The following is a 57,671-nucleotide window of genomic DNA, read 5'->3' as shown; positions in this document are numbered from 1 at the left end:
TTAAAATAGTAATGAATTACCTCCGTTTGAAGACTTCACGTTTTCTATTTTCAATCAGTTTTCTATTTTCGTTTTTATCTGCCTTTGCACAAAACCACGGAAAAATTAAAGGAACAATAACAACATCTGATGGCGATGCTGCTGCTGGTGTAAATATTATCCTTAAAAACACTAAATATGGTACCGTTTCTGATGATGACGGCAGTTTTGAATTTAACAGAGTAAAACCTGGCTCCTACAATATACAGGTATCTCTATCGGGCTATGAAACGCTTGAAAGAGAAATAATTGTCACTGAGTATGAAACCATTACCACTAATTTGCAATTAAAAGTTTCTAATAAGGAATTGAATGAAGTTGTAGTAAATGGCAAGAAAAGCAACTTATCAAAAAAGACCGATTATGTTGCCCGAATGCCATTAAAGAACTTGGAAAATCCTCAGGTTTATAATGTTATTCACAAAGAGCTATTACAAGAGCAAATTGCGGTTGACATAAGAAGTGCGGTTCAAAATGCTACGGGCGCAATCTCAAAAATATATCCTTCTGGCGGACTTGAAATTAGTTTTAGAGGATTTAGTACAGGTGTAAACGCTCGAAACGGAATGGAGACTCTTTCTGGACGAAGCTCAATCTCAATTGATAATGCCGAACGAATTGAGGTCTTAAAAGGTCCTTCTGGAACTTTGTTTGGTTCTTCTGTTTCTTCATTTGGAGGAGTTGTAAACCTGGTTACCAAAAAGCCTTTTGAAACTAGCAAAACAGAGATATCTTATACTGGAGGAAGTTTTGGACTACAACGCGTTGCGGTAGATTTTAATATGCCTTTGACTCAGAACAAAAAAGTTTTGTTTAGAATGAACGCTTCGGCCAATACAGAAAATAGCTTCTTAAATTATGGTTTTAATAAAACAGTCTTATTTGCACCGAGCATCATTTATAAAGCGACCGACAGATTAACGTTGAGTTTAGACACAGAAATTTTCAACACCAATAATACTCGTCCTACCTACGGACGTTCTTATGCGGCAGGACTTACCAACCCAACAGATCTAAAAGTAAATTATAGAACGAGCTTATTTGCAGATGATCTTGATGCAAAAACAAGTTCTCCTAAAATATTTGCTCAGGCAGAATATAAACTTTCTGACAACTGGAAATCTACAACATTATTCTCCCTAGTAGACGAGCGTGTTGATCATAGTTATCAATACTACACTTCATGGAAATCGCCAACAGAAGTTCAAAGAATGGTATCGCGTTTTGGGCCAATTCACAATAACTTTACCAATTTTCAAGAAAATATTAATGGTGAGTTTTCAACAGGAAGCATCAAACATAAACTCTTAACAGGCATCAATTACAGATTTACAAAAGCAACATTTAAGTATGCTACCACACAAGTATTAGATGAAATTGATGTAACGGCAGATTTCGAACCAATTCGAAAAAGCGACGTAGATCCAAAATTGAAAGAAATGCAGTTTGGCGTTCCAAATGAAGAGACTTTAAGTGTCTATGCTTCAGATGTAGTCAGTTTTACAGATCGTTTGTCTGTTATGTTAAGTCTTCGTTTGGATAACTTTGTTCAGAAAAAAATAGAAGATACAGACGGATACAATCAGACTGCTTTGTCTCCAAAATTAGGCTTGGTATATGAAGTGGTTAAAGATCAAGTTTCTTTATTTGGAAATTATATGAATGGTTTTCAAAACTCTGGGCCAGTAAATCAGCCAGACGGATCAATATTAATTTTAAAACCAATTTATGCTAATCAATATGAAGGTGGTGTAAAAGTAGAAGCATTCAATAAAAAATTAAGCACAACTCTTAGTTATTACAACATTACAATTGATAATGCAACAAGAACAAATCCTGATGGATATAACATTCAGGATGGAAAACAAGTAAGTAAAGGAATTGATTTTGAACTTATTGCCAATCCAATAAACGGCTTAAACTTGACGACTGGTTATGCTTATAATGACAATCGTATCGTTAAGTCGTCTGACGCTTCCATTGAAGGCAACAAAGCCAGTGGCGCACCAGAAAATGTGGTGAACTTTTGGCTTTCGTATAAATTTCAAAACACATTGAAAAACTTGGGCTTCGGTTTTGGAGGAAATTATGTGGACAAACAATACAAATTTGAAGATGAAAGCTTTTATGCTCCTTCCTACTCTATTTACAGCGCAACTGTATTTTACGATAGACCTGTATGGAGGCTTGGGGTTAAATTCAACAATTTAACCAATACAAAATATTGGGATTCTTACGGAATGGCTCAAACTCCAGCAAACTTCTTAGTAAACCTCACAGTAAGACTTTAGTTTTTTTACTTTGAATATTTCCTAAACCTTGAAATTCGTATAATATGCAATAGATTTTGAGTTTTTATTTTTAATTATTCTAAATAAAACTTATGTTTGTAAAATATCATTCTAATAATTTAAACTTGATCTTATGAAATCAAATACTTTAAAAACACTAAGCATTTTATTTTTAATGCTTTTTGCTGCACCTCAGCTTTTTGCTCATGCACTTTGGATCGAAACTAAAGCAACAGGAACAAAAGGAAAAGCTCAAGAAATTTCTGTTTATTTTGGAGAGTTCTCTGATAACGACATTACAAAAGCTGATAAATGGTTTTCTGATTTAAAAGATTTCTCTTTAGTTGTAATTTCTCCATCAAAAAAAGAGACTAAATTAACTTCTAAAGCTTTAGACAATAAATATCAAGCTTTCTTTACACCAGATGAAGACGGAGTTTACACTATTGTAATGCATCATACCGTAAAAGATGTATATGGTACTATGAAATTAGATTACAACTCTAGTGCAAATGTTGTAGTTGGAAATAAAGCTGCAGGAAATAATATTACTTCTAATACTAATAAAATTGCCGTTTTCTCAGAAAATGCAGATGTAGCCAAAAAAGATACTAAAATTACTGGTGTTGCCTCTTATGACGGAGCAATCGCAAAAGAGGCTAAAATTAAAGTAATTGCTCCAAACGGGTGGGAAAAAGAATTATGGACAAATGATAAAGGAGAATTCTCTTTTACGCCTATATGGTCTGGAAATTATATGGTAGAATATGCTCACACAGATAAATCATCGGGCGAACACAATGGAAAAAAATACGATGAAGTCTGGAAAATGGCCACTTATCATATTGCAATAAAATAATTAAACTTCATTCTTTAGTTTTTAATTTCAATTAAAAAAACCTTGCTAGACGGCAAGGTTTTTTTGTTGTTATTTATACTAAATTAAAATAAAATTATAAAATTCTTAAGCAAATCTTAAGATAAAAATAATAAAATTTTAAGAAAGAAAAATGTCTCATAATTTTCTGTTAAAGAGTCTGTGTCTTTATATTTGCAATCGATAATTTTTATTGAATCTAAATAAATACCATGAAATATAATTTACTATTTGCATTAGGATTATTAAGTTTTGTCTCTTACGGCCAAGATTATTCAAGCAATGAAACTACTTCATCTGTTACTGATACTGTAAAAAATAAAAAAGGAGAAATTCTAAACGAGGTTGTGGTTACCAAAACAAAAGAACCAAAACCTGTAACAGCAGTTCGTTCTGGCTTAAAACCGATGGATAATCCTCAAAGCATTCAAGTAATTGGTTCTGAAATCATCGAACAGCAGCAAGCTATCAGATTAAGCGAAGTTCTTAAAAATGCCAATGGTGTTTATGTAAGTTCTGCTCGTGGTGGTGCGCAAGAATCTTTCTTTTCAAGAGGTTATGACATGTCTGCAAATAACATGTTTAAAAACGGATTCCGTTACAATTCAGGCTCAATTCCAGATGTTTCGGGTTTAGATAAAGTAGAGTTCTTAAAAGGGGGTTCAGCTTTATTATTCGGAAACGTCGCGCCCGGAGGTATTGTTAACTTAGTAACCAAAACTCCTCAATTTAAAAGTGGTGGAGAAATCTCAATGCAGATAGGAAGTTATGCATATTACAAACCAGCATTTGATTTTTATGGAGGACTAAATAAATCAATTGCATTTAGAATTAATGGTTCTTACGAGAATTCAGAAAGCTTTAGAGATGTGGTAAAAAATGAACGTTTGTACATTAATCCGTCTTTGCTTTTTATTATTAATCCAAAAACTCAAATCACAGTTCAAGGAGATTATTTAACTGCAGATTGGACACCTGATTTCGGAACTGGAATTATCGGAAAAGAAATTTTAGACTTGCCTCGTAATGCTTTCTACGGAGCGCTTTGGTCAAATGGTACAACGAAATCTTCTAGTGCTTCTATATTATTAAATCACGATTTCAATAAAAATTGGAAACTGAACTTCAATAGTTCTTATCAAACATACAATAGAACACAAAAATCTACAGCTCAACTATCAAATTTAGATGACACTAAAACATATCCAATTCCAGGTTACTGGAATAGAGGACTAACTCAGGGGCAAAACTTAGAGCAAATTTTAGGAGATCAATTAAGTCTTCAGGGGAACTTTAATACTGGATCTGTAAAACATCAAATTTTTACTGGTGTAGACTGGGAAAATTCGTTTGCAACTGCTTATACTTACGCTTTTAATGAGAAATATTTAGTAACTAGCAGAAATCCTGACGGTACTCCAAAAACATACGATCCAAGTATTTATGACACTATTTATCTCTATGATTTTGATCCGTCAACACAACGAAATGACATTCCGAATGCAAGAGCTACTCAAATTACAAAAACAGACACAAATCGTTTTGGAGTTTATTTTCAAGATTTCATTTCAATTACAGATAAATTCAAAGTATTGGCAGGTTTAAGATGGTCTTGGCAAGAAGCTGAAGTTAGCACTTATAAAGAAACTAAAACTGGTGCTGGAAATCCAGAAGATGCAGTTCCAACAGTTACTCCAAAACGTTTAGATAATGCATTTTCTCCTAAAGCAGGATTAGTGTATCAGCCAACAAAAGATATTTCAGTATTTGGAAGCTATTCAACTTCTTTTACACCAAATACAGGAACAACTGTTGACTTACAACCTCTTGAAGCTTCTATTATTGATCAATATGAAGTTGGAGTAAAAACAGATTTCTTTAAAGGTTTATTGAGCACAAATGTTACGGTTTACCAAATTACTAATAGCAATTTTGCACAAATGGCACCGTATAAAGCAGATGGAAGCGAAAATAATGATAGCACCATCAAACTTTTAAGTGGAGAAACAAAAAGCAAAGGAGTTGAAGTTGATGTTACCGCAAGACCTGTTGAAGGCTTAAGTATTATTGCAGGATATAGCTATAATGATATGCGTTACACTAAAACTTCAGGATTAAACGGAAGTTTTATTGAAGGTGACCGTGTAGCAAGAACGCCATCAAACACAGCAAATTTAAGTTTCTTTTATACTTTGCAAGAAGGATTCTTTAAAGGCGTTTCTGTTGGTGCAATAGGAAATTATATTGGAGACAGAATTGGAGGATGGAACAACCAATATGATTCTAAAAGACCAGATGGAATCTGGCACAGAGAAATTCCATTAGAAGGTTATGTTACAATTGATGCATCTGTTGGGTATACTTGGAGAAAATGGTCTGTACTTTGCAAATTATCAAACATTACAAACGAATTAAACTATACTGTTCACGAAAACTATAGTGTGAACCCAATTGCTCCTCGTCAGGTTATGACAAGTTTGCGATACAAGTTCTAAAATATTGAATTAGATGTTTTTTTGATTTATCCCAAGATTTTCTGAAAAGAGAAAATCTTGGGATTTTTATTTTAAGCTAATATTGATTCAAATTAACATACTTTTGTTAAAATTATAATCCTTTACACAAAATCTAAATGTCAGATTCTAAGCAAAACCAATTAAAGAAAACTTTAGGCCTTAGTTTTAATATTGCCGTATTAATTGGCGGAACAATTGGAGTCGGAATTTTACGAACACCAGGTTCTATTGCGGAATTACTAAATAATTACTGGCTTATTCTAGCTTCATGGCTTTTTGGAGGTTTATATGTTTTATTAGGCGCAAATTCTTATTCTGAACTCGCTACAATGCTACCAAAAGCTGGTGGATCTTACAATTACATCAAAAGAGCTTTAGGCGAATATGCAGGATTTCTTTCTGGCTGGTACGATTATATTGTCAATGCTATTCCGCCAGCATTTTACTGCATTGTAATTAGCGAATATACTATTATTTTATTTCCTGGACTTGCTCCCTACTCTACAGTAATTTCTATTTCCATTTTAGTCGCTTTTGTTTTACTGCACTTAAGCGGAGTAAAAAACGGAAGTGTAATTCAGCAGATTACCAGTTTATTAAAAGTGATTTGTTTTGTCGCTTTGGTTGTTGCTTGTTTTATGTATTCTGGGGTTGAAGTTCCAAAAATCGAAACCGATAGTTCAATCTTTCAAATCGGACTTCTTTTTGGCTTTTTCAAATCATTACAGCTTATAATTGGAACTTATAATGGTTGGAATGCCGTTTGCTTTTTTGCCGAGGAAAATGATGATCCAAGCAAAAATATTCCGAAATCATTATATAGTGGAGTTCTGCTTGTTGTTGCAATCTATATTTTAGTAAATGCCGCTTTTTTTCATGTATTGCCAATAGAAACTTTAGCCAAATCAAATCTTGCTGCAGCCGATGTTGCTAAAATTCTTTTCGGAGAAAATGGAGCCAAAATTGTAACCGTAATTTCTATTTTTTCTTTAATCAGTATTTTAAATGCTTTTATGATGATTCCGCCAAGAATTCTTTACGGATTAAGCCGTGACGGATTTTTTATCAAACAGGGAATACAAGTCAATAAAGGCGGAACACCAATTGTAGCACTTTTGGTTTCGTCATTTTTTAGTTTATTTTTAATCTGTATTGGTTCGTTTGAAGTGCTATTTTCTTTCGCCGCTTTTATCTCCATAATAGTTTGGGGATTGGCCTATTATTCGCTTTTAAAACTAAGAACTTCTGAACCAGATTTACCAAGACCTTATCGCTCTTTTTGGTACCCTTGGACCACTATTATAGCGATCATTTTTTCTATCGCATTACTTGCAGGATTTGTTTACAGCGATCCTAAAAGTTTTATTATAATTGTTGGAATTGCAATTGTTTCATATCCTTTGTTTTTGGTTTTGAAGATGAAAAAATAATACGCCTTTTGTCATTCCGAGGAACGAGGAATCACACATGAAACTCTATATCTAAATTCTACAATCTTTGTCGATTTCCGAGTGCGATTCCTCGTTCCTCGGAATGACAAACGGTACATTAAAACAAAAAACCAATAGATCTTTTGAAACCTGTCGGGTTTAATTATCTCCTCGCTTTAAAATATTCTTCTAAATTTTCGCAACCTGACAAATCCGAGCTATATTCTGGAAATTCTTTATCAACCCTTTTCGAAATCGTATATTGATTCTTTTCAGCATAATCCATCATTCTTAAGCAAAGTGCCTTAAATTGTTTTGTCTTTGCGTATTGGTAAGCTAATTTATAATTTTCAACGGCCTTAATTCTATTTCTGTATTCAATTTCGTCAATAAAAGATTCGTTTTTATAATCGGCATAATACGATACACTGCCATAGCGTCGCATCATCCATGAATTACCATAGTCGGTCATATTATAATAACAGTTTCCAAGAAGAAAACAATAATAATCCCGATCTTTTGTATTAGAATTATTTGCCAGATTCGTGTATTTAATCAAATGTTCTGTAACAGAAAGTTTTGTTACTAAATACTTTTCTGTATGTTTAATAAAACTTTTTGTATGTTTAAAATCATAAAAGGGATTTTGATCAAAAAGATGATATTCACTGTATTTTCCTCTTTCCCATGCATTATAATTATCTTCCCAATATTTTTCAGGAAGGCTTTTAAACGTTATTAAAGCTTTACCTAATTGATCTTCTCTTATATATTTTGTTCCCAACAAATCTTTAAGATAATCTTTGTCTTTAATTAGTTGAGCGTAAATCTGGATTTGAAAATTAGTTTTATTCCCTTCTTCTATTTTATCACCAATTTTTTGTAAATCTTTTGCTGAATAGACAAAATCCAAATAATCAAAATAAGTGTAAAAAACTTCTAAATTCCCAGATGTCTTAATTCTATTAGAGCGCCATTCAACATTATCATAATCAAAACCATAATCCAACTTATTGCTCATTAAAGAAATCAAAGCCAAACCGTCGGCAATATTACCTCTAAATTCTAACTCACGTCCTAAAGCAAAAATAAAACGTTCGTCATTTCTATATTTTAAAATAATAGTCTCAATCTCAGGTTTTATAACAGCTTTTCCATTTTCCTGATTTGAAGTAATACAAAGCGCTTTTATTTTCTCAATTTCTTCAGTTATTTTTTCATTAGGATATTCTTTTTCAAAAGACTCAATTCTTTTTAAACAATTAGAGTAATCTCTGGTTATAAATTGCAAATTAATCTGAGCAGCTTTCCAAACAATAGGATTTTGCATTCTATTTATCTCAATCGAATTTATAAAATTTAAAACCTCTCTAGCATATAATCGATTATTTTCAGAACGTTTCTCTAATGTCTGTGTAGTGATTTTATCCTTTCCAAACCAACTAGCTTGTATTGAAAACTCAACTGATGGAAGATAATTAGAATAATATGGAGTATATACCCAATCTTCAATTTTATTAATTTCTCTCAAAAGAAGAAAATCGAGAATTTCAGACTTTGGTTTGTTTTTATTAATTTCTTGCAAATAGTCTAGATTTTTATCTACTTTTTGCATGGAAGCATAGGCATAAACATTGGCGATTTCTTCTTTGCTTTTTGCATATTTTAAAGCTTCACCAATTTTAAATTCGTTATGAAAAAAATAATAGCTTGCGTATCTTTTCTCAGCCGAATTTGCCATCAAATTAACAACATTAATTATCTTTTCTGGATCGGAACTTCGCATTGTGTAAAAAAACAAACTCCAATAATAGAGATAGTCTTTTTGTTTGGCATTAAAATTAGATTCAAAAATAGATTCTAGTTTATCTATTTCAAATGAATAGTAAGCGAGTCGAATTGCTAAAAAAGCATATTTACGCTTGAAATATATATTTTTCTCTTTTTTAATTTTTTGAATTACCTCATCAAGTAGTACACTTTTTTGATTATCATTTGAAAATTGATTTCTTTCCCAAGGATCATCTTCGTTTGTATTTAATTCAATCTTTTTAGCAGTTTTTAAATATACAATAGCATCTTTTTTATTCTGCTTATATAAATACTGAATAAATTCATTATTACTTTCCCGATTTATATCTGTAAATGATAAATTAAAATTAAAGTCTTCTATCGCTTGAATCGAAACCTTTTTATTTGCATAATTATACCAATCTAAGATATTTGCATCTGGAGTTTTATTACTGTCGTATTCATCATAATTAAATCCCCATAAATCGGCATTATAATAAAATGCACGATATGCAGAAAAACTGAAATATTCAGGTTTAAGAATAGAATAACGTATATCTTCACCATATGGACTATATCCACATGCGTTAATTGTGCAAAAACTACTTACTAAAAGAACTGTAAAAACTAGAAACTTCTTCATTGCTATATTTTTTAAAAGTACTTTCGTCTAAATGAAATAATGAAATTGTAGTGTTTTTATCTAACTCAACATTCTTTTTTATGATAGAAATTGCTTCAGTAAGTTTTTTCGAATCTACCTCTTCACACTTAATCTGATCTCCAATCTGAAAATAATTCTCATAATTATACGTAGTATCTTTTGTTACTTCGTACCACATCGGCTTAACTTCATGAGTAAATGTTTTAAAATCAGCTGAATTTATATTAAGCAAACCTCTAAAACGATCGTTCTGATACCATTGCGTCCAATAAAAAACAGGTAATGCTATGTCTAAATGCACAGGATAACTCCTTCTTTTATCTAAATATGATCTTAATTCATCCAGATCTAAAATCGAGTTTTTGTTTTTATTAGTTAACGGTTTTATTAAATTATAACACATCAGCATTGCTTTATCAACTGGCGGAACTCCCATAATATCGGGATATTTATACGGATAAAGCCGAAGTGTACAACTTACTTGTTTTTTAGAGAGTTCTTTAATTTTTTTCAACAAATAAAAATATTTGTCTTTAGTCGACTTTGTCCAATCGCAATCAATTTGAATCTCAGAATATTCAAAAATTATTTTATCCTCATTATAATTAGAGTATTTATGGTATTTATCGATAAGAAATACAATATTATCTGCAAGTTTATCAAGTGATTTTTCACTATTGTATTGAAAGATTTCATTTCTTATAAAAACCGTTGGGACAACATTTACAGAATCCAAATCACGAAATGTGTATTCAGAAGGAGAATTTTTTTGATATGGAAAATTTCCCATTGCTTCATTATAATCTACCTCAAATAGTTTATAATATATTTTTTTTACTTTTAATTTATTCACAGAACGTTCCAATTCATTATCAAAATAGGAATTCCCTTTCCAGTAATAAAACGCTCTTTCGACATTTTCTACCTTGCTTTCTTTATTAGAACATGACCAAAATAGTATTGAAATAAAGATAAATATGATGCATTTTTTCATTATGGGAGATAATTTAAATTGAAGAGTAAGCCGTATTAAAATTATGATATTTTAGATAACAAAATAAAAAAAAAACACTATTTTCAAAACAAAAAAAGTAATCTATTTATTACAAATAAAACCCGACAAATTTCAAAAATCTGTCGGGTTTTGTATTATAGACTAAGTTTAATTTCTTATTTCAAACCAGCCAAACTCTGCTCGATTGTAGCAATTTTTGCTAAAGCATCGGCTTGTTTTTGTTTTTCTAAATTAAGAACTTTCTCTGGAGCTCCGTTTACGAATTTCTCGTTTGAAAGTTTTGCTTCTACAGATTTCAAGAATCCTTTTGTGTAATTCAATTCTTCCGTCAGTTTTGCGATTTCTGCTTCAACGTCAATATTTCCTGTAATTGGAATGAAATATTCATTTGATTTTACACGGAAAGACAATGCGCCATCCACTTTTTCAGAAACATATTCGAAAGCAGAAACGTTTCCTAATTTCGTGATAATTGAATCAAAATAAGTAGAAACATTTTCGCTGTTGATTCCTTTTAATTCAATTGCATCTTTAAATGGAATATTTTTGTCTTTTCTGATGGTTCTAATTCCCGAAATTACTTCAATAGAATTTTCGAAATCAGCAATTAATTTTGCATCAAACGGTTTTACTTCTGGCCAAGTCGAAACAATTAAAGCTTCTTCTGGAGTTCTTTCAGAAATTAACTGCCAAATTTCCTCCGTTAAGAAAGGCATAAACGGATGCAATAACTTCAAGTTGTTTTCTAACATTTCGATCGCTTTTGCGAAAGTTACGCTGTCAATTGGCTGTTGGTATGCTGGTTTAATCATTTCTAAGAACCAAGAACAGAAATCATCCCAAACCAATTTATAAATGGCCATTAATGAATCTGAAATTCTGTATTTCTCGAAATTATCTTCAATGTCAACTAAAGTCTGCTGCAATTTCGCTTCGTACCACTCGATTGCTACTTTTGATGATTCTGGCTGTGCGATAGTTTCAGAAACTTCCCAACCTTTAATCAGTTTGAAAGCATTCCAGATTTTGTTTGAGAACGCTTTTCCTTGAAGGCATAATTCTTCGTCAAACATAATATCGTTTCCTGCAGAAGCACTTAAAAGCAATCCTACACGAACACCATCGGCACCAAATTTCTCGATCAAGTCTAAAGGATCAGGAGAGTTTCCTAATGATTTAGACATTTTACGACGTTGTTTATCACGAACTAAACCAGTTAAGTACACATTTGTAAATGGTTTTTCGCCTGCATATTCGTAACCTGCAATAATCATTCTTGCCACCCAGAAAAATAAAATATCCGGACCTGTAACCAAATCATTCGTTGGATAGTAGTATTTAAAATCTGGACTTTCTGGATCCATAATTCCTCCAAAAACAGACATTGGCCATAACCAAGATGAGAACCAAGTATCTAATGCGTCAACATCTTGTTTAAGGTTGTCGGTTGTTAGTTGTTGGTTGTTGGTTCTTTCTTTTGCTAAAACTAATGCATCTTCTATGTTTTCAGCAACTACGAAATCTTCTTTTCCGTCTCCGTAATAGTACGCTGGAATTTGTTGTCCCCACCATAATTGACGAGAAATATTCCAATCGCGAATGTTGTTTAACCAGTGTGCATAAGTGTTTTCGAAACGTTTTGGATGCAATTTAATATCTCCAGTTTCCAAAACCGACTTAATAGCTGGTTTTACCAATTCTTCCATTTTCAAGAACCATTGATCTGATAATCTTGGTTCGATTACCGCTTTTGTTCTTTCAGAAGTTCCTACTTTATTTAAGTGAGTTTCTGTTTTAGCTAAAGCGCCAATTTCTTGAAGTTCTTTTTCAATTTCCTTACGAACTACAAAACGGTCTTTTCCTTGATAGTGCAATCCGAAGCTGTTTAATGTAGCGTCTTCGTTAAAAATATCAACGATTTCAAGGTTGTGTTTTTCACCCAACGTTTTGTCGTTCATATCGTGCGCAGGTGTTACTTTCAAACATCCTGTTCCGAATTCAATGTCAACATATTCGTCCTCGATAATTGGAATAACTCTTCCGCAAATTGGAACGATTGCTTTTTTACCTTTTAAATGTGTAAAACGCTCATCGTTCGGATTGATACAGATGGCAGTATCTCCAAAAATAGTTTCTGGACGCGTTGTAGCAATGGTCAAGAAATCTTCTGAACCTTCAATTTTATATTTTAAGAAAAATAATTTTCCTTGTTGTTCTTCATAAATTACCTCTTCGTCAGAAAGAGTGGTTTTTGCTTCTGGATCCCAATTCACCATACGGTATCCTCTGTAGATTAAACCTTTGTTGTATAAATCTACAAACGATTTAATTACAGATGCAGACATATCTGGATCCATTGTAAATTTAGTACGTTCCCAATCGCAAGAAGCACCTAATTTTTTAAGCTGTTCTAAGATTGTTCCACCATATTTATCTGTCCATTCCCAAGCATGCTTAAGGAATTCTTCGCGGGTCAAATCGTTTTTATTGATTCCTTCTGCTTTTAATTTTGCTACCACTTTTGCTTCAGTTGCAATAGAAGCGTGGTCCGTTCCAGGTACCCAACAAGCGTTGAAACCTTTAAGACGTGCTCTACGAATTAAAACATCCTGAATCGTATTATTCAACATATGTCCCATGTGAAGGACTCCAGTGACGTTTGGCGGCGGGATTACAATGGTGTACGGTGTTCTATGATCTGGTTCTGAATGAAAATAGTTGTTTTTCATCCAGTAATCATACCATTTACTCTCAATCGTCTTAGCGTCAAATTGTGCTGGAATTGTCATTTACTAGGGTTGTTTAATCGTTAATTTGTTTAACCGTTTAATCGGTTTTGATCATCGAATTCAAATTGATTTATTTTCTTATTTTCTGTTTAAAAAAATCATTTACAAATCAATCTCAACGATCAAAACAAATAAACGATTAAACAGTTAAACAAAAAAATGGTTCAATTTTTGTATTTATAACTGACAGCAAAAGTAAATAATTAAGTAGACTATAAAAAGAGAAATAATAATTTGTGTGTTAATTAAAAGAATGTATATTTACTTACAATTAAAAAAAGATTTCATATGAAAAATGCAGCCTCTTTTATTGCAGTCTTATTGTTTAGTGCAATAAGTTATGCGCAAAACGGCCCAAAAATTGAATTTGCAGCCCCTGATAATACAATTGATTATGGAAAAATTTCTAAAAGTGACAATGGGCTTCGTTCCTTTGAATTTACAAACACTGGAGATGCTCCTTTATTAATTACAGGTGCAGAATCTACAGTAAGTTCTATCATCGTAACAAAACCAGCGGCAGCAATTCAGCCGGGCAAAAAAGGAAAAATCGATGTAAAATATAATATGGTCGCAGGACCTATTCGTAAAACTATTACTGTTGAAACAAACGCAGTAAACTATCCTGACGGAAGAGTAGCTCTTAAAATTAAGGGTGAAGTCCAATAAGAATTTAAAATCTAAAAATAACAAAAATAGCTGTCTCAAATGGACGGCTATTTTTTTTTAAAAGCTTCAGAGAAGCAAAATATTTATAGTAAAAGAATAAATGATTACAACATAAAGCTCCAGAGGAGCGTCATATATTAAGTCTACAGAAAAAATATGTCGCTCCTCTGGAGCTTAATCCATTTTTGATATTACCAATTCTATAAACATTTCACCCCGCTGGGGTTTTTACAGATCAAAAAAAATGTTATAAATATTTCTGTTCAATAAAAAAACTGTCCTTTTGAGACAGCTTCGTTTTATTTTTGTAGAGAAACATCTTGCCTCTCAAATCTTTCTTCTTTATTTAGCAGCGCATTCAGCGGCATCAAATTTGTACTTTACGCTTTCAAAATCAATTGGTTTATCTTTTACTAAATAAGTAACTCCCATTGTTGTCTGCATCGTTCCGTTTCCTAAAATAAGCTGATTATTGCGTTTTAAAAGCGCCATCGGATTCTTGAATGTTTTGTCTCCGTTTACGTTGTCCTTAAAAGTATAATCTACAAACAGCGTATCTCCATGAAACTCTCCTGCAACTTCACCCGTTCTAACAGTTGAAGGCGCCACTCTCATAACCATATCTCCAGATAATTTTCCGTTCTTTAAAGTGTTCAATTTTAAATCTATTGTATCCTTTTCATAAATTGCTTTGTAGCATGCAGTGCTTACTACTGTTTCTCCTTCCGCTTTTGCAGCTTCGGCAGCTTTTTGTTTTTCTTCATTTTTACAGCTTTGCAATCCAATAACGGATAAAAGCAAACAAGACAAGGCTAGATTTCTCATAATATTTTTCATTTTGTTGATATCACTATAAAATTAAAGAAAAAAGATTCTCTTCATAGTATAATTTTATAAATTTTTAATTACAAATTCAGATCTTCTATTCAATTCATGCTCTTCTTCTGAGCACGATTCGTCTGTTTTGCATTTTATAATTGGAACCGATTCTCCGTAGCCTTTTGCTGAAACTCTTTTGACTTCAATTCCAGATTGTATGATAAACTCTCTAGTTGAGTTCGCCCTTTTTTGAGATAAATCGGCATTGTATTTTTCATTTCCTCTTGAATCTGTATGCGATCCAATTTCGATTACCATTTCAGGATATTTTTTCATTAATTCAACCACTCTGCCTAAAATCACTTTGGATTCTTTTCTAATGTACCACAAATCATAATCAAAGTAAATCGGGTCTGTTTTAATGATTAAACGGTCTTTGTCTTTGACAACATCTTTTTCTTTAGCTAAAATCTCTTTTACTTTTTCATTCTTTTTAATTTCGGCCGCAACTATAGCCGCGTCTTTGGCTTTTTTCTCTTTTTCTTTTAATTCAAGCGCAGCCAAAGCTTCTTTTTTCTTATTTTCTTCTTCAATAATAATTTCCTGTTTTCTCTTATTTTCAGCAATTTGTTTTTCTTCTTTTTTGATGGCTTCTAAAGATCTCAAGGCCAAAGAAGCATCGTTAACTTTATCTCTAGTTTTATCTAAGGTCAATATTTTAGAAGCATTGGTATAGTTTTCTTTAAAAGCGCTAATCTTATACGAAGTCTCACAGGCAACCGTAAAGCTGAATTTTCCGTCAGCCGAAGTTGTGATTGTATTTAAGGTTTTATTTTCTGAATCTTGCAATAATACCGTTGCGTTTTCTAGAACTAATTGCGTATCTACATCTGTAATTGTTCCAGCAATAAACTGTTTGCAATCTTCAACAATCAAATCTTTTATTTCTTTGAATTGATAAATATCGTCGCTTCCCTTTCCTCCTTCTCTATTCGACGCGAAAAATCCTTCTTTGGTATTCGAATCAACGTTGAACGCAAAATCATCTAAATTAGAGTTTAATGGAAGTCCAACATTTACTGGTTTTGAATAGTCATTTCCATTTATTTCAGAAACAAAAACATCTAATGATCCGTAACCTAAATGTCCATCTGATGAAAAATATAATTTATTGTCTGTGGAGGCAAAAGGAAACTGTTCTCTCTTATTGGTATTAATTTGCGGCCCTAAATTCTTCGGAGTATCAAATGCTCCTTTATTTATGTTTACCGAATAAATATCAAATGATCCCAAAGAACCCGGCATGTCTGAAGCAAAATACAATACTTTTTCATCGGCACTCAAAGCGGGATGCTCAACAGAATAATTTGGACTGTTGAATGGAAGCGCCGTAACGTTTGTCCATTTTCCTTCTACCAATTCTGCTTTAAAAATCTGAAGATTAGAGATTTTTTTGTCGTCTTTTTTCTTCTTTCCGTTTTTAGAATTATTTCTCGTAAAATACATGGTTTTGCCATCTTTTGTAAAAACAGCATTCGATTCATGCATTCCAGTTTTCAGTTCTTTCGCAAAATAATGAATGATAGAATCTGCCGAATTGATGTTCTTTAAAGCAATTGAAACCAAATTTAAATAGGTTTCGTTATCCCATTTAAACTTTTTATCAAATAAACCCGGCTTTAGTTTCACTCCTGCAAAAACTAGATTCTCTTTGTATTTAACCGCTCCGAATTCAGAATTTGGCGTATTTATAGCAAGGTTTTTAATTTCAAAACGCTTACCGATTGCAGTAACATTTTCTAAAGTTTTAAGTTCTTTTTCAAAATTGGCAAGATCTTCTGGATTAGAAGACTTAGCATAATATTCTTTTAAATTGGCATTTGCATCATCGATACTATTTGTTGCTTTTAAAGTCTGTGCATATCTAAAATAGTATTCTCTGTCTAAATTATTGCTGTAATTGCCAATTAGAAAACGATAATAACGCTGCGCTTTAACCAAATCATTGGTATAGAAATAAGAATCGGCCAAGTTTTTAATGACTTCTTGCGAAGGTCTTTCGTCAGCTAATTTTTGGTATAAAATAATGGCTTCGCTGTAATACGTTTTATCAAAAAAACGTTTTGCTCTAATCAATTCCTGATCCTGTGCACTTATAAACTGTATTGAAAATACGAATATAATAACGAGTAGTTTTTTCATATTTTTCATTTTAGAAGAATCTTGGTGATTTATCGAATCCTTTTCCTAACAAGTCCAAATCGAACAACAGCATAATTTCATGTGTTCCTGAATTAAACTGGCCGAAATTTGTGAGCGTATAATCATAGGCATAACCCACTCTCAGCGTTGGCGTAACATTGATATTGAATAAAGCGCTAACTGAATCATCAATTCTGTAAGCAGCTCCAAATTCAAACTTTTCATTATACAAAACATTCGCAGTGACGTCTAAAGTAATTGGTGCTCCTTTTACAAACTTTGACATAAATGCTGGTTTCAACTTCACCTTATCGCTAACCTGAAAAACATAACCGGCCGTCAAAAAAGTGTGTATTTCTTCAGAACCAAAAGCGTTAATTCCTGATTTTTCTTCAATGTATTTTGATTTCAGCAAATTAGGCGCAGATAATCCAACATAGAGATTGTCTCTAAAATAGTAAGCTCCAACTCCAATATTAGGTTTGGTTGCATTTATATTTTCTGCAAAAGCTAAATCCGTCTGCGGATCTGTAAAACGAAATCCGTTAAAATTGGTTTGCATGGATGAAAATCCCGCTTTTAAGCCCAGCGACAATTTATTTTTTCCGCCTAATTTTAAAACATATGCAAAATCGGCGTAAACATTATTCTCTTTTTTGGCACCATCTCCAATATCATCTGAAATAAAGGAAATACCAGCTTCTATTTTATCATTAATCGCCGTATGTCCAAAAAACGTAAATGTTTTTGGAGCCCCATAAGCGCCCACCCATTGCGTTCTGTACAATCCACCAAAATTCATCATGGCAGGAACACCTGTCGCATAAGCAGGATTGACTACGCTCATATTGTACATATAATGCGTGTATTCTGGATCTTGCTGTGCAGAGACCGATAAATAGAAGAAGAAATTTATAAGGAGTATTATTTTTTTCATTTGAAAACTGTATTAAAATGTAAAAAGAGGTTTTATCGATTTAAATAAAGACGGCCTTGTTTTGGCGGTTTATTGTCTTTATTGAAATGCAATACATAAAAATAAACTCCGTTGGGCGCGACACCTCCTGCGATACCGCTTTTTTCATAATTTTTACCATCCCAAGCCGGTTTACTATTATCTCCTTTATACATTCCGTTTCCGTATCTATTATAAATTTCAAGTGTATAATTCGGGTATAAAAACTCAATATCTTTTATCACAAACGAATCGTTTACACCATCTCCGTTTGGTGAAAATCCGTCTGGAATAAAAAACTCGTATTGAGCCACCTCGCAGTCTTGCAAAGAGACTTTTACTTCTCTGTAACTTTCAGACAAGCATCTCGTTACTTCATTTAAATCATATCCGTAATAAGTTGCATTATGGACTAATAATGTGGTTGACGGCAGTAAATTTCCATCTACCGCATCATACCAAGCAACGGTAGTGGGAACATTGGTTTTACTGGAAAGATCACTTATTTTCGGATTTGCCAATCCGCAGAAGTCTGGCGTTTCTGTCATTTCAGGAGCTGGCGTATCGTTTATAATTACCGAAATTTTGGCTGGTTCTGAAGTACAGCCCGCTGCTGAAGTTTCTCTAACGAAATAATCTTCTGTTTTTAAAACATAATCAACTGCTAACGGTGTTGTTGCTGTTGCCGAATTATACCATTTATATTGCGCCCCTTTTGGCTCTAAGTTGGCTATTACTGCTTCATCAACTTTACAAAACTGCTGATTTGCAACAATTGGCGCTGGCGGAATTGGATTTATTACAAAATCGTCTGTAATGTTGATTAAATCTACATCACAATTTGTCACTGTATTGGTTAAATTCAGTAATGTGATTTTTGTGGCGCCTGTATTCAAAAGCAGTTCGGCAGGAATAATAAAATCTAATTTTCCATTTGTGACTGCTTTTGTAATAGTTTGCACGGATGAAGAATTGCTTTCAGACAATGCATAAGAAATACTGGCATTCGTTAAGCTTCCTAAACCAGAAACTGCAACAGTAACAGGCGCATTCAAACAGAAACCATTAACTTTTGCCACCACAGTTACTGCATTTGGAAGCGGATTTATATTTAAATTCCCTGCTACATTTGCCGTATTGCTGCATTGAGGAGAAGGATTTGTAATATCAGTGATGCTATAAATACTAATTACCGATAATCCACTTCTTGTATTCAAATTTCTTGGAACTATAAAAGAAGCCTTTCCTCCAACAGACTGCATTTCTGCTGTTTCGCCAAGAGCCAGATTATCTCCATTTACGTTATAAGAAATACGGTAATTTCCATCGAGCAATTGAGGCGCTGTGACTTGAATTGTAGCATCATCATTTTGACAAATAGGAAGCGCCGATAATGTAGCATTAGTCAAACGCGGTAATGGATAAATAGTCAAAATAGTTGAAAACGGACTAAAGATATTTACACATTTTCCTTTACTTGATGTTGACACTATACGCGTAACCGTTATGGTATATTGACCCACTTGTTTAAAATAAGACGAGCGAATTGGAAAGTTAAATTCTCCATTTGCAAAATTTCCTCTTACAGTTTCAGATCCAGACGCTCCCGGTCCGACAACACTAAAACTAACGTCGTATACTCCATTAGGTATAGAATCTGGTCCTTGCGTAATTTTAGCCGAATACGTTGCTGTGGCAATTTCAGATTCGCAGATATCTTTACTAACCACGATTTTAGATCCTGTAAAATCAAGTCTTTTTTCGAGCAATATTTTTACAGTAGCATTATCATCAGGACATATAAAGTTATTAGGAACAGCTAAAACAGTATACGTATAAGAATATTCCCCTGGCCCATTTGCATCAAATAATTCTTGAAGATTAATATTATGATCCGTTGCCGATGTTATTCCGATACCTGTCCACGTTCCATCTGGGTCTTCACCAGTAAGCCTATCATTTAAATTCAAATCGGTATATGCTGCCAAATCGGTAGTACCGCACAATTCTAAATGTTGTGCTTCTCCTGCTTCTGGAGCTATATAAACTGTTACCTGTACATTGGTCGACTTTTCGTCAGGAGAACATTCAAGCACAGCTGGCACAGTATAAATGAAATTAAGTGTCGTTTTGACCTTGTATTGCTCAATATTTATAGTAGATTCCACAGGTATACCTGCGGCGGTTGTAAATGTTCCATTTACATGAGGTCCCATTACTTTACTATCAAAAGCTGTAAAAAGATTAAAAGTTCGATATTTATTACAAACTGTCGCTTCCGAACCAACCCCCACATAGGCACCTATCGTAATCGTAACGACAGCCTTATTATCTGTACATCCTGAAGTCGCTGGAGCAGTATAAGTATAATAATACGTTCCACCGCCAAGAATAAGTTGCGCGTTCAAAACACCATTAGCAGCATCTAAACCTTGCTTGCTGCTTCCTGTCCATGTTCCGCCAGGAACTGGAGAACCTCCTAATAAAGAAAATAAATTTACCGATTGATAAATTGGATTAGAGACGTCACAAATTAATTCATTCGTATTATCATCACCAGCACATTGTGCAGTTAGTTTTGAAGAAATGAGGGTAAAAAAAATAAAAAACAATACAAAATAGTGGTAGCTAATGTAGTTTTTTGCCATAGATTAATTTTTTTATTAAACATAAGAAAATATTTAACAAAAAACACATTTTTTAGTAAACTTATTTTCACAAAAAGAATACATTTATACAATACAACATGTTAAAACATGGTTTTACAATAAATCGAAAAAACTGTAATTCATTTTTTTTTACAATTCATCTTCTAGTTTAAATCTAAATTTTAAGACTACACTATTTCTTTCTACTTCAAGATTTATCCAAACGTCATCTTCAGATTTTAAAAGGTTATTGATCTGCTGAAGGCTATATTTATATGGTTGTGTATTATTAATACTTACAACAATATCTCCTTTGCGTAATCCACATTTTTCTGCTGCAGAATTCTTACGCACGTTTACAATTTCATAAACAGGTTTTAGAGCAAATTTATATTTAAAATTATTATTGTTCTTATCTTTTTCCTGCAATTCATCCATTGAAGAAGCAACTCGTACCGTTTCTAGATGCACCGTTTCCTGCACCCACTGAAGTCCATTGTGCTGAATCGTAATTCCGCTTTTATTGTATGTAAAGGGTTCTCCATATTTACTATTTTTTTTTAGGTATAACTTTTTTCCTTTATAATCCAAAACTAAAGTAAATCGTTTTAAAACTTCACCTCCTACAGATCCGATACGTCCTGGAACCATCTTAACATTACGAATTGAGGCAGAATCAGGAAAAGACACAATTGGTTTTTTAAAATCAAATTCATCAATCGAGAATTTATCAATTTTGGCGCGATGCCCTTCAATATCCCCACTAAAGCCTTTTCCTAAAAAGTCTGGAAAATTTTTGTTTGGAAGCTTAATTTTATTGTTTTCAAAAATCCAAAAAGCATCACTATTTCCAATATCAATTAAAAGCTTTGCCGGAATTTCTTCGTTATTCACAGTTGCTGTTGTCATGATATAAGGCTTTGCCTTTTCTACCGTTATCGGAACCATTCTAAACTGTCTGTTTAGTTTTTCCTCATATTTATCACTTTTAGCGTGAACTATTATTTTCTTTTTCTGATAATTAACTTCAACATAATTATTTCGAAAGAATTTATGGCCTATAATTCCATTTACAGGAATTCCAATATGAGAAGACAAATTGAAGCTTTGATCTAAAATAATAAAGACCATGTGGTCGCTAGATTTGAGACCATGCGTTTCCAGAATATTCTTTGTCGATTTCAGGCCTTCTATTTCTTCCTCGCTTCCTAAACCACGAAGTTTGATTTTCTCCACATTGTTAAAACTAACTTCTTGTTTTTCTTCCATACTAAACAGAATCGTTTCTTCGACACCAGAATCTAGGAGGAAATTTAATTCAACTCCATTAACTTTTATAGGAATAAAAACAAGGTTATTTATCAATTTAAAAGGTATTGTGGCCTTTGTTGCATTGTTTTCCAATAAAAAATCGCCTTGTCCAAAAAGCAAAAAAGGTAAGAATAACCCAAAAAACAATACTATATATTTTTTCATTGACAATATTTTATTATAAAATTAGTAAATATATTTATTATTGTTACATTTTTGCAAGTCCCCGTATTGTTTACGTTAAATTGGAAAAAAAAATGCAAATTTGCACTTCAATAATTTATACTCATGCCGACAATTTCACACAAGGGAAGAAACATGCCCGAATCTCCGATACGCAAGCTGGCTCCTTTTGCTGATTTAGCAAAGAAAAAAGGACACAAGGTGTATCACTTAAACATTGGTCAACCGGATATCAAGACACCGGAAGTGGCCATCGAGGCGGTAAAAAATATTGATTTGAGTATTATAGAATACAGTCCGTCTGCCGGATATGAAAGCTATAGAAAAAAATTAGCTCATTTTTACCAGCGCCAAAATGTAAACGTTAACACAGAAGACATCATTGTAACTACTGGTGGTTCTGAAGCCTTACTTTTTGCACTGGCCACAATTACAGATCCTGGAGATGAAATCATTATCCCGGAACCTTTTTATGCTAATTATCACGCGTTTGCTTCTTCGACAAGTGCAACTGTAGTGCCTCTTGTTTCTACTATCGAAACAGGTTTTGCTCTGCCAAGCATTGACGAAGTTGAAAAACTAATAACACCAAGAACAAAAGCCATTCTGATTTGCAACCCTGGAAATCCGACTGGATATTTATACTCTGAAGCCGAAATTAAACAATTAGCTCACTTAATTAAAAAACACGATTTATACTTAATCGCTGATGAAGTGTACCGTGAATTTTTATATGATGGAGATGATGTTCATTTTTCTGTAATGAATCTAGAAGATGTACAGCAAAATGTAATCATGGTCGATTCTGTGTCCAAACGTTACAGTATGTGCGGAGCAAGAATTGGCTGTCTGGTGACAAAAAACAAAGACGTCTTGGCAACTGTAATGAAGTTTGCTCAAGCGCGTTTGAGTCCGCCAACTATTGAGCAGATTGCTTGCGAAGCTGCTATAGATACGCCGCAGAGTTATTTTGACGAAGTAATTGGCGAATACAAAGAACGTCGCAATACCTTAATTGCCGAATTAAACAAGATTGAAGGAGTTGTGGTTACAAAACCAAAAGGTGCTTTTTATTGTATTGCCGAACTTCCTATAGAAGATTCAGACGATTTTGCACAATGGCTTCTTGAAAGCTATGATTTAAATGGCGAAACGGTAATGATTGCTCCAGCTAAAGGTTTCTACTCTACACCTGGAATGGGATTAAATCAGGTTCGTATTGCTTATGTGTTGAACAAAAAAGATTTGATTACCGCAGTAAATATCTTAAAGGAAGCTTTAATAGTTTATAATAACAGATAATCAATTCATTATAATACACTTTGAAAAGGCAATAACGTTTTTCGTTATTGTCTTTTTTGTTTTTAATAACAGTATTTCTCTTCAAAATTTGAATTATATCCAAAAAGGAGTAATTAAATCCTAAAAACCATAGAAAAGGTTTCCCATTTATTAATTATCTTTACCGCCTTAAAAAGATATACCACATTATAATAGTAGTTCTTAATGATAAATAACGAAGAATTTTTAGACGAAATAGGTGACAGTCATTTCAGCAGTAATGCAAAAAACCCTCTAAGAGCGGATGCTTTTGACATCACTGATGAAGAAAAAATAGAAAAAATTAAAAAAGATGTCGAAAACATCCTGCAAACTTTAGGAATGGATTTGACAGATGACAGCATTAAAGGAACTCCAAACCGAGTTGCAAAGATGTTTGTAAAAGAAATTTTTGGAGGTCTTAACCCAGCAAAACAGCCAAAAGCTTCTACTTTTGACAATAATTACAAATATGGCGAAATGCTTGTAGAAAAAAACATTACGGTTTATTCTACTTGCGAACACCATTTACTGCCAATTATCGGGCGTGCTCACGTTGCTTATATCTCAAGCGGACGCGTTATTGGTCTATCAAAAATGAACCGTATTGTTGAGTATTATGCAAAAAGACCTCAAGTTCAAGAGCGTCTAACTATGCAGATTGTTCAAGAACTTCAAAAAGCTTTAGGAACAGAAGATGTTGCTTGCGTAATTGATGCAAAACACCTTTGCGTAAACTCACGCGGAATTAAAGATATCGAAAGCAGCACAGTAACTTCTGAGTTCGGAGGAAAATTCAAAGAGCCACAAACAAAAAGAGAATTTTTAGATTATATTAAGCTAGACACTCAGTTCTAATTTTATATAATATTTCTATTATATTTATGATTTAGCCCTGATAGAAGCGGCATCCTTTTATGGTGGGGTTCACCATAAAAGATAAAGCGGATAGCAGGATTAGCTCCTATAAAACATCAATAAACTTAATATGCCATTATATACAACACAACCCCTGAAAATATACAATTCGCTTTCTGGCGAAAAAGAAGATTTCAAACCAATCCATGAAGGAAACGTTGGAATGTATGTTTGTGGACCTACCGTATATAGCAATGTCCATTTAGGAAACGTGAGAACTTTTATGTCCTTTGATGTAATTTTCAGGTATTTTCTGCATTTAGATTATAAAGTTCGTTATGTTCGAAATATTACCGATGTTGGACATATCGTAGACGATGTGGATGAAGGTGAAGATAAAATTGCTAAAAAAGCACGCTTAGAGCAATTGGAACCAATGGAAGTAGTACAGCGTTATACTGTAGATTTCCACAACATTCTAAAAGCTTTCAACTTTTTACCGCCAAGCATCGAGCCTACAGCTACAGGACATATTATTGAGCAAATTGAAATTATTAAAAAAATTATCGATAAAGGCATCGCGTATGTTGCAAACGGATCGGTATATTTTGATGTTGTAAAATATAACGAAACCAATAATTATGGTATATTAAGCGGTAGAAATATCGACGATATGCTGGCAAACACACGTGATCTTGACGGACAATCTGACAAGAGAAATCCACAAGATTTTGCGCTTTGGAAAAAAGCTGAGCCAGAGCACATCATGAGATGGCCTTCACCTTGGAGTGATGGTTTCCCTGGATGGCACTTAGAGTGTACTGCAATGAGTACCAAGTATCTTGGAAATCATTTTGACATTCACGGAGGTGGAATGGACTTAAAATTCCCTCACCATGAGTGCGAAATTGCTCAAAATGAAGCTTGTACAGGTCAAGCGCCAGTAAATTACTGGATGCACGCCAACATGCTTACTTTAAACGGAAAGAAAATGGCAAAATCGACTGGAAATAATATTCTTCCAGGCGAAATTCTTAGCGGAGACAACAACATATTAAGCAAACCATTTTCTGCTTCTGTAACTCGTTTTTTCATGCTTCAAGCGCATTACAGAAGTATTTTAGACTTCTCCGACGATGCTATTGTTGCAGCCGAAAAAGGATACAAAAGATTAATGGAAGCACTTGATGCTTTGCCAAATATTACAGCAGAAAATTCTAGCTCTATAGATTTTGCAGCTTGGAAACAGCTTTGCTATGATGCAATGAATGATGATTTCAATACGCCAATTTTAATTGCGCAGCTATTTGAAGCCGTTCGTTATATCAATTTACTAAAAGATGGTAAAGAAACGATTTCTGCCGATGATTTAGCCGATTTCAAAAAAGCGGTAAATGCTTTCGTATATGACGTTTTAGGACTTAATGACGATAAAGCTGCAGATGGCGATAGCGATAAACTGGAAGGCGTGGTAAACATGCTTATCGGAATGAGAAATCAGGCCAGAGCAGATAAAAACTTTGCGCTTTCTGACCAAATTCGCGATCAATTAATTGCTTTAGGAATTCAGCTTAAAGACGGAAAAGAAGGAACTACTTTTAGCATTCAATAAAAAAAGTGATCAGTTTTCAGTTTTTTAGTGTTCAGATTCAAACTTTGAACCTAATGAATACTAAAGAACTGAAAACTGAACACTAAACTAACTGGTTCAAAAAAAATGTTTTCAAAAATTCTAATATATCCGTTTGTATTGTTAGTCCGTTTTTATCAGACTGCTATTTCGCCGTTTACACCGGCTGCTTGCAGATTTGAACCAACTTGTTCGACATATATGATTCAGGCATTGCAAATTCATGGATTGTTTTATGGCGGATTTTTAGGCATCAAGCGCATTTTAAGCTGTCACCCTTGGGGAAGAAGCGGTTATGATCCTGTACCAGAAAAGAAATGCAACCACAAACATTAACTTTTTAGAAAGTGGCACTTTACATTAAATATTTATTTTTACAGCTATATAAAAACATTTATACATGACACACGCCTTAAATTTAGTTTGGAATCCTTCTGAGGGAATCAACTTAGGATTTTTTATGATTCGCTATTACAGCTTAATGTTTGTAATTGCTTTTGGTTTAGGATGGTTCCTAATGAAAAAGATGTTCGAAAGAGAAAACGAATCGATTGAAAAACTAGATTCTCTATTTGTTTGGACTGTTTTAGCCACTTTAATCGGTGCGCGTTTAGGTCATGTTTTCTTTTACGATTGGGAATATTTCAGAAACCATTTGCTTGAAATTTTCTTGCCATTTAAATTTGAGCCTGAATTTCAATTTACAGGCTTCCAAGGATTAGCAAGTCATGGCGCAGCTATTGCCATTATTGTTGCGATGTATTACTACAGCAAAAAAATCCTAAAACGTCCGTTATTATGGATTTTAGATCGTGTTGTAATCCCTGTTGCAAGCGGTGCAATATTTGTTCGTTTAGGAAACTTCTTTAACTCTGAAATTATTGGTCACGAAACTGACTCTGCATTCGGAATCCGATTTCTTCACGATAAATTCAGTAAAGCTGAAGCTGTACAAAAAACCGGAATAGCAGACCCAAAAGAAGCTTATAACGCAATAGCTTCAGACCCAAGATTTGCTAATTTGCTAGCAGAAGTTCCTTCAAGACATCCTACTCAGCTTTACGAAGCAATCTGTTACGTTTTTGTTTTTGCTATTTTATATTTTTTATACTGGAAAACAAATGCAAGACTTAAATCTGGCCTTTTATTCGGATTGTTTTTAGTTCTTTTATTCGTTGTACGTTTCATTGTAGAATTTGTAAAAGAAAGCCAAGGTGGTTTTGAGAGCGAATTAGGCTTGTTTTCGACAGGACAATGGCTAAGCATACCATTTATCATTATTGGACTTTTCTTTGTCATTAGAGCACAAAGAAATCCTTTAGCTGAATCATAAAAATATTTCAATTCATAAAAAATGCCCAATATTTCGAGTATTGGGCATTTTATTTTTATAATTGATACGAAATACCAAATTCGATATTCTTCGTATTATAACCTGCATTACTGCTTCCTAATCCAGCATTAGAAACGTGCCTTAAGCTTGGACGAATATCAAACTGAAATTTATGACAACTTGCAGTAAAACCAACTGCTAAAACATCAGCAAAAGCGAATCCTTTTGACATTCTCTCTGTTTCTGTATCTGTAATAAGAGGACCAACACTTCCTAATACATAAACCGAAAAGATTTTATCAATAGGTTTTCTAACTATGAAACCAATATTAAGAACATATTCGCGAACATCCTTTAAACGCGTATATTCATCTCTTTTTTGCTGATAATTTGGCGTTTCAGGCTTAACAAAATAGAAATTCAATAATTGATGTTTTCCAAAATTGATTTCGGGCTGAATTAAAACTTCGTATTCAAAATTTTTAGTCTCTTTTATCTTGTAATAGAGTTGCGCCTTATAAAAATGATTTTCAAAAGTATAATCGGTATTACTAAATTCACTTCCAAAACCATAACTCAAACCTAATCTATAATTACTGCTTTTCTCTTGCGCTTGAAGCTGAAATACCGCTAATAAAACAGCAATAAAGAATATTTGTTTTTGGATCATAATTCGTTTTGGATTGGCAGATGCAAACATAAAAAAAAGATCCAGTTTTCACTGGATCTTTCTATTTATTTAAAATAAGGTTTTTAATTATGCCTTATTGTGTTTGTCTTCGATTGTGTGTTTCTCATCACTTGAAATCGTGTCAACCAATACTGGTGTAGCGATAAATAATGAAGAGTAAGTACCCACGATAATACCAATTAACATCGCGAAGATAAATCCTCTGATAGACTCTCCACCGAAGATAAACATCGTTAATAATACGATAATCATCATTAATGAAGTATTCAATGTTCTAGATAATGTAGTATTAATAGAAGCGTTTACGATATCTTCGAAACTTCCTTTACGGTTTCCGATGATAAACTCTCTTACCCTGTCAAATACAATTACCGTATCGTTCATAGAGTAACCAATTACAGTCAAGATCGCAGCGATAAAGTGCTGATCCATTTCCATGTGGAATGGCATGAATTTGTAGCATAATGAATAAACTCCTAATACGAAGATTACGTCGTGAGCAACAGCTGCAATCGCACCTAATGAATATTGCCATTTACGGAAAGATACCATTAAGTATAAGAAAATAACTGCCATTGCACCAAGAACTGCCCAGTAAGAGTTAGTTTTAATATCTTCAGAGATAGAAGCACCTACTTTAGAAGCTTGCAATACACCTACTCTTTTACCATCAAATGAGTTGATGAATTTATCGTAAGTTGTATTTGGGAAATACTTCTGTAAAGCTGCATATAATTTTTGGTTTACTTCCTCATCGATAGCAACACCGTCTTCTTTAATTTTATATTTAGTAGTGATTTTCAACTGATCATCATCACCTAAAATCTTAGCTTCAACCGGAGTACCGAAAGCAGCAGATAATTCATCTGAAACTGCAGTAGCATCAACAGGTTTTTCAAATTTAACTTGGAAAGTTCTTCCTCCAACAAAATCAACACCTTCATCCAATCCGTTAACGAAGAAGATAGATACTAAACTTACTACCGTTACAATAGAAGAGAAGATATAAGTGAATTTTTTGATTTTGATGAAATCAAAGTGGAAGTTCGTAAACCAGTTTTTAGTAATATTTGTAGAGAAAGTTAAATCACCTTTTCCAGCAATATTTCTGTCAATGAAAATTCTAGCAATAAAGATAGAAGTAAACAATGAAGTTACGATACCAATTAATAATGTTAACGCGAAACCTTTAATAGGACCTGTTCCGAAAATAAATAAGATCGCTCCAGTTAAAACGTGAGTAACGTTAGCATCAATAATAGAGCGCATTGCACCATGCCATCCATAAGAAGCTGTAACTGCTTCAGAAAGAGATTTTCCTTCACGTAATTCCTCTTTCGCTCTTTCGTATATAATAATGTTCGCATCTACCGCAGTACCTAATGTAAGTACGATACCTGCAATACCTGGCAATGTCAATACAAAACCAAAACTTGCCATAATTCCGAATAAGAATAGTAAGTTTAATAATAAAGCAAGGTTTGCATACCAACCCGCTTTACCATAATAGAATACCATCCAAACGCAAACTAATAAGAAACCTAATACAGAAGAAATTGTACCTGCATCAATAGCTGCTTGTCCTAAAGATGGACCTACAACAGTTGATTGGATAATATCTGCAGAAGCTGGTAATTTACCTGCATTTAATACGTTAGCTAAATCTTTAGTTTCAGCTACATCAAATGAACCCGTAATCTCAGATCTTCCTCCAGCAATAGGACCGCTTGTTACACCTGGAGCAGAATATACGATATCATCTAATACAATAGCAATGTAGCTTTTTTGAGCAAATGCTCTTCCTGTCAATTCTTCCCAAACTTTAGCTCCTTGGCTGTTCATTTGCATAGAAACAGCTGGTTTACCCATTTGGTCAAAAGTATCTTTTGCATCAGTTACAACACCACCGCTCATTGCTGGGTTATTGTCTCTGTTTCCTTTTAAAGCGTATAATTCAACTGCTTCAATATCAGCGGCACTTTTTATATCTTTAGCTTTAGGATCTTTTATAGTTGTTGGCTTGCTCCATACAAATTTTGCATAATGCTGGTCAGCAGCCAATAATACTCTAATTTCTGGTCTTTTGAAATAATCATTGATAGCAGCAGTATCTTTAGGAGCAAAGTATCCTAAAACTGGTCCACCACCTTGAACGATCATTTTATCAAATAAAGGATTATTTCCTTTTTTAACATCTGAAGAATCTTTAGCATCTGTCAATAATGCATTTAATGAATCTTTAGCAACCGTTTTAGTTTCTGTCTTTTTAACTTCAGTTTTCTTTAAAGCCTCGTTTGCAGATACTAAGAAATTTCCAATTTCTTCAATTTTGAAAGTTTCCCAAAACTCTAATTGAGCTTTTCCACCTAATAATTTTTTAATTCTATCAACATCCTTAGCACCTGGAAGCTCAACTAAGATTCTTCCTGTTTCTCCTAATTTTTGGATGTTTGGCTGTGTAACACCAAATTTGTCGATACGCTCTCTTAATACTTTAAAAGCACTTTCTACAGACTCATCAACTTTTCTTTTGATAACTTTTTGAACTTGCGCATCAGACATTTGAAAGTCAACTCCACCTTCTCCTTGAAGACTTCTGTTAGCAAAAATATCTGGAGATGCTAATTTTACAGTTCCTTTTGAATTTGCTTCAAAAGCTTCAAAAAACTTATTTAAATATGTTTTGTTTCCTTCTAAGTTTGCAGATGCATCAGCTAATGATTTATTAAAAACTGGATTTTTAGAATTATTAGCCAAACCTTTTAATACATCTTTAATAGAAATTTGAAGAATAACGTTGATTCCTCCTTCTAAGTCAAGACCTTTATTAAGCTGTTTGTTTTTCACTTCGTTATAAGTGAAATCAGTAAAACCAAGATTTAATACTTTTTCTTTACCAATAGAATCTAAATATTTCAGCTCTTTATCAGGATTATCTCCTGCAAAAGCTTTAGCTTCACTTTTGACACTATTTGCCACAAAAGTGAAGGATAGTTGGTAAATACTTACCAATGCAAATAGAATTGCGAAAAATTTAATAAGTCCTTTATTCTGCATTATTACTAAAAATTAATTATGTTTTATTTTTGTTTTTGTTTTAAAGTCCCATAAAATAAGCCCTGACATGATTTTTTAAAACAAAAAAACGAGATCACGAATTACCAATTTTTTTTTAAACCGAGCAAATATATAATTAACGAAAATATTAACCAATTTATTTATTAATTAATCTCAAAAAAAAAGCTGCAAAAGTGCAGCTTCTTTTCTTTTTTGCCGTTTTTATTATACTAAAATCGTTTTTAAGGCATCATTCATACTACGAACTGCATCTGCACTTTTGGCAAATAACGCCTTTTCGTGATCATTTAAGTTTATATCCAGAATCTCTTCTACTCCGTTTTTACCAATTATACACGGCACTCCTATGCAGATATCATTCTGTCCATATTCTCCTTCTACAAATACAGAACATGCAATCATTTTTTTCTGATCGTTCAAAATACTGTCAACTAAATATGCCACAGAAGCTCCTGGCGCATACCAAGCCGAAGTTCCAAGAAGTCCTGTAAGAGTTGCTCCTCCTACCATAGTATCAGCGGCAACTTTTTGCAATACTTCTTCTGAAAGAAACTCCGATACCGGAATCCCGTTATATGATGCTAAACGTGTTAATGGAATCATAGTAGTATCTCCATGACCTCCAATTACCATTGCCGAAATATCGTTTGCCGGTTTATCTAGAGCTAATGAAAGGTAAGTTCTAAAACGAGAACTATCTAAAGCACCACCCATTCCTATTATTCTGTTTTTTGGAAGACCTGTAGCTTTTAAAGCTAAATACGTCATCGTATCCATCGGATTGGAAACTACGACAATTATAGTATTAGGAGAATATTTCAGGACATTTTCAGCAACTGTTTTTACAATCCCTGCATTAATACCTATTAATTCTTCTCTTGTCATTCCTGGTTTTCTCGGAATTCCTGATGTAATTACTACTACATCGCTTCCCGCGGTTTTAGAATAATCGCTGGTAACTCCCGAAACTCTGGTATTAAAACCTGTGTTTGTGGCACATTGTGTAATATCCAGCGCCTTCCCCTCTGCAAAACCTTCTTTAATATCCAACAATACTACTTCGCTTGCAATTCCTCTATAAGAAATGACATCTGCACAGGTAGCTCCAACATTTCCTGCTCCTACAATGGTAACTTTCATATTTTTTACTTTATCGGTTATTAATTATGTCTATTCTCTAAAAAGACAATTCGTTTAATTGTCTAGTAAATTTAAACAATTAAACGAATTGAAATTATTAATTTTTCATTTTATGCGTCGATATTTGCGTAAACTGCATTTTTCTCGATAAACTCTCTACGTGGCGGTACTTCATCACCCATAAGCATAGAGAAAACTTGATCAGCTTCTGCAAGACTTTCAATATTCACTTGGCGCAAAGTTCTGAAATTCGGATCCATTGTAGTTTCCCATAACTGCTCCGCGTTCATCTCTCCAAGACCTTTATAACGTTGAATATTGGCACTTCCTCCCATTCTTTCGTTGGCTTGATCACGCTGAACATCATTCCAAGCATATTCTTTTTTGTTTCCTTTTTTAACTAAGTATAAAGGCGGTGCTGCAATATATACGTGACCTTCTTCAATTAGCTCTTTCATGAAACGGAAGAAGAACGTTAATATTAAGGTAGAAATGTGACTACCATCGACATCGGCATCACACATGATAATTACCTTATGATATCTTAGTTTTTCAAGATTTAATGCTTTACTATCTTCTGCAGTTCCTACTGTTACTCCTAAAGCCGTAAAGATATTTCTAATCTCTTCGTTTTCGAACACTTTATGATGCATCGCTTTCTCAACGTTCAAGATTTTACCTCGTAATGGCAGAATCGCTTGAAAGTTACGATCACGTCCTTGTTTTGCTGTTCCACCAGCCGAATCTCCCTCGACAAGGTAAACTTCACATCTTGCTGGATCTTGCTCTGAGCAATCTGATAATTTTCCTGGCAATCCACCGCCACCCATAACGGTTTTACGCTGTACCATTTCACGCGCTTTTTTGGCTGCGTGACGTGCCTGAGCCGCTAAGATTACTTTTTGGATAATTACTTTTGCATCATTTGGATTTTCCTCCAAATAATTCTCCAGCATTTCTCCAACTGCTTGAGAAACTGGAGAAACCACCTCTCTGTTTCCAAGTTTAGTTTTAGTTTGTCCCTCAAATTGAGGCTCAGCAACTTTTACCGAAATAATAGCTGTTAATCCTTCACGGAAATCATCTCCTGAGATTTCGAATTTCAATTTATCCAACATCCCAGAAGCATCGGCATATTTTTTAAGCGTTCTTGTCAAACCACTTCTAAAACCTTGCAAATGCGTTCCTCCTTCGTGCGTATTGATATTGTTTACATAAGAAAAAATATTCTCAGTATAACTTGTATTATAGATCAAAGCAACCTCAACTGGAATTTCACCTTTTTCGTGATCCATGCTGATTACGTGAGAAATAATCGGCTCACGGTTTCCATCTAAATAACGGATATATTCTTTTAATCCTTCATCTGAATGAAAAACTTCGCTTCTAAATTCTCCTTTTTCATCAACTTCTCTCTTATCTGTAAAGGTAATTGTGATTCCTTTATTTAAGAAAGAAAGCTCACGCATACGAGCTGAAAGCGTATCATATGAAAATTCAGTAGTCTGCTGAAAAATAGTATCGTCTGGGAAGAAAGTCTGGCGCGTACCTCTTTTCTCTGTTTCACCGATTTGTTTTACAGGATATAAGGCTTTTCCTCTTTCGTATTCCTGCTCATAAATTTTACCTTCTCTAAATACAGTAGATTTCATGTGAACAGAAAGGGCGTTTACTACAGAAACACCAACCCCGTGCAAACCTCCTGAAACTTTATATGAATCTTTGTCGAATTTACCTCCGGCACCAATTTTTGTCATTACAACCTCAAGTGCAGAAACACCTTCTTTTTTATGCAAATCAACTGGAATACCACGTCCGTTATCTTCAACTGTAACAGAACCATCTTCGTTTATTGAGACACTAATGGTGTCGCAATGCCCTCCCATTGCCTCATCAATAGAGTTATCAACAACCTCATAAACTAAATGATGCAGTCCTCGAACCCCTACATCTCCAATATACATTGATGGACGCATTCTTACGTGCTCCATTCCCTCTAATGCCTGAATACTATCTGCTGAATAATTGTTCTTCTTGATTTCTTCGCTCATATAATTTATTCTAAAAAATGTATTTACTGTCTAACACGCAAATATATAAAAACGCGAGCTATATAACCAGTAAATTACAACTTAAAGCACCTAAGTTATTAACACAATCGTCTGAAAAACCTAAAAATAAGTCCAAAAATGAATTTAAATTCAAAATTTTTGAAAATCCCAAAATTTTAAATGTCAAATCTAATTTTGAAATCTGAAATACCGAATCAAAATTTTAAAATCTGCCTATTACATTAAAATTAAAAAACCGAAACACATTTAATGCATTTCGGTTTTCTTATATCAGTTTCCAATTGGAATTTGGAATTTTCAAAGTTGTTTTTTTTGCCTTTAGGCAATAACAGTAGTTTTTACAGTTTCAAAATTACCATTTAAGTGTGCAGCATTTGCCCTTCCACTTGGATCAAGATTTTCTTGCCATTTTGGTATCCATTTTCGAACAGTTTGCGCTGCACTGACCTGCGGATAGAATTTATGGAAAATCGATCTGTATAAATACGCTTCTTTAGTCGTTGGCGAATTATACGGGAACTCAACACTTGCTCCTGCCAATTGCTCATCAGTAACCTGCGAAGCGCAATATTCGATCAACTCATCAACCCAACTATATCCTACTCCATCAGAGAATTGCTCTTTCTGACGCCATAAAACTTCTGAAGGCAAATAAGGATCTTCTGTATCAAAAGCTTTCCTTAAAATGTATTTTTCAACGCCATCATACGTTTTTGGCTGTTTTTCTTCTGTTTTAATTCGGATGGCAACATCTAAAAATTCGGTATCCAAAAACGGAATTCGCACTTCTAAACCATTTGCCATTGTCGTTTTATCTGCACGTAGCAAATCGGCTGTAAAAAGCTTCTGCACTCGTTCTATCGTTTCATCCTGAAATTCTTCTTCTGAAGGCGCATTTCTAAAATACAAATGTCCACCAAAAACCTCATCAGCTCCCTCGCCAGACAAGATTACTTTTATTCCTTGATCAGCGATAGCTTTAGAAAGCAAATACATTGGCACACCAGATCTAACCGAAATAATATCGTAAGTTTCGATATGATAAATTACTTTCTCTAAGGCTTTCACTCCTTCTTCTACAGAAAAATGAATTTCGTGATGTTCTGTCCCCAAAAATGCAGCTGCTTTTCTTGCCACAACATTATCTGGAGCATCAGCATCTAATCCAATAGAAAAAGAGTGCAACTTTTCACCTTTTTCTTTTAGCAATCTGGAAGTTATAGCTGAAATTAATGAAGTATCTAAACCTCCTGACAGCACAACACCCAAAGGCACTTCGGCCAATAAACGTTTGCGTGTTGCCTGAATTAAGCTTTCGCGAATTAACTCTAAATCTAGTGGCTGAGTTGCATTTTTATGGTCTTCGTATTCTGGACGATAGTATTTTACAAAACCAGTTTTTGCCGTATAATAATGTCCTGGAGGAAAAGTAGAAAACGATTTGCATTGGTCTGCAATAGATTTCATTTCTGACGAAAAATAAATTCGCCCTCTTTCATCCAAACCATAATACAAAGGTTTTACCCCAATTGGATCACGGCCAGCAATATATTTATCTCCGTCAATAACCACAAAAGCAAAATCTCCATCTAGTTTATTGCAAAAATCATATCCAAATTCTTCATACAGATGTACAATTACTTCCGAATCTGATGCTGTTCTAAAAGTATGATGCTTTAAAACTGTATTTTTAAGTTCTTGATAATTATAGATTTCTCCATCATGAACCATCCAAGCCTTATTAGTTCCTTGGATTGGCTGTCTTCCCGAATTAAGATCGATAATTGATAAACTTTCATGACAAAGAATACTGCCATTTTCCATAATATGAACATCACTTTCATCAGGACCACGATGAGACATTCTTTCTGAAAGTTCTTTTACAAGTTTCGGGTCTTTTCCTTTTCCAATTACGGCCAATAATCCAGACATAATACTTCTATTTTTATTTATTTTATATTCAGTTTTTAGGCTAACTGAACATTAAAAAATCATTAAAATTTTTCATACAAAGCAAAACTAAATATTAATTTTTGCTTTCTGCTATTAAATTCTTAAAACACAATAGCATTTAACGTTTTTTTATGGGGTTTCAAATATATTAAAAGAAAGTTAAATAATTACAAATAACAGATTTTAGAGAGGTCTTAATTATTTAATTTAACAGTTAAGACAAAAAAACGCTCTCACAAGAGAACGTTTTTCCGCAATATATATACTAATTCTAAAAATTAAACTCTTAATTACGCTTTAACGTAAGCATCATCATGAACATTTGCTACTGCTCTTCCTGATGGATCGTTTAAGTTTTTGAAAGCTTCATCCCACTCCAAAGCAATTTTTGTACTACAAGCCACACTTGCTTCCTGAGGCACACATAATGCCGCTGCATCACTTGGGAAATGTTCTGTAAAAATTGAACGGTAGTAGTATTCTTCTTTTGAAGTTGGTGTTTGCAATGGGAATTTAAATCTCGCGTTTGCCAATTGCTCATCTGAAACTTCTCTAGCTACCACTTCTTTTAAAGTATCAATCCAGCTGTATCCTACTCCATCAGAGAATTGCTCTTTTTGTCTCCAAGCTACGCTTTCTGGAAGCATATCTTCGAAGGCTTTACGAACAACCCATTTTTCCATTGGGTGTTCTTTGTTGATCATTTTATCTTGTGGGTTAATGCGCATTGCAACATCCATAAATTCTTTATCTAAAAATGGCACTCGACCTTCAATTCCCCAAGCTGCTAAACTTTTGTTTGCACGTAAACAGTCGTACATATGAAGTTTTCCTAATTTACGAACGTTTTCCTCGTGGAATTCTTTAGCGTTTGGTGCTTTGTGGAAATATAAATATCCTCCGAAAAGCTCATCTGCACCTTCACCTGAAAGAACCATTTTGATTCCCATAGATTTGATCACTCTCGCCATTAACCACATTGGAGTCGAAGCTCTAACTGTAGTTACATCATAAGTTTCAAGGTTGTAAATTACATCACGAACTGCATCTAATCCTTCTTGAATGGTAAATTTAATTTCGTGGTGAATAGTCCCAATATGATCTGCTACTTTTCTAGCTGCAGCTAAATCTGGAGAACCTTCTAATCCTACTGAGAAAGAGTGCAATTGCGGATACCAAGCATCTGTAGTATCATCTGACTCAATTCTTTTTTGAGCAAATTTCTTAGCCACAGCTGAAGTAATAGAAGAATCTAAACCTCCAGAAAGTAAAACTCCATAAGGAACATCGCTCATTAATTGTCTGTGAACCGCAGCTTCCAAGGCTTTTCTGATTTCTGGAATGCTTGTTTCGTTGTCTTTTACTGCATCATATTCTGTCCAGTCTCTTTTGTACCATTGTACAAATTCACCGTCTTTGCTTGATAAATAATGTCCTGGAGGGAATAACTCAATTTTCGTACAGTACCCTTCTAAAGCTTTTAACTCAGAAGCCACATAGAAAGTCCCGTGCTGATCCCAACCAATATACAATGGAATAATTCCCATATGGTCACGAGCAACGAAATACTCGTCTTTATCTACATCGTAGATTGCAAATCCAAAGATTCCATTTAATTCATCAACGAAGTTTACTCCTTTTTCTTTATATAAAGCTAAAATAACTTCACAGTCACTTTCAGTTTGAAAGTTATATTTACCAGCAAATTGTTTACGAAGGTCTCTGTGGTTGTAGATTTCACCATTTGCAGCCAAAACCAATTTTTTATCTTCTGTAAATAAAGGTTGTTTTCCTGACGCTGGATCTACAATTGCCAAACGCTCGTGAGAAAGAATTGCTTTATCATTACTGAAAATTCCGCTCCAATCTGGTCCACGGTGACGAATGATTTTTGACATTTCTAATACTTGAGGTCTTAAAGCTTCAGCTTTTTGTTTAAGATCAAAGGCACATACAATTCCACACATAATTTTATATTTTTATTTTGTAATTTTAATTTGATAGGGCAAAGATGTGATATTAGTTATAATTGAAAAACATAAATATCAATTTCAATTACAATTTAAAATAAAAATTTTATTTTTACATATAAAATGTAAAATTTAAAAGTAAAAATAAGCTCAAAACTTGAAATTTTTAATTTTGACTATAAAACTGGTTGAAAATTGAAACTTTAAACTTATTTTTTGAATTAAATTTTGAGTTATTCTGTTACAAATGAAAGATTCATAAAGATGAGAAGAAAAGTTGTGCTGGAATTGTATTTTAAGCAAGAACACAGTGTTTGTCATTCTGAGGAACGAAGAATCTCACTAGAAACTCCGCAAAGAATAATGCCGATCTTTGTCGACAAACTAGTGAGATTCTTCGTTCCTCAGAATGACAAGATTGGATAAGATGGTAACATATTCAACTTTGTCAAAGTTGATAGTGAAAAAAGACTTATTCAACACTTTCAATAGTATAATGCGTCTTATTTATTTCAAATTGAAATCCTGCTTTATTTCCCATTAAATGATTTCCCAAAGGAGATTGCGGAGAAAGCGCAATGACATTGATTCCGTCAATTGCTATTTTTGGAAGTGCAACACTCACGTATAAATAGATTCCGTTTGCTTTTACTAAACTGCCTAAAACAATATTTTCTGTTGTTTTAAGCGGATCTATTTTATCTAAAATCCCTTTTTGTTCAAGAGCTTCCTTTAATTTATTAGTCAATTTTTCCTGTTCGATATGCATCATTGATAAGGCCGTTTCGTGCTTATCGCCTGCAGAACCTTTGGCGTCATTTTTTGAATCTTCGGTCAAGCCTGAAATCATGTCTTTAAAAACATCAATTCGATCTTGAACCATTTGAGTATAGTGAGAATATATTTTTTCTTTGAAAGTCATTTTTTTTAAAGGTACTGAGGTTCTGAGGTGCAAAGGTGCAAAGTTTTTTTTGTTTTGCCACAAAGGCACGAAGGCGCTAAGAATGATTTTTCAAATTTTATTCGAAAAAAGCTTTTGGATAAACCACTTCTCCATTTACATCTTTTAAACCATCTTCTGTTAAAGCTATCACCATACAGTTTTCAGCTGGAACATCAAACGGCATTTTGATATTGTATTTTTCACAAAGTTCATATCCAAATCTTGGATAATAATCTTGATGCCCTAATAAAATAACCGATTTGTATCCTAAACTTTTTGCAATTTCATGTCCATGTAAAATAAGCTTAGAGCCTATTCCTTTTCCTTGAAATTCTGGTAAAACCGAAACTGGAGCGAGCGCTAATGACGGAAAGATTTGAGATTCATTTTTTATCTGCAGTTTGGTAAATAAAATATGGCCAACAATTTCATTATCAATTTCTGCAACAATAGACAATTCTGGAATAAAAGCATCAGAATTTCTCAGTCTTTCCACCAAAAACTGTTCTTTATGATCGCTATATTCTTCCTTTTCAAAAGCTTTTTCTATTAATTGAAAAACACTTTCAAAATCATTTTTATTTTCTTGACGTAATATAAATTCCATTTTATAAAATTAAAAAAAACAGCCACGAATTCACGAATCTACTCCAAAAAATTCATGAGCTCATGGCTGAAAAAAAAGGCACATTCATTTAAAATGTTTTAGTGCCCTGGTATCTTTATGGCAAAGATGTCTTAAAAATCAAATTTATAATTTGCGCCTCCTAAAACTTGGAATCCTTGTACAGGATAATTCAACCATTTTTCATAAGCTTGATTTCCGATATTATTCAGTTTTAAGAAAAATGTCAAACGCTCGCTAAATTTATATCCAACATGAGCATTAGCATCAAAATAGCTTTTTAAAGTAATTGGCGTAGCATCAATCCCTAAAGAAGTATTGGTCTGCATATCTTTTCTTTCGCCAACATAAAACACATTCAATCCTGCGTACCATTGCTTTGTAATATTAACGTCCAAAGTCGAACTTAATTTCATTGATGGCAAATTCCATGCTTCAACTGCATTGTCTGTATTATAACTATTAAAAGTTCCGTTGATTCCAAAAGTTACATTTTGAGAAAAATCAGCTTTTAATTCTCCGTAGAAACGGAACGTTCTAATATCTTCATACACTACTCCAAATGAGTTCCCGAAAGCATAATCTTCGTTGGTAATTACTTCTGTATAATCATTTGCTTTAAACAGTGCTTTATCTTTTTCATTCAAGTAAGAAGCGGTCAAGTTATAATTTACGTTATTTGCCAATTTCCCTTTCAAACCTGCAAATACATTATATTGTGTACTTGACGGACGCATGTTTAAAGTCGGAGACAAAAACGGATTCTCGGTCACAAAATCGGCATACGAATTTTGGTTTAAAGCTCCATTTACTCCAGTATAGAAAATCATCAAATCGCCAACCAGTCTATATGAAGCATTTACTTTTGGATAGAAATAAAATTTATTGCCACTGTTTTCAGAATCTGCACTATAATAAATTCCAGCTCCTAGTTCTAATGTCCATTCATTTTCATTGATTACAAAACTTGGTTCGATTCCAACATTTGTAAAACTATATTTTAAAGCTTCTGTATTATCTTGGAAATAATTGTTTTTGAAAGAACCGCTTACGTGATCTACAATAACATTGGTTTTAATTGCCTGATCCATTACATCAACAGTAAAAGTAGGCTTTACATAAAATCTGTTTTCTGATGAAGAATAACTATCTGAAAAATGAGTGAATTTTGCAGAAAGCTTACTGAAAATACTTTCGTTAAATTCTGCATTTCCGCCGACCCAAATTGTATTATAAGAGTGATCTGGATTAATGCTGTTTACCAAATCATAACGCTGATCTGGAATTGTCGAGCCAAAATCTGAAGGAAGTCCGTACCAGTTATAAATTTGGTTTTGATATCCTAAATCTACTCCCCAAGTATTATCTCTATTGTTTTGACCATAACCAACATTTATTGATGTATCATAAAATTCATCATTCAATTCTACATCTTTAATTCCGCCTTGAGAAGAATGATGACGAAACATTCCTGCCACATAATCATTATTGCCCAAATCCTGATTTACAAATAATTCGCCATTCAAAGTGCTGTAATTTCCAAGCCCTAAAGTTGCGTAATTATTAAACAATCTTTCCTTTTTAGCTTTCTCAACACCTTCAGCTTTTCCTTTTGAAGGTGTAAAAGTTGAAGCAACAGGAACAGACAGAATACTATATTTAATTACTTCTTTTGGCTGATTTCCGCTATCGTCAAGCGAAGGAGTTTCTTTTACTTTAAAAGCATCTGAAATAGTCGGCGAATATGGTTTTACAACATTTACTGTCTCGGTTCCGATGCTTTCGTTTTTCTTTACCTGTGCAAACGAAAACTGAGCAGCAAATAATACTAACAAAATGATGATTTTATGTCGGCAGTTTAATTTCATGTTTCTTTTATTTGAGAGTATAGAGAAAAGATGATAGAATATAGACCTTTGCTATATCTCAATTCTTTTACTCAAACTCTTTGTTCTATTTTCTATATTCTATTTTCTTTTTTCGTAAATCTAAAATCTACATTCTAAAATCTAAAATCAATTACGCTTCCCACTCCCCTTTGGCAACAAATTGAGCTTTTCCCCCTATTTTAATATCAAACAGATCTCCGCTAAGTTTTCCATCAAAATAGATTTCAGACGGACGGCCAATGTAATCCCCTTGATGGTTTGTCACTTCAATTTCTGGAGAATGATATTTTAAAAGATAGGCCTGCAGACAAGTACTTGCGCTTCCTGTTGCTGCATCTTCCACTAATTGATTATTTTCTACACATAACATTCTAGTTGTCAGCTTCGAATCTTCAAAACTATAAAAATACAGTCCTCTGTGATCTGTTTTACAATGCTGTTTCAACCATTTATCAGTTTTATCTTTATCTAAAACCAAATTCTCCAAAGCTCTTTTGCTGTTTAACGGAACAATTACAAATGCACTTCCCGTAGTCACTTCTTGTATTAAATATTGATTATCAAAATCATCAATTGTCAAGTTAGTGAAAGATGGAAAATCTTCTTTTGCAAAAACATCCCAAAACTTTGGCTGAGCTGCTTTTAACCAAATCAAATCTTCGGTTTTATTGATTGCAATTGGCCCAATCGGAACTTCTAATTTTATTTCGTTAGGCGAATTTTCAAAAATCTTATTCATCAAAACCCATGAAGTCCCAATGATAGGATGACCTGCAAATTGCATTTCGTGCGCTGGAGTAAAAATTCTTATTTCTGCTTTATTGTTTTCTTTGTCCAGTTTGGTTACAAATGTGCTTTCCGCAAAATTAATCTCACGCGCAATCTGCTGCATTTCTTTCGAACTTAAATTCTCAGCATCCATAAAAACTGCCAACTGATTTCCGGCATATTTCTTATCAGCAAAAACATCAACTATGTAAAAAGGTAAACTCATTTCTTTCTTTTTTTTTAAAGAATAGAGACAAGAAGCAAGAGAAAAGACTTTTCATTGAAATCTTGCTTCTTTGCTCTTTCTTCTATTTTTCTATCTATTAATCGACGAATTTGTTTTTGACTCTTCCGCTTTAATAGCTCCTAATTCTTTTTTCGCTTCCTCGACAACATCTGGATAATCTGTAAAATTGTTGATTACGTTATCCAAAATATAAGTCGCCTGATAGCTGTCTTTTAATCCGTAGAAGTTTTTCGCCATCAACACTAAACCTTTTGCTCCATAATATTTATAAGCAGAATAGCTTTTTGCCAATTTTTGAACCGCGGTGTTTGAAGCATCAAATTTTCCTTCTTTGGTTTTAAAGTACGCATCGTAATACAAAGCTTCTGCAGCTAATTCTCCTTTTGAAGTTGTCATCAATTTAGCGTACGCTGTTTTAGCTTTATCCTCATTTCCTGTTTGAATCGCCGCTCTTGCTACAATGATTTGAGCGTCGGCTTTTACTCCAGCATCAGATTTTGGGTTTTCTAAAACTTTCTCTGCAGCAGTAACCGAATTGTCATAATCCTTTTTATCGTAATAACATTTCATTAGGTTTGCTTGCGCAAAAGTTTTGTTCTGCGGATAATCTGCTTCGCTTTCTAGACGTTCTAAAACTGGAATCGCTTTATCACAATCTTTTGCTTTTAAGTAAATCTGAGCCAATCTATTTAAAGCCTGTTCTGTAAATTCATTTCTAGGCTGATCGATTACATATTGATAATTCGCTGTCGATTTTGTCTCAGAACCTTCAGCATAATACAATTGCGCTAAATAGAAATTAGCCTCTAAAGCGTGTAATCCAGCTGGGAATTTACTCACGTAACCTCCAAAACCTGTAATTGCCGCTTTGCTATTGTTTTGACTGTATTGTTTAAAGGCAGCATCGTAAGTATCGTTATCTAATTCAGCATCTGAAACCTCAACAAAATCCAAAGTACGAACCCAAGTTGCATATTCATCTACTTTTCCTGAATCTACATAGATTAATCTTGCTGTTGCAACTGCTTCTAAAGCCTCCGGAGTTTTTGGAAATTCGGCTGCTACTTTTTTAAATTTCGTTAAAGCCTGCTGATCGCGATCGGAGTTGTAATAAATCAAACCTTGTTTTAAAATTGCTTTTGAAGTAAAAGATCCGTTTTGGAATTCTGAAATCAATTGATCATACGTTTTCAAAGCTTGATCATTTTTCTTTTCTGCAACATAAGTATTTCCTAATTCGAACAAAGCATCATCTCTGTAAGACGATTTTTTGTACATCTGAAGGAAATTATTCAATTCGTCGACTTTCTTCGCATTATTTGACATGAATCCGTAAGAGAGTGCTTTTTGGAATTGCGCATAATCAGCATCTACGCCTTTTGCAGCGATTGCTTTTGCGTATGCCTCGTTAGCAGCACTATATTTTGAAGTCACAAAACGACAATCTCCTAAACGCAAATAAGAATCGTTTAAACGAACTTTGTCTGAAGGCGAATTATCAATCTGAGCTTGAAAAGAATTCGCCGCCTGATCGTATTCTTTCAGTTTAAAATACGTGTAACCAATATTGTAATTGATGTTTTTATATTCCTCTGTAGACTTAGCTGCTGCCATTCCGGCAAATTGCTTATAAGTTAGTAAAGCATTTTGCATATCGTCGTTCAAATATTCTGTTTCTGCTTTCCAGAAAGTGGCGCGCGCTGTAAATTCAGGAGTCTTTTGTTCGCTTATGGCATTTTTGAACATTTTACCCGCTTCTTGGTAATTATTTTCGTTGTACAATTCCAATCCGCGATAGAAAAGCACTTTTTGGTATGCCGCTTTGTTTTCTGCAGTTCTATTTTTTTCTAATAAAACTAAAGCTTCTTTGTAGTTTTTAGAAGAAATATAAGAATCAACCAAAAGTTTTTCTACTTCTGCACGGCTAGAATTGTTTGGATATTTTTTAAGGAAATCTAATAAAATGCCTGGAACGGCCTGATACGCATTTCCAATATCGTAACTTAATTTAGCATAATTTAAAGCCGCATCTTCTTGAATCTGCGCGTTGAAATCCATTTCAGAAGCATTCTTGAAAGCATTTAAAGCTTCTTGCTTTTTACCCGTATTTAAATAACTTAACCCTAAATGATAATAAGCATTCTGCGCAACGAAATCCTTTCCTTCAATAATTTTATTGAATTGAGAAATCGCCTTTTCATACTCTTTTTGCTCATAATAGGCATAACCTAACTGATAAAAATCAGTATTATTCCACTTCCCTTTTTTACCTGCATATTGTTCCAAATACGGAATTGCTTTTCCGTATTGTTTTAAGTTAAAATAACTTTCTCCAATAATTTTATTCAGTTCCGATTTTTCAATATCGTTAGATTTATTCATGGCTACCAATCCTAAATCAATCGCTTTTTGGAAATTTCCTAACTTGAAATTCATATCGGCCTGATAATACGATAACTTTTCTTTGTATTTTTCTTCGCCAGAAACTTCATCAAAATATTTTGTTGCTTCTTTGTAATCGTCGCCTTCATAAGCCATAAAACCTAAATAATATTTGGCCTGAGAACCATATTCTTTAGAATTGACAACTTTATTAAAATAATTGGTGGCTTCTTTTTTCTTTTTAGCATTAAAATAACTGTAGCCTTTCATGAAGTTAAACTTGTCAGACTCAGCTTTGCTCATGTAACTTTCATCAACTTTGTCAAACCACTGTAAAGCTTTTGGATAATTTCCTTGTTCGAAAAAAAACTGTGCCGCTTCTATATAAGCCTGATTTTGTTTCGTACTTGTTGGATAGTCGTTAACAAAATTTTCTACCAAAGCATCAGCATTTGCTTTATTGGTTCTTATCGCACAATTAGCAATATAAAAAGCACAATCTGATTGAACTTCTTCGTTAGTCGCATTATATTTTACTTTTTCAAAAATCAATTGAGCCGAAGCGTATTGTTTATCGTTATATAAAGCCAGTGCTTTGTCAAAATCCTTTAATTCGTAAGTATAAATAGCCGATTTTTGTGCCGAAGCTATAGTCGAAGCAAGGATCATTTGGAATAAAAAGAACCTGGAAAGTTTACGCATTTTAATAATATTTAGTATTCAAATGTATCATTTTATAAGGGTTATAACGAAACGTTTTGAGGTTTTATTATGAACAAATTATCAAACCGATGCTGTTTTACGCTTTCTGAAAGTTCAAATTATTGGTTCTCAAACTTTCCAAAACAAATAAATTTAAGCCATTTAAGTTATTATAAGCAAGAACCTTTACATATGCGACACTAAATCGCTCTTACATTGCTTATATGGTTATTTTGCTTCTTGCCTTTTTAGCAATTTTATTCAGAAATCAGTCAAATTTATTTTGAATACAAGCGTTATCTTATTACTTTTACCATTCAAACCAATTTTATTATGTCACAAACCGTACTGTCTCTTAAAGAAGTCACTATATATCAAGAAGGAAGGAAAATTATATCTCACATTAATTTAGATGTTAAGCATGGTGAGTTTATCTACATTATCGGGAAAACAGGTTCTGGGAAAAGTAGTTTCCTAAAAACTTTATATGCTGATTTACCGCTAATTGAAGGTGAAGGACATATTGTTGAATTTGATTTGGCTACTTTAAAAGAAAACGATATTCCGTACTTGAGACGTAAAATCGGAATTGTATTTCAGGATTTCAAACTGCTTCCAGACCGTTCTATAAAAGACAATATGCTTTTTGTTTTGAGAGCTACAGGATGGGTTGAAAAAGAAGCCATGCAGCACAAAATTGATGAAGTGTTGGATAAAGTAGGCATGAAAGATTTTGTAAACAAAATGCCTCATCAGCTTTCTGGAGGAGAACAGCAGCGTGTTGCAATTGCAAGAGCATTGCTTAACGACCCAGAGTTTATTTTGGCAGACGAACCAACAGGAAACCTTGATCCGCAAACGAGTTCTGAAGTATTGGAAGTCCTAAAAGCAATCAACGCCGCAGGTAAAACCGTTATCATGGCAACTCACGATTATGCTTTATTGATGAAATTCCCATCTAAAACATTAAAATGTGAAGATGAAAGAATCTTCGAAGTAGTGCAAAGAAGCGTGTAATGCTTTCCATTTTAATTCCGGTTTACAATTATGATGTTTTACCGCTTGTAAGCGAATTAGTAAAGCAATGCAATTCTTGCGGAATTATTTTTGAAATCATTGTTCAGGATGATGCTAGCAATAAATTTATTGACGAAAACAATCAAATAAATTCTTTAGAAAACTGCTTTTTTTCCATTAATAAAGAAAATTTAGGAAGAGGCAGAAACATCAACTCATTATGCTCTAAATCAAAATATAATTATGTTTTGATTATGGAGGCTGATGCCTTTCCAGAAAGTAAATCATATCTCAACAATTATATTGATTTGTTATCAAAAACGCCAGATGTAATTTTTGGAGGCGTTAAATACCCTGACAATATTCCTCCTAAAGAAAAAATACTTCGATGGAAATATGGCAGAAAAAGAGAAATTAAATCTTTGAGTCAAAGACTTAAAAACAAGTATGATTTTGTTTTTACTTGGAATTTACTTTTAAAAAGGGAAATTCTTCTGCAATATCCTTTTCCTGAATTCATAAATGAATATGGTTATGAAGACCTTGTTTTTATAAAGAAGCTGCAGTTAAATTCAGTTCCTGTTATTCATATTGAAAATTCACTAATTCATTGCAATGATGAAAATAGTGTAGACTTTATCAATAAAACCGAAAAGGCTGTTAGAAATCTCTACAACTTAATTTCTTCTGGAAAAATTGATTCTAAAGACGCTAAGCTAACTAAGGTTTATGTAATTTTAAAAAAACTTCATTTAACTGGAGTTTTAAAATCAATTTATAATAGAAGTAAAAAACAGATACTTCATAATTTAACTTCAAAAAATCCTAATTTATATGTATTAGATTTTTATAAACTGGGTTATTATTGTGATTTAAAACAATAAATAGTTATGGCTTTTTTTTCCGTTGTCATTCCTTTATTCAATAAGGCAAATCATGTCGAAAACACAATTAAAAGTATTCTAAGTCAGACTTTTATTGATTATGAAATCATTGTAATAAACGATGGTTCCACTGACAATGGCGAAGCTTTAGTACGCGGTTTTAATGATGACAGAATACAAGTTTACAATCAAGAAAATCAAGGCGTTTCAGTTGCACGAAATCTCGGGATAGAAAAATCAAAAGGGAAATTGATTGCATTTATGGATGCAGACGATTTTTGGTTTCCGGATCATTTACAGGAATTAGCCAATTTATATTATGATTTTCCTGAGTGTGGCATTTATTGTTCACGCCACAAAATCAGAATTTCAAAAAAACACTTTCAAATTCCTGTTTATAATGGAATTGATCAATTATTTAGAGGAATTGTTCCTGATTATTTTTTCTCAAACAAACCTTTTAGAATCACATGGACTTCATCTCTGGCAATTCCAAAAGAAATATTACAAAAATTTGAAGGATTTACTCCAGGAGTTACAAATGGCCAAGATTTAGAGTTATGGACTAAAATTGGCATAGAACATACTGTTGCTCTCACAAATAAAACAACAGCAATTTACAATTTCAACATTCCAAATAGTGTTACCAAAAATCATGTAAACTCAATGAAGTTAATGGATTTTGAACAATTCAAACTTTCAGAAAAAGAAAATCCATCTCTTAAGAGCTTTCTCGATTTATACCGAATTGAATATGGCCTGCGCTATTATATTTTTGAGAATAAAGAAAAAGCAAGTTTTTATCTAAAAAATGTTGCCCCACAAAATATTAGTTTAAAAATTCAGCTTTTATTAAAAATACCTTCTGTTTTTCTTCGCTTATTTTTAAAATCAAAAAACACTCTAAAAAGAATTGGGTTTGATTTTTCTATCTATGATTAGCATATTTTACAAATTCATCAAAATCCCGAATATAATCTTCTTCGATATAGACTTCTGAAGCCACAACCAGACAAATAGAACCTGAAGAAAAATTTCTAAGTTCTCTCCAAATTCCAGATTTAATCAAGAGACCTTCGTATGGTTTATTTAAGGTAATAATTGTTTCCTCTTTTCCATCATTTATAACCACATCAAAACTACCGCTTAAAGCTACTAGAAACTGTTGCAAATCTTTATGCGCATGTCCTCCTCGCTCCGATCCCGTTGGAACATCATATAAATAATAAACCCTCTTTATATCAAAAGGAATAGTATCATTTTCAATTACAGATAAATTTCCTCTTCGCTCCTCAATTTTAGGGATTGGGATAATTTGAATTCTATTATTATTTATTTCCATTTTGAATTTGTTCAAATTTTATATGTCCTTTTTTTGCACTTTCTAAAACAGTCTTTATGTTTTCAAATTTTATTTTTTTCTGTTTTAAATCAAAAAACAGTTTGAGATACAGCCAGAAAATATATTTCGTCTTAAACATTCTCGAAAACAGAGCGCCTTGTATGTAATATTTATCAACCAGACTTTTCTTTTCTGAAGAAGTCTGATTTTCATGAATCACAATTAACTGAGGTTCAAACACAAGCTGTTTCTGGTTTGCTTTCAAATCTGATAAAAAAATGGCTTCTTCACCCATTTCGAAAACTGCACCTAAACCAAAGTTTTCATCAAATCGTATTTTAGTTTCGTCAATACGCTTTTTATTTAAAGTCATTTCTATTGAACTTGTATTCAGTATATCGAAAATACTCAAATTAGTTTTAGTGCAAGAAGCATATTTTTTAATTATATCTCCGTTAGAATTTATCATTGAAAAATTTATTACTGCAGCTTTAGGAAATCTATTATAAGCATCGACTATTTTGGCGGTAAATCCTTCTTGATATATAACATCATCATCAGCAACGACTAGAATTTTTCCGATAGCATTTTCAAAAGCTAAATTTCGGCTTTTTGCCAGACCTTTTTCGAAGGAATTTATAACTCTTATATTAGAAAAATCTGAAGTTAAAATTTTCTCTTTTTGGGTTTGATTTACAATTAAAATTGAAAAATTAGAAAAATGCGAATAAGGAAACATAGGAATCAAAAAATCTAATGAATCTCGATTCATTGTAGAAATTAAAATTTCGATGTCATCTTCTTCAAAAAAGCTATTTGCCTCATTTTTCATAGTAAAACAAATATAGAAATACTAAATATAGTTTGTCATTTAATTTTTATAAAACCTTTACAATATTCATTAATTTTGGATGTTTCAAACCGCAATTCTTTTTATGCAAAACCTACCTTTAGTCTCTGTTATCTGTTTATGTTACAATCATGAAAAGTTTGTAGTTGAAGCATTAAATTCGGTACTAAACCAAAGCTATCAAAACATTGAACTTATTGTTGCAGACGACTGCAGCAATGATGATTCTAAAAAAGTTATCGTAGATTGGCTTAAAGAGTATCCAACAGTTCAGTTTATTTCAAGCAAAATTAACTTAGGAAATACTAAAACATTTAATAAAGCATTTCAATTTGCAAAAGGAGAATATATAATAGATTTAGCTGCTGATGATATTTTATTGAAGGACTGTATTGAAAAACAAGTGAATACTTTCTTAAGTTCCAATAAAAAAAATCTTGCAGTAGTTTACGGAAATGCCGAAGTAATTTCAGAAAACAACGATCATATTCGTTATTATTATGATGTTGACACCGAAAAAAAAACGATAAAAAAACCAGCTTCAGGAGATATTTATTTAGCAATGTTAAACCAAAGCAGCATGATTTGTTCTGTCTCCTCAATGATGAAACGAGACGTTTTGGAACAGCTTAATGGTTACGACGAAAATCTTGCTTATGAAGATTTGGACTTTTGGATTAGAGCTTCCAGAAATTATAATTTTGAATTCATTGATTCCATTTTAGTTCAAAAAAGAGAAGTTGGTTCCTCTTTGGGCAATCAATTTTATAAAAAATTTAATTCGCGAACCAGAAAAATAAACTATTCATCCTATTTAGTTATAAAAAAAGCAATTGCATTAAATAAAACACAAGAAGAGAATAAGGCGCTGATGAAAAGACTACATTTTGAAATGGAAAAAGCCTACAGAACCTTAGATTTTTGGTTATTTATAAAATATATCCCTCTTGAAATAAAACTGCGCTTTTTTTAAAATAATTTCTTTCTAAAGTAAAAAACTAATATAAGTAGATAGATTAAATTTTCAAAGGCATAAGCCATAACAACACCTTCAATTTGAAATTCTTTTATAAAATACAAACTAGAGAAATAAAGAACTGATAAAGAAAATAATTCGGTTAAAATAAACATCAAAGTCTTTCTTTTTGCGAAAAACTGATACCCCAAAATTAAAGCGCAAACTTTAAAAACATCACCCAAAAGCTGCCAAAAAAACAAATCGGTTACAGGTAAAAATTCTTTTGTAAAAAGCAATTGAATAACAAAAAAGCGGGTGAAATAAAGTATTACCAAAGCAAGTACAAAAACTGGTAAAATATATTTATAGTATTGTAAAAAAACACTTTTGGTTTCCTGATTATTTTGGGCTTTGGATAATTTTGGCAGAAAATAAACGCTCAAAATTGCACTGATAAACATCAAATAATAGCTCGAAATACGCGTTATGGTTTCCCAATATCCAGCTTGTTCTATTCCTAAATCCTGAATAATATTATTTCGAATTGCAAGAAATACAAAAGGACCGAAAACAGACGAAACCAGTGTCATTAAAGAATAAGCCGAAAGATTTCTCAAAACTTTGAAATCGAAGACATCTAATTTTATAAATTGAAAAATCTGAATCTCTTTTTGAACTAAATAAAGCGTGATAAAAAACAGCAATGTTGGCGCAATTATAATAGCCATTAAAGCTCCAATGGTTTTGAATTGAATTATCAGAAAAACAGAAGTCAACAGCCCCACAATGTTTCCAATAATATTAATACTGATTACTTTTTTAAACTTGCCTAAACCATTGACTACAGCAACAAAAAAAATAGAAAGTCCGTAAGTCGGCAAGACAAACGATAAGACTTTAAAAACAATTAAATATTCTGTATTATCTCCAAAGATTTTTTCATTCCAATAAGAAGCTGAACAAAACAGAATGATGCTTAAGAGAATCGCAACTCCTTCTAAAGCAATAAAAACGGTCGAAATTATTTTTTGAAGTTCAATTTTACTTTTTTCGCTTTCAGCAGTGTATTTTACAATTCCATTTTGAAAACCTAAAGTGGTTATATTTTCCAATGAAGTCAAAAAATTGCGAAGATTTCCAACTAGAGCCATTCCGCTTGGCCCAACAAAAATTGCTAATATTTTTGAAGTAATTAATCCAATTCCGATTTTTAAAGCAACGCTTAAACTGTTTAAAGAAGTAATCTTAAACAAATTCGTTTGAATTATTTTTCTATAAATACTCAAATTAGTATTGGTTTAAAATTTCAATAATACAATCCACTTCAGATTCTGCCAAAACAGGACTTATAGGCAAGCTTAAAACCTCATTATGAATCTTTTCAGTTATTGGAAACGACAAATTATTCCATTGCGAAAAAGCTTTTTGCTGATGCGGAGGAATCGGATAATGAATTACCGTTTGAATATTGTTTTGAGCCAAATACTCTTGTAGCTTTTCTCTATTTTCTGTTCGAATTACAAACAGATGAAAAACATGATTATTAGAAAAATCCCAAAACGGAAGCACTATCTTATCATTTTTAATTTCTGATAAATATCGTTTTGCAATAGCTCTTCGCTTTTGATTATCCGAATCTAAATTTGCTAATTTTAGATTTAAAAATCCAGCCTGCAATTCGTCTAGTCTTGAGTTTACACCAACAAATTCATTATGATATTTTTTCTCTGAACCATAATTACGAAGCGAAAAAAGGACTTTTGCTAATGCTTCGTCATTTGTTGTAATTGCTCCGCCGTCGCCTAAACAACCTAGATTTTTTCCTGGGTAGAAACTGTAAGCGACTGCAGATTTTAGATTGTAGATTTTAGATTTTAGATTTTTTTCTGCACCGTGAGATTGTGCAGCATCTTCAATTATTAAAAGATTGTTTTTATTTGCAATTTCAATGATTTTATCCATTTCAGCCAATTGTCCGTATAAATGAACAGCTAAAATGGCTTTTGTTTTTGAAGTAATTTTTTCAGGAATTAATTCTGGATTTATATTGTACGTTTCCAATCTTGGCTCAATTAAAACAGGAACTAAATCAGCTTGTAAAATGGCTAGAATACTTGCAATATAAGTATTGGCAGGAACAATAACCTCATCGCCTTTTTTAAGTTTTCCGAGTTCGATATAGCCTTTAAGAATAAGGACCAATGCATCAAAACCATTTCCGACTCCAATACAATATTTTGATTGGCAATATTCGGCAAAAGCTTTTTCAAATGTCTCCACTTCTTTTCCTAAAATATACCAGCCGTTTTCTAAAACCGATTTCAATTTTTCTTGAAAGGCAGTTTCATACGGTTCGTTTACTTTTTTTAGGTCTAAGAATGATATCACTTTATTTGTATTTTATAAAAGTCTTGATTATAAACAGTACAGCCTAATTCTTCTTTCTGTGCTAAAAGCCCCTGATTATAGCCCAATTCATTTTCTTCACCCACAATTCCCATATCAAAGAAATGCTTTCCTTTTCGTTTGTATTTATGAATCAGATTAATGAATAAAAAATCTAGTGCTCTAAATTCTTCTCCTGTTTTTGAAGTGGCACCGTATTGCGATTTTACGACATTTTTGGTTTCAAAAATCGTTATTCCTGCTATAATTTCGTCATTTCTGTAAGCAGAATATTGTCTGATGTTTTTCGGAAATTTAGATTTCAAAAGTGCCATTTCTTCTTTGGAATGCACTGGCTTTACATTAAATTTTTCTTCTAATCTTGGCTCAAGAATTTTTTCCCAAAATGGATCAAAATCTTCTTCTTCAAAAATATCTAAATCTAGATTTTCAATTCTTCTAAAATGCTTCATTTTGCTTTTAGAGATCTTTAAAGGAGCTTGCAGATTAACTGCCAAATTCATTTCTTTTCGTTCTAAAACTGCTCCTCTTTTCAAGAGAAAAAAGTCCATTGCTGCGTTTCCTTCAGAAAAATAAAAATTCGGAACTGGTTTGTAATAAAAAGTATCGACTTGGTTTTCTTTCAAAAAAAGCAAAATTTCATCTAAAATGGATTCAACCTTTTCTGCTTTCAATTTCGGCAAATAAACCAATCCTCCGTATGTAAGACCTTGATGCGAATAAACCGCATTTCCTTTTTTATTGGCAGGAAGAGTAGCACGCAGTTTTTCATCTTCATAAACCAAAAGCGAAAAATCGTCAAAACGATCTTTGTGATATTCCATAAAATCGCGATGAAATAAAAACGTGGCATTTTTCGATTGGGCGACAAAATCGTTCCAGATTGAATAATCTTCTTGAGAATACTTTTTTATAGTGTATTTCATGTCTATTTATGATCAAACGCTTTTAAATGCCATTTATACTTAACTGCCATTAATCTAATCACAATAATTACAAGCGAAGTAACTAAATACAAAATGTCGTCGTTTAAATTTAGTTTTCGCAGTCCAAAAAACACCATTCCGCCAAAAATACAGATGGTGGCATAAATTTCTTCTCTAAAAACGTTTGGAATTTCGTTGCACAAAATATCACGAATTACACCTCCAAAACAAGCTGTCATGGTTCCCAATGCAATACAAATTGCTGGATGAAGGCCAGTTATAAGCCCTCGTTCAAGACCAATTAAAGTAAAAACTCCGAGCCCAATTGTATCAAAAAGAAACAATGAAGTTCGAAGCTTATCGAAACTTTTTCTAAAAAGAATTGCTAGAAAAAATCCTAAAATGATCACATACACGTATTGCATGTCGCGCATCCAGCCCACGGGAGTTCTTCCAATTAAGACATCGCGAAGTGTTCCGCCACCAACGGCAGTTACAAATGCAATGATAAAAACCCCAAAAGGATCTAGTTTTTTGTGCATTGCAGTCAAGGCGCCTGACATTGCAAACGCCATTGTCCCAATAATATCAAGTAAGTGAAACATTTTTTTTGAGTTACATAGATGTAAAGAGGCAAAGTTACAAAGTTGTGCCGAATAATCTTAATAACTCATACGCATAAAACATTTCTTATTTTTTCACGTAAATCGGACTTCTTTTTAATAAATAAGAAATAGAATCCATCCAACCATCTTTTACTGCCAGCAAAGGTTTACGAGTTTGCGAGTAGATTTTATCTGTATTTCTATACATATCGAAATAAACTGTATAGTAGTAATACGTTTGGTTGTTTGCCGTGGTTGTAGAAATGTCGTTTGTAGTAACTTTTTTATTGTTATTGCTCACTTTTGCATTTCCACTATTATAAGTCGTAGCTGTAGTTCCTGTTCCAATTGTGTATGAAACTTTAGCAGCAACAATGTTATCAACTCCTAATATTTTTTCTAGATCCTCAATTGGCGTTTCGTCAATATTATTGTGGTCAATTCCAGCTTTGTGCAACAAACTATTTGTTGTTCTTAAATCTTGAACCGTTAACGGAAAAATGTTCGAAGATTTATCCAACAATTTGTTGTATAAATCGTTTTGAGCAAATTTTGCCATATCTTCAGAACCTTGCTGATTATCTGCATTGACATACGGTATTGGCAATACTGCAATTGTATTATGCTGTTTATCTGCACTTACTATATTTTGAGATGGCGAACTTTGAGTCGTACTGTTTGCACTTGGAGAAACATCAAAGGTTTGCGATCTTCCGCTTGCAAAATCAATTTTGGCAATCTGAGAAACGTCTAGCGAAATCTGAACGGTCTCACCTGGAAGTGAATATTCTACTGTTTTATCAGACATTTTTAAAACCGTACATTCAATAATCTGATAATCTCTTTTTATAATTTTATCTAATTTTTTTCCGCTTTGGGCAAAACTCACAAAAGCAGACAATAGTACTAGTAATACGAGAAAAGGCTTTACAATTTTCATTTGTTTGGAAATTTATGAATTAATTATCTATATATAAATTTACGAAGAAATTTTAAAAAATTATCAGTAAAAACCAAAAAAATTCAAGAATTCTTCAAATAAAAAAATTACATGTTTTGCGTGTAAAAATTGTAGTCTTTTAGAATTACTCTGATAAAATCACTGTTGTTTCCAGATTGATTTTTAATTCCTGTTACGCTTTCAATTTTAGCAACGAGTTTGTAAATAATCTCATGATCGTTTTTAGCAGCCGCTTTTTGATAAGTTTCTTTAATAATACGCATATCATTATCTGAAAGCTTTATCACCAAAGGATACGTTGGCACATACGATTCGCCAATATCTTCGAGAATAGTATGGCTAATGTTGATTTTATTTTTTAAAGTAATCACTGCAGTACCTGCCGCCATATCTCCCAATCGTTGTGATTTCTGGGTCGTAATAACTGAGATAAGTCCTGGAAGTCCGAAAAAAGTAAAAAAGTCAATTACTCTAAAAAACCAGCGAATTAAATAGTCTCCAAAGCCTGCCTGATAACCGTCAATTTTAACCACTTTAATTTTCAGTAATTTTTTGCCAAGCGACTGTCCTTCAAAAACACTTTCTAAAACCAACGAATAAACTATAACGGGAGAATACAATAATAAAAAAATCGCACCGCGCGACCAGCCGTCCAAATTAACCATCAATCTATCGAGCTGCAACCAGTCAAAAAGTACTATCGAAAGCGCTGTTATATAACAAATTACAATGAACAAATCGATAAAAAAAGCACCTAACCTTTCGCCTACAGAAGCAGCGATAAAATTTATTTTGACATTTTGTGTCGTGTTAATAGATAATTCTGACATATTTCATATTTTAGCCTACCATGAGAGAAATCGCCTTTATAAAACAAAACAGAGAAAAATGGCTCGAGTTTGAGCTGGCAATTTTTGGTAAAGCTAAAAAAAATCCTGATGAATTAGCTAATTTGTACATTCAAATGATGAATGATTTGTCGTATGCTCAAACGTATTATCCTAAAAGTAAAACGGTTGTGTATCTCAATCATCTTGCCTCTCAGATTTATCAAAAAATTTACAAAACCAAACGCACCGATCAGAATCGGCTTGTAGATTTCTTTAAAATCGAAGTTCCTTTATTGGTTTACGAGTACAGAAGGTATTTGGTTTATGCATTTGTTTTATTTTTTGTCACCGTTTCTATCGGAGTTCTTTCCGCTCGTTATGATCGTGATTTTGTGCGCCTCATTTTAGGCGACGATTATGTAAATATGACTTTAGAAAACATCAAAAAAGGCAATCCGATGGCCGTATATGGTTCAGGCAGCAATTGGGGAAGTTTTATTGGCATTACCGTCAATAATCTTTTTGTCGGTGCCAGATGTTATTTCTACGGAATTTTTGCAGGAATCGGAACTTTTAATGTTTTTCTTCAAAACTGTATTATGCTCGGTTCTTTTCAGTATTTTTTCTACGAACAAGGCGTTTTCTGGAAAAGCGTTAGAGGCATCTGGATTCACGGTTCTATGGAAATTTTCGCCATCGTCATAGAGACTACAGCTGGATTTATTTTAGGGGCTTCTATCCTATTTCCTAAGACTTTTTCTAGATTAAATTCTTTTAAAATCGGTTTCAAAAACAGCTTTAAAATATTCTTAAGCACTTTTCCTTTCACCATAAGTGCAGGATTTTTAGAAGGTTTTATTACACGATATTCTATTGATATGCCTAATTGGCTAAGCAGTTTTATTATCTTATTGACATTGGCAATAATTTCATTTTACTACTTGATATACCCTTTCATTGTACACAAAAAAATAACTTCAAAACCAATTCATTTATAATGTTCGAGCTTTACAGAAAAAGACAATTAGGTGATAATCTAGGCGACACTTTTACTTTTTTCAAAAATTACGGAAAGAACTTTTTCAAGATATT

43 protein-coding genes (1 of these 43 cut by a window edge) are annotated in these 57,671 nt (G+C 33.1%); 16 read left to right on the top strand and 27 right to left on the bottom strand.

What is annotated here, in order from left to right; genetic code table 11:
* Positions 1-11: 11 nt before the first annotated feature.
* The 4 genes from ACNRYB_RS11250 (at position 12) to ACNRYB_RS11235 (ending at position 7,153) form a co-directional block, all read left to right on the top strand.
* Positions 12-2,330, top strand: coding sequence for a TonB-dependent siderophore receptor (locus ACNRYB_RS11250; protein WP_473730112.1), 2,319 nt, complete (start codon positions 12-14; stop codon positions 2,328-2,330).
* Positions 2,331-2,463: 133 nt separating this feature from the next.
* Positions 2,464-3,189: a DUF4198 domain-containing protein gene (locus ACNRYB_RS11245; protein WP_473730111.1), complete on the top strand. Its 726-nt coding sequence runs from the start codon at positions 2,464-2,466 to the stop codon at positions 3,187-3,189.
* 230 nt (positions 3,190-3,419) lie between these two features.
* The gene (locus ACNRYB_RS11240; protein WP_473730110.1) at positions 3,420-5,702 is read left to right on the top strand and encodes a TonB-dependent siderophore receptor; all 2,283 of its coding nucleotides are present in this window, start codon (positions 3,420-3,422) and stop codon (positions 5,700-5,702) included.
* Positions 5,703-5,839: 137 nt separating this feature from the next.
* Positions 5,840-7,153 (top strand): APC family permease, encoded by a 1,314-nt coding sequence (locus ACNRYB_RS11235; RefSeq protein WP_473730109.1) that lies wholly within the window; start codon positions 5,840-5,842, stop codon positions 7,151-7,153.
* A gap of 163 nt (positions 7,154-7,316) precedes the next feature.
* Here the strand turns inward: ACNRYB_RS11235 and ACNRYB_RS11230 are convergent, their stop codons facing one another.
* From ACNRYB_RS11230 to ACNRYB_RS11220, 3 genes are all read right to left on the bottom strand, one after another.
* Positions 7,317-9,587, bottom strand: a complete 2,271-nt coding sequence (locus ACNRYB_RS11230) for a hypothetical protein (protein WP_473730108.1) — start codon at positions 9,585-9,587, stop codon at positions 7,317-7,319.
* Complete coding sequence (locus tag ACNRYB_RS11225) at positions 9,547-10,602, bottom strand: hypothetical protein (protein ID WP_263525194.1); 1,056 nt, start codon at positions 10,600-10,602, stop codon at positions 9,547-9,549. The genes ACNRYB_RS11230 and ACNRYB_RS11225 overlap by 41 nt, the downstream gene beginning before the upstream one ends.
* A 176-nt stretch (positions 10,603-10,778) precedes the next feature.
* Positions 10,779-13,412: a valine--tRNA ligase gene (locus ACNRYB_RS11220; protein WP_473730107.1), complete on the bottom strand. Its 2,634-nt coding sequence runs from the start codon at positions 13,410-13,412 to the stop codon at positions 10,779-10,781.
* Positions 13,413-13,700: 288 nt separating this feature from the next.
* Here ACNRYB_RS11220 and ACNRYB_RS11215 point away from each other — a divergent pair, with 288 nt between their 5' ends.
* The gene (locus tag ACNRYB_RS11215; RefSeq protein ID WP_129747335.1) at positions 13,701-14,081 is read left to right on the top strand and encodes a DUF1573 domain-containing protein; all 381 of its coding nucleotides are present in this window, start codon (positions 13,701-13,703) and stop codon (positions 14,079-14,081) included.
* Positions 14,082-14,423: 342 nt separating this feature from the next.
* On the opposite strand, the gene ACNRYB_RS11210 is transcribed toward ACNRYB_RS11215, so the two are convergent.
* The 5 genes from ACNRYB_RS11210 to ACNRYB_RS11190 all read right to left on the bottom strand — a co-directional run bounded on the left by ACNRYB_RS11210 (position 14,424) and on the right by ACNRYB_RS11190 (position 22,181).
* On the bottom strand, positions 14,424-14,906 hold the full coding sequence (locus tag ACNRYB_RS11210; protein WP_165352451.1) for a hypothetical protein: 483 nt from the start codon (positions 14,904-14,906) through the stop codon (positions 14,424-14,426).
* Between the two features lie 66 nt (positions 14,907-14,972).
* Entirely contained in the window at positions 14,973-17,102 is a 2,130-nt protein-coding gene (locus tag ACNRYB_RS11205) for an OmpA family protein (RefSeq protein WP_473730106.1), read from the bottom strand.
* Between the two features lie 10 nt (positions 17,103-17,112).
* Positions 17,113-18,039: a PorP/SprF family type IX secretion system membrane protein gene (locus tag ACNRYB_RS11200; RefSeq protein ID WP_473730105.1), complete on the bottom strand. Its 927-nt coding sequence runs from the start codon at positions 18,037-18,039 to the stop codon at positions 17,113-17,115.
* Between the two features lie 32 nt (positions 18,040-18,071).
* A complete protein-coding gene (locus tag ACNRYB_RS11195; protein ID WP_473730104.1) occupies positions 18,072-20,705 on the bottom strand; it encodes a T9SS type B sorting domain-containing protein in 2,634 nt (877 codons plus the stop codon).
* A 150-nt stretch (positions 20,706-20,855) separates the two neighbouring features.
* Entirely contained in the window at positions 20,856-22,181 is a 1,326-nt protein-coding gene (locus tag ACNRYB_RS11190) for a PDZ domain-containing protein (RefSeq protein WP_129747330.1), read from the bottom strand.
* Positions 22,182-22,304: 123 nt separating this feature from the next.
* Between ACNRYB_RS11190 and ACNRYB_RS11185 the strand changes: the two genes are divergently transcribed.
* The 5 genes from ACNRYB_RS11185 (at position 22,305) to lgt (ending at position 27,340) form a co-directional block, all read left to right on the top strand.
* Positions 22,305-23,501 (top strand): pyridoxal phosphate-dependent aminotransferase, encoded by a 1,197-nt coding sequence (locus ACNRYB_RS11185; protein ID WP_473730103.1) that lies wholly within the window; start codon positions 22,305-22,307, stop codon positions 23,499-23,501.
* A gap of 204 nt (positions 23,502-23,705) precedes the next feature.
* Positions 23,706-24,377 carry a GTP cyclohydrolase I FolE gene (folE, locus tag ACNRYB_RS11180; protein ID WP_008462286.1) on the top strand — a complete coding sequence of 224 codons (672 nt, stop codon included), beginning with the start codon at positions 23,706-23,708 and terminating at the stop codon, positions 24,375-24,377.
* Between the two features lie 130 nt (positions 24,378-24,507).
* Positions 24,508-25,989 carry a cysteine--tRNA ligase gene (gene cysS / locus ACNRYB_RS11175; RefSeq protein WP_473730102.1) on the top strand — a complete coding sequence of 494 codons (1,482 nt, stop codon included), beginning with the start codon at positions 24,508-24,510 and terminating at the stop codon, positions 25,987-25,989.
* Between the two features lie 105 nt (positions 25,990-26,094).
* Positions 26,095-26,343 carry a membrane protein insertion efficiency factor YidD gene (yidD, locus tag ACNRYB_RS11170; protein ID WP_008462282.1) on the top strand — a complete coding sequence of 83 codons (249 nt, stop codon included), beginning with the start codon at positions 26,095-26,097 and terminating at the stop codon, positions 26,341-26,343.
* Between the two features lie 64 nt (positions 26,344-26,407).
* Positions 26,408-27,340, top strand: coding sequence for a prolipoprotein diacylglyceryl transferase (lgt, locus tag ACNRYB_RS11165; RefSeq protein WP_473730101.1), 933 nt, complete (start codon positions 26,408-26,410; stop codon positions 27,338-27,340).
* A gap of 55 nt (positions 27,341-27,395) precedes the next feature.
* Here lgt and ACNRYB_RS11160 read toward each other — a convergent pair whose 3' ends face one another.
* The 11 genes from ACNRYB_RS11160 to ACNRYB_RS11110 form a co-directional block, all read right to left on the bottom strand.
* Positions 27,396-28,010, bottom strand: coding sequence for an acyloxyacyl hydrolase (locus ACNRYB_RS11160; RefSeq protein WP_473730100.1), 615 nt, complete (start codon positions 28,008-28,010; stop codon positions 27,396-27,398).
* Positions 28,011-28,097: 87 nt separating this feature from the next.
* A complete protein-coding gene (gene secDF, locus ACNRYB_RS11155; RefSeq protein WP_473730099.1) occupies positions 28,098-31,088 on the bottom strand; it encodes a protein translocase subunit SecDF in 2,991 nt (996 codons plus the stop codon).
* A gap of 225 nt (positions 31,089-31,313) precedes the next feature.
* The gene (mdh, locus tag ACNRYB_RS11150; protein ID WP_473730098.1) at positions 31,314-32,249 is read right to left on the bottom strand and encodes a malate dehydrogenase; all 936 of its coding nucleotides are present in this window, start codon (positions 32,247-32,249) and stop codon (positions 31,314-31,316) included.
* Positions 32,250-32,359: 110 nt separating this feature from the next.
* Positions 32,360-34,300 (bottom strand): DNA topoisomerase (ATP-hydrolyzing) subunit B, encoded by a 1,941-nt coding sequence (gene gyrB, locus ACNRYB_RS11145; protein ID WP_473730097.1) that lies wholly within the window; start codon positions 34,298-34,300, stop codon positions 32,360-32,362.
* Positions 34,301-34,639: 339 nt separating this feature from the next.
* Positions 34,640-36,253, bottom strand: a complete 1,614-nt coding sequence (gene asnB / locus ACNRYB_RS11140) for an asparagine synthase B (protein ID WP_473730096.1) — start codon at positions 36,251-36,253, stop codon at positions 34,640-34,642.
* 311 nt (positions 36,254-36,564) lie between these two features.
* Positions 36,565-38,241 carry an asparagine synthase B gene (gene asnB / locus ACNRYB_RS11135; protein WP_066032395.1) on the bottom strand — a complete coding sequence of 559 codons (1,677 nt, stop codon included), beginning with the start codon at positions 38,239-38,241 and terminating at the stop codon, positions 36,565-36,567.
* 475 nt (positions 38,242-38,716) lie between these two features.
* Positions 38,717-39,166: a hypothetical protein gene (locus ACNRYB_RS11130; protein WP_473730095.1), complete on the bottom strand. Its 450-nt coding sequence runs from the start codon at positions 39,164-39,166 to the stop codon at positions 38,717-38,719.
* A 97-nt stretch (positions 39,167-39,263) separates the two neighbouring features.
* The gene (locus ACNRYB_RS11125; protein WP_473730094.1) at positions 39,264-39,794 is read right to left on the bottom strand and encodes a GNAT family N-acetyltransferase; all 531 of its coding nucleotides are present in this window, start codon (positions 39,792-39,794) and stop codon (positions 39,264-39,266) included.
* A 131-nt stretch (positions 39,795-39,925) separates the two neighbouring features.
* Positions 39,926-41,680, bottom strand: a complete 1,755-nt coding sequence (locus ACNRYB_RS11120) for a TonB-dependent receptor (protein WP_473730093.1) — start codon at positions 41,678-41,680, stop codon at positions 39,926-39,928.
* Between the two features lie 151 nt (positions 41,681-41,831).
* Entirely contained in the window at positions 41,832-42,695 is an 864-nt protein-coding gene (locus ACNRYB_RS11115) for a PhzF family phenazine biosynthesis protein (RefSeq protein ID WP_473730092.1), read from the bottom strand.
* Positions 42,696-42,785: 90 nt separating this feature from the next.
* Complete coding sequence (locus ACNRYB_RS11110) at positions 42,786-45,800, bottom strand: tetratricopeptide repeat protein (protein WP_473730091.1); 3,015 nt, start codon at positions 45,798-45,800, stop codon at positions 42,786-42,788.
* 333 nt (positions 45,801-46,133) lie between these two features.
* Here ACNRYB_RS11110 and ACNRYB_RS11105 point away from each other — a divergent pair, with 333 nt between their 5' ends.
* Genes ACNRYB_RS11105 through ACNRYB_RS11095 form a run of 3 tightly spaced genes read left to right on the top strand, consistent with a single transcriptional unit; the run spans position 46,134 to position 48,643 of the window.
* On the top strand, positions 46,134-46,817 hold the full coding sequence (locus ACNRYB_RS11105) for a cell division ATP-binding protein FtsE (RefSeq protein ID WP_008462249.1): 684 nt from the start codon (positions 46,134-46,136) through the stop codon (positions 46,815-46,817).
* The gene (locus ACNRYB_RS11100; protein WP_473730090.1) at positions 46,817-47,701 is read left to right on the top strand and encodes a glycosyltransferase family 2 protein; all 885 of its coding nucleotides are present in this window, start codon (positions 46,817-46,819) and stop codon (positions 47,699-47,701) included. Before ACNRYB_RS11105 ends, ACNRYB_RS11100 begins: the two co-directional genes overlap by 1 nt.
* A 6-nt stretch (positions 47,702-47,707) precedes the next feature.
* Positions 47,708-48,643: a glycosyltransferase family 2 protein gene (locus ACNRYB_RS11095; RefSeq protein WP_473730089.1), complete on the top strand. Its 936-nt coding sequence runs from the start codon at positions 47,708-47,710 to the stop codon at positions 48,641-48,643.
* Here the strand turns inward: ACNRYB_RS11095 and ACNRYB_RS11090 are convergent.
* Positions 48,630-49,043, bottom strand: coding sequence for a sugar 3,4-ketoisomerase (locus tag ACNRYB_RS11090; RefSeq protein WP_473730245.1), 414 nt, complete (start codon positions 49,041-49,043; stop codon positions 48,630-48,632). The genes ACNRYB_RS11095 and ACNRYB_RS11090 overlap by 14 nt on opposite strands.
* Positions 49,030-49,875: a glycosyltransferase family 2 protein gene (locus ACNRYB_RS11085; RefSeq protein ID WP_473730088.1), complete on the bottom strand. Its 846-nt coding sequence runs from the start codon at positions 49,873-49,875 to the stop codon at positions 49,030-49,032. Before ACNRYB_RS11085 ends, ACNRYB_RS11090 begins: the two co-directional genes overlap by 14 nt.
* 103 nt (positions 49,876-49,978) lie before the next feature.
* On the opposite strand from ACNRYB_RS11085, the gene ACNRYB_RS11080 reads away from it, so the two are divergent.
* On the top strand, positions 49,979-50,866 hold the full coding sequence (locus ACNRYB_RS11080) for a glycosyltransferase (RefSeq protein ID WP_473730087.1): 888 nt from the start codon (positions 49,979-49,981) through the stop codon (positions 50,864-50,866).
* On the opposite strand, the gene ACNRYB_RS11075 is transcribed toward ACNRYB_RS11080, so the two are convergent.
* The 6 genes from ACNRYB_RS11075 to ACNRYB_RS11050 form a co-directional block, all read right to left on the bottom strand.
* Positions 50,863-52,137, bottom strand: a complete 1,275-nt coding sequence (locus tag ACNRYB_RS11075; RefSeq protein WP_473730086.1) for an O-antigen translocase — start codon at positions 52,135-52,137, stop codon at positions 50,863-50,865. The two genes, ACNRYB_RS11080 and ACNRYB_RS11075, sit on opposite strands and share 4 nt — an antisense overlap.
* A gap of 1 nt (position 52,138) precedes the next feature.
* Positions 52,139-53,239, bottom strand: coding sequence for a DegT/DnrJ/EryC1/StrS family aminotransferase (locus tag ACNRYB_RS11070; protein ID WP_473730085.1), 1,101 nt, complete (start codon positions 53,237-53,239; stop codon positions 52,139-52,141).
* The gene (locus tag ACNRYB_RS11065; RefSeq protein ID WP_473730084.1) at positions 53,236-54,183 is read right to left on the bottom strand and encodes a FemAB family protein; all 948 of its coding nucleotides are present in this window, start codon (positions 54,181-54,183) and stop codon (positions 53,236-53,238) included. Before ACNRYB_RS11065 ends, ACNRYB_RS11070 begins: the two co-directional genes overlap by 4 nt.
* 2 nt (positions 54,184-54,185) lie before the next feature.
* Positions 54,186-54,788: a trimeric intracellular cation channel family protein gene (locus tag ACNRYB_RS11060; RefSeq protein ID WP_129747299.1), complete on the bottom strand. Its 603-nt coding sequence runs from the start codon at positions 54,786-54,788 to the stop codon at positions 54,186-54,188.
* 85 nt (positions 54,789-54,873) lie between these two features.
* Complete coding sequence (locus tag ACNRYB_RS11055; RefSeq protein ID WP_473730083.1) at positions 54,874-55,728, bottom strand: hypothetical protein; 855 nt, start codon at positions 55,726-55,728, stop codon at positions 54,874-54,876.
* A 107-nt stretch (positions 55,729-55,835) separates the two neighbouring features.
* Positions 55,836-56,579 carry an RDD family protein gene (locus tag ACNRYB_RS11050; RefSeq protein ID WP_343707861.1) on the bottom strand — a complete coding sequence of 248 codons (744 nt, stop codon included), beginning with the start codon at positions 56,577-56,579 and terminating at the stop codon, positions 55,836-55,838.
* 20 nt (positions 56,580-56,599) lie between these two features.
* On the opposite strand from ACNRYB_RS11050, the gene ACNRYB_RS11045 reads away from it, so the two are divergent.
* The gene (locus ACNRYB_RS11045; RefSeq protein WP_473730082.1) at positions 56,600-57,577 is read left to right on the top strand and encodes a stage II sporulation protein M; all 978 of its coding nucleotides are present in this window, start codon (positions 56,600-56,602) and stop codon (positions 57,575-57,577) included.
* Positions 57,577-57,671, top strand: the beginning of a protein-coding gene (locus ACNRYB_RS11040; protein ID WP_473730081.1) for a hypothetical protein. The gene runs 862 nt beyond the window's last position; 95 of the gene's 957 nt are visible here — the first part of the coding sequence; its start codon is at positions 57,577-57,579; its stop codon lies off the right edge, out of view. The genes ACNRYB_RS11045 and ACNRYB_RS11040 overlap by 1 nt, the downstream gene beginning before the upstream one ends.

It is taken from the genome of Flavobacterium sp. CR10, assembly GCF_055814415.1.
The sequence above is the reverse complement of the archived record's forward strand: the minus strand, read 5'-3'. Positions and strand labels throughout refer to the sequence as shown.

Coding starts and splice junctions, on each gene's coding strand:
- ACNRYB_RS11250 (WP_473730112.1), top strand. CDS start 12: ATGAATTACCTCCGTTTGAAGACTTCACGTTTTCTATTTTCAATCAGT.
- ACNRYB_RS11245 (WP_473730111.1), top strand. CDS start 2,464: ATGAAATCAAATACTTTAAAAACACTAAGCATTTTATTTTTAATGCTT.
- ACNRYB_RS11240 (WP_473730110.1), top strand. CDS start 3,420: ATGAAATATAATTTACTATTTGCATTAGGATTATTAAGTTTTGTCTCT.
- ACNRYB_RS11235 (WP_473730109.1), top strand. CDS start 5,840: ATGTCAGATTCTAAGCAAAACCAATTAAAGAAAACTTTAGGCCTTAGT.
- ACNRYB_RS11230 (WP_473730108.1), bottom strand. CDS start 9,587: ATGAAGAAGTTTCTAGTTTTTACAGTTCTTTTAGTAAGTAGTTTTTGC.
- ACNRYB_RS11225 (WP_263525194.1), bottom strand. CDS start 10,602: ATGAAAAAATGCATCATATTTATCTTTATTTCAATACTATTTTGGTCA.
- ACNRYB_RS11220 (WP_473730107.1), bottom strand. CDS start 13,412: ATGACAATTCCAGCACAATTTGACGCTAAGACGATTGAGAGTAAATGG.
- ACNRYB_RS11215 (WP_129747335.1), top strand. CDS start 13,701: ATGAAAAATGCAGCCTCTTTTATTGCAGTCTTATTGTTTAGTGCAATA.
- ACNRYB_RS11210 (WP_165352451.1), bottom strand. CDS start 14,906: ATGAGAAATCTAGCCTTGTCTTGTTTGCTTTTATCCGTTATTGGATTG.
- ACNRYB_RS11205 (WP_473730106.1), bottom strand. CDS start 17,102: ATGAAAAAACTACTCGTTATTATATTCGTATTTTCAATACAGTTTATA.
- ACNRYB_RS11200 (WP_473730105.1), bottom strand. CDS start 18,039: ATGAAAAAAATAATACTCCTTATAAATTTCTTCTTCTATTTATCGGTC.
- ACNRYB_RS11195 (WP_473730104.1), bottom strand. CDS start 20,705: ATGGCAAAAAACTACATTAGCTACCACTATTTTGTATTGTTTTTTATT.
- ACNRYB_RS11190 (WP_129747330.1), bottom strand. CDS start 22,181: ATGAAAAAATATATAGTATTGTTTTTTGGGTTATTCTTACCTTTTTTG.
- ACNRYB_RS11185 (WP_473730103.1), top strand. CDS start 22,305: ATGCCGACAATTTCACACAAGGGAAGAAACATGCCCGAATCTCCGATA.
- folE (WP_008462286.1), top strand. CDS start 23,706: ATGATAAATAACGAAGAATTTTTAGACGAAATAGGTGACAGTCATTTC.
- cysS (WP_473730102.1), top strand. CDS start 24,508: ATGCCATTATATACAACACAACCCCTGAAAATATACAATTCGCTTTCT.
- yidD (WP_008462282.1), top strand. CDS start 26,095: ATGTTTTCAAAAATTCTAATATATCCGTTTGTATTGTTAGTCCGTTTT.
- lgt (WP_473730101.1), top strand. CDS start 26,408: ATGACACACGCCTTAAATTTAGTTTGGAATCCTTCTGAGGGAATCAAC.
- ACNRYB_RS11160 (WP_473730100.1), bottom strand. CDS start 28,010: ATGATCCAAAAACAAATATTCTTTATTGCTGTTTTATTAGCGGTATTT.
- secDF (WP_473730099.1), bottom strand. CDS start 31,088: ATGCAGAATAAAGGACTTATTAAATTTTTCGCAATTCTATTTGCATTG.
- mdh (WP_473730098.1), bottom strand. CDS start 32,249: ATGAAAGTTACCATTGTAGGAGCAGGAAATGTTGGAGCTACCTGTGCA.
- gyrB (WP_473730097.1), bottom strand. CDS start 34,300: ATGAGCGAAGAAATCAAGAAGAACAATTATTCAGCAGATAGTATTCAG.
- asnB (WP_473730096.1), bottom strand. CDS start 36,253: ATGTCTGGATTATTGGCCGTAATTGGAAAAGGAAAAGACCCGAAACTT.
- asnB (WP_066032395.1), bottom strand. CDS start 38,241: ATGTGTGGAATTGTATGTGCCTTTGATCTTAAACAAAAAGCTGAAGCT.
- ACNRYB_RS11130 (WP_473730095.1), bottom strand. CDS start 39,166: ATGACTTTCAAAGAAAAAATATATTCTCACTATACTCAAATGGTTCAA.
- ACNRYB_RS11125 (WP_473730094.1), bottom strand. CDS start 39,794: ATGGAATTTATATTACGTCAAGAAAATAAAAATGATTTTGAAAGTGTT.
- ACNRYB_RS11120 (WP_473730093.1), bottom strand. CDS start 41,680: ATGAAATTAAACTGCCGACATAAAATCATCATTTTGTTAGTATTATTT.
- ACNRYB_RS11115 (WP_473730092.1), bottom strand. CDS start 42,695: ATGAGTTTACCTTTTTACATAGTTGATGTTTTTGCTGATAAGAAATAT.
- ACNRYB_RS11110 (WP_473730091.1), bottom strand. CDS start 45,800: ATGCGTAAACTTTCCAGGTTCTTTTTATTCCAAATGATCCTTGCTTCG.
- ACNRYB_RS11105 (WP_008462249.1), top strand. CDS start 46,134: ATGTCACAAACCGTACTGTCTCTTAAAGAAGTCACTATATATCAAGAA.
- ACNRYB_RS11100 (WP_473730090.1), top strand. CDS start 46,817: ATGCTTTCCATTTTAATTCCGGTTTACAATTATGATGTTTTACCGCTT.
- ACNRYB_RS11095 (WP_473730089.1), top strand. CDS start 47,708: ATGGCTTTTTTTTCCGTTGTCATTCCTTTATTCAATAAGGCAAATCAT.
- ACNRYB_RS11090 (WP_473730245.1), bottom strand. CDS start 49,043: ATGGAAATAAATAATAATAGAATTCAAATTATCCCAATCCCTAAAATT.
- ACNRYB_RS11085 (WP_473730088.1), bottom strand. CDS start 49,875: ATGAAAAATGAGGCAAATAGCTTTTTTGAAGAAGATGACATCGAAATT.
- ACNRYB_RS11080 (WP_473730087.1), top strand. CDS start 49,979: ATGCAAAACCTACCTTTAGTCTCTGTTATCTGTTTATGTTACAATCAT.
- ACNRYB_RS11065 (WP_473730084.1), bottom strand. CDS start 54,183: ATGAAATACACTATAAAAAAGTATTCTCAAGAAGATTATTCAATCTGG.
- ACNRYB_RS11060 (WP_129747299.1), bottom strand. CDS start 54,788: ATGTTTCACTTACTTGATATTATTGGGACAATGGCGTTTGCAATGTCA.
- ACNRYB_RS11055 (WP_473730083.1), bottom strand. CDS start 55,728: ATGAAAATTGTAAAGCCTTTTCTCGTATTACTAGTACTATTGTCTGCT.
- ACNRYB_RS11050 (WP_343707861.1), bottom strand. CDS start 56,579: ATGTCAGAATTATCTATTAACACGACACAAAATGTCAAAATAAATTTT.
- ACNRYB_RS11045 (WP_473730082.1), top strand. CDS start 56,600: ATGAGAGAAATCGCCTTTATAAAACAAAACAGAGAAAAATGGCTCGAG.